Annotated in this window: 51 protein-coding genes and 2 pseudogenes (2 of these 53 cut by a window edge); 23 read left to right on the top strand and 30 right to left on the bottom strand. The window is 72.0% G+C overall.

Annotated elements, in window-relative coordinates; genetic code table 11:
- A protein-coding gene (locus AQJ66_RS11710; protein ID WP_061919912.1) for a DUF3105 domain-containing protein crosses the window boundary here: on the bottom strand, positions 1 to 188 show its 5' portion. The gene continues 490 nt to the left of window position 1, outside the view; 188 of the gene's 678 nt are visible here — the first part of the coding sequence; the start codon lies at positions 186 to 188; its stop codon lies beyond the left edge, outside the window.
- Positions 189 to 351: 163 nt separating this feature from the next.
- On the opposite strand from AQJ66_RS11710, the gene AQJ66_RS11705 reads away from it, so the two are divergent.
- Entirely contained in the window at positions 352 to 789 is a 438-nt protein-coding gene (locus tag AQJ66_RS11705; RefSeq protein WP_061919911.1) for an RrF2 family transcriptional regulator, read from the top strand.
- A gap of 66 nt (positions 790 to 855) precedes the next feature.
- Here AQJ66_RS11705 and AQJ66_RS11700 read toward each other — a convergent pair whose 3' ends face one another.
- Complete coding sequence (locus AQJ66_RS11700; protein WP_061919909.1) at positions 856 to 2,040, bottom strand: globin domain-containing protein; 1,185 nt, start codon at positions 2,038 to 2,040, stop codon at positions 856 to 858.
- Between the two features lie 314 nt (positions 2,041 to 2,354).
- Here AQJ66_RS11700 and glnA (AQJ66_RS11695) point away from each other — a divergent pair, with 314 nt between their 5' ends.
- Positions 2,355 to 3,716, top strand: a complete 1,362-nt coding sequence (glnA, locus tag AQJ66_RS11695) for a type I glutamate--ammonia ligase (RefSeq protein WP_061919907.1) — start codon at positions 2,355 to 2,357, stop codon at positions 3,714 to 3,716.
- 55 nt (positions 3,717 to 3,771) lie between these two features.
- Here the strand turns inward: glnA (AQJ66_RS11695) and AQJ66_RS11690 are convergent, their stop codons facing one another.
- Entirely contained in the window at positions 3,772 to 4,479 is a 708-nt protein-coding gene (locus AQJ66_RS11690; RefSeq protein ID WP_061919905.1) for a DUF2637 domain-containing protein, read from the bottom strand.
- Positions 4,480 to 4,495: 16 nt separating this feature from the next.
- Positions 4,496 to 4,684 carry a hypothetical protein gene (locus AQJ66_RS11685; protein WP_061919903.1) on the bottom strand — a complete coding sequence of 63 codons (189 nt, stop codon included), beginning with the start codon at positions 4,682 to 4,684 and terminating at the stop codon, positions 4,496 to 4,498.
- 250 nt (positions 4,685 to 4,934) lie between these two features.
- Between AQJ66_RS11685 and AQJ66_RS11680 the strand changes: the two genes are divergently transcribed.
- Positions 4,935 to 5,828: a DUF72 domain-containing protein gene (locus tag AQJ66_RS11680; RefSeq protein WP_061919902.1), complete on the top strand. Its 894-nt coding sequence runs from the start codon at positions 4,935 to 4,937 to the stop codon at positions 5,826 to 5,828.
- Positions 5,829 to 6,687: 859 nt separating this feature from the next.
- Complete coding sequence (locus tag AQJ66_RS11675) at positions 6,688 to 9,705, top strand: bifunctional [glutamine synthetase] adenylyltransferase/[glutamine synthetase]-adenylyl-L-tyrosine phosphorylase (RefSeq protein WP_061919901.1); 3,018 nt, start codon at positions 6,688 to 6,690, stop codon at positions 9,703 to 9,705.
- Here AQJ66_RS11675 and AQJ66_RS11670 read toward each other — a convergent pair.
- The gene (locus AQJ66_RS11670; protein WP_061919900.1) at positions 9,687 to 10,541 is read right to left on the bottom strand and encodes a phosphatase PAP2 family protein; all 855 of its coding nucleotides are present in this window, start codon (positions 10,539 to 10,541) and stop codon (positions 9,687 to 9,689) included. The two genes, AQJ66_RS11675 and AQJ66_RS11670, sit on opposite strands and share 19 nt — an antisense overlap.
- Before the next feature lie 92 nt (positions 10,542 to 10,633).
- Positions 10,634 to 11,662, bottom strand: a complete 1,029-nt coding sequence (locus AQJ66_RS11665) for a LacI family DNA-binding transcriptional regulator (protein ID WP_061919899.1) — start codon at positions 11,660 to 11,662, stop codon at positions 10,634 to 10,636.
- Positions 11,663 to 12,106: 444 nt separating this feature from the next.
- Between AQJ66_RS11665 and AQJ66_RS11660 the strand changes: the two genes are divergently transcribed.
- From AQJ66_RS11660 to AQJ66_RS11630, 7 genes are all read left to right on the top strand, one after another.
- Positions 12,107 to 13,378, top strand: coding sequence for an extracellular solute-binding protein (locus tag AQJ66_RS11660; protein ID WP_061919898.1), 1,272 nt, complete (start codon positions 12,107 to 12,109; stop codon positions 13,376 to 13,378).
- 104 nt (positions 13,379 to 13,482) lie between these two features.
- Positions 13,483 to 14,487: a carbohydrate ABC transporter permease gene (locus AQJ66_RS11655; RefSeq protein ID WP_061919897.1), complete on the top strand. Its 1,005-nt coding sequence runs from the start codon at positions 13,483 to 13,485 to the stop codon at positions 14,485 to 14,487.
- A gap of 14 nt (positions 14,488 to 14,501) precedes the next feature.
- A complete protein-coding gene (locus AQJ66_RS11650; protein WP_061919896.1) occupies positions 14,502 to 15,413 on the top strand; it encodes a sugar ABC transporter permease in 912 nt (303 codons plus the stop codon).
- Between the two features lie 168 nt (positions 15,414 to 15,581).
- A complete protein-coding gene (locus AQJ66_RS11645) occupies positions 15,582 to 17,318 on the top strand; it encodes a glycoside hydrolase family 13 protein (RefSeq protein ID WP_061919895.1) in 1,737 nt (578 codons plus the stop codon).
- A gap of 166 nt (positions 17,319 to 17,484) precedes the next feature.
- The gene (locus AQJ66_RS11640; RefSeq protein WP_208611347.1) at positions 17,485 to 18,861 is read left to right on the top strand and encodes an alpha-amylase; all 1,377 of its coding nucleotides are present in this window, start codon (positions 17,485 to 17,487) and stop codon (positions 18,859 to 18,861) included.
- A gap of 174 nt (positions 18,862 to 19,035) precedes the next feature.
- The gene (gene pulA / locus AQJ66_RS11635) at positions 19,036 to 24,435 is read left to right on the top strand and encodes a pullulanase-type alpha-1,6-glucosidase (RefSeq protein ID WP_061919894.1); all 5,400 of its coding nucleotides are present in this window, start codon (positions 19,036 to 19,038) and stop codon (positions 24,433 to 24,435) included.
- A 124-nt stretch (positions 24,436 to 24,559) separates the two neighbouring features.
- The gene (locus AQJ66_RS11630; protein ID WP_061919893.1) at positions 24,560 to 24,922 is read left to right on the top strand and encodes a 5-carboxymethyl-2-hydroxymuconate Delta-isomerase; all 363 of its coding nucleotides are present in this window, start codon (positions 24,560 to 24,562) and stop codon (positions 24,920 to 24,922) included.
- Between the two features lie 36 nt (positions 24,923 to 24,958).
- On the opposite strand, the gene AQJ66_RS11625 is transcribed toward AQJ66_RS11630, so the two are convergent.
- A complete protein-coding gene (locus AQJ66_RS11625; RefSeq protein WP_061919892.1) occupies positions 24,959 to 25,402 on the bottom strand; it encodes an ATP-binding protein in 444 nt (147 codons plus the stop codon).
- A 240-nt stretch (positions 25,403 to 25,642) separates the two neighbouring features.
- Between AQJ66_RS11625 and AQJ66_RS11620 the strand changes: the two genes are divergently transcribed.
- Genes AQJ66_RS11620 through AQJ66_RS11610 form a run of 3 tightly spaced genes read left to right on the top strand, consistent with a single transcriptional unit; the run spans position 25,643 to position 27,648 of the window.
- A complete protein-coding gene (locus AQJ66_RS11620) occupies positions 25,643 to 26,515 on the top strand; it encodes a helix-turn-helix domain-containing protein (protein WP_061919891.1) in 873 nt (290 codons plus the stop codon).
- Entirely contained in the window at positions 26,512 to 26,763 is a 252-nt protein-coding gene (locus AQJ66_RS11615; RefSeq protein ID WP_061919890.1) for a DUF397 domain-containing protein, read from the top strand. Before AQJ66_RS11620 ends, AQJ66_RS11615 begins: the two co-directional genes overlap by 4 nt.
- A gap of 57 nt (positions 26,764 to 26,820) precedes the next feature.
- Positions 26,821 to 27,648, top strand: a complete 828-nt coding sequence (locus AQJ66_RS11610; protein ID WP_061919889.1) for an SAM-dependent methyltransferase — start codon at positions 26,821 to 26,823, stop codon at positions 27,646 to 27,648.
- Between the two features lie 21 nt (positions 27,649 to 27,669).
- On the opposite strand, the gene AQJ66_RS11605 is transcribed toward AQJ66_RS11610, so the two are convergent.
- The 3 genes from AQJ66_RS11605 to AQJ66_RS11595 all read right to left on the bottom strand — a co-directional run bounded on the left by AQJ66_RS11605 (position 27,670) and on the right by AQJ66_RS11595 (position 30,933).
- The gene (locus tag AQJ66_RS11605; RefSeq protein ID WP_107118914.1) at positions 27,670 to 28,359 is read right to left on the bottom strand and encodes a TetR/AcrR family transcriptional regulator; all 690 of its coding nucleotides are present in this window, start codon (positions 28,357 to 28,359) and stop codon (positions 27,670 to 27,672) included.
- Positions 28,360 to 28,416: 57 nt separating this feature from the next.
- Positions 28,417 to 30,348 (bottom strand): hypothetical protein, encoded by a 1,932-nt coding sequence (locus AQJ66_RS11600; protein WP_061919887.1) that lies wholly within the window; start codon positions 30,346 to 30,348, stop codon positions 28,417 to 28,419.
- A gap of 84 nt (positions 30,349 to 30,432) precedes the next feature.
- Positions 30,433 to 30,933, bottom strand: a complete 501-nt coding sequence (locus AQJ66_RS11595) for a tetratricopeptide repeat protein (protein WP_244162800.1) — start codon at positions 30,931 to 30,933, stop codon at positions 30,433 to 30,435.
- Positions 30,934 to 31,071: 138 nt separating this feature from the next.
- Between AQJ66_RS11595 and AQJ66_RS11590 the strand changes: the two genes are divergently transcribed.
- Positions 31,072 to 31,467 carry a hypothetical protein gene (locus AQJ66_RS11590; RefSeq protein WP_208611346.1) on the top strand — a complete coding sequence of 132 codons (396 nt, stop codon included), beginning with the start codon at positions 31,072 to 31,074 and terminating at the stop codon, positions 31,465 to 31,467.
- Between the two features lie 71 nt (positions 31,468 to 31,538).
- Here the strand turns inward: AQJ66_RS11590 and AQJ66_RS11585 are convergent, their stop codons facing one another.
- The 6 genes from AQJ66_RS11585 to AQJ66_RS11560 all read right to left on the bottom strand — a co-directional run bounded on the left by AQJ66_RS11585 (position 31,539) and on the right by AQJ66_RS11560 (position 38,025).
- Positions 31,539 to 33,083, bottom strand: coding sequence for a DUF1996 domain-containing protein (locus tag AQJ66_RS11585; RefSeq protein WP_061919885.1), 1,545 nt, complete (start codon positions 33,081 to 33,083; stop codon positions 31,539 to 31,541).
- A 173-nt stretch (positions 33,084 to 33,256) separates the two neighbouring features.
- Positions 33,257 to 33,910, bottom strand: a complete 654-nt coding sequence (locus AQJ66_RS11580) for a LuxR C-terminal-related transcriptional regulator (protein ID WP_061919884.1) — start codon at positions 33,908 to 33,910, stop codon at positions 33,257 to 33,259.
- A complete protein-coding gene (locus AQJ66_RS11575) occupies positions 33,895 to 35,169 on the bottom strand; it encodes a sensor histidine kinase (protein ID WP_061919883.1) in 1,275 nt (424 codons plus the stop codon). The genes AQJ66_RS11580 and AQJ66_RS11575 overlap by 16 nt, the downstream gene beginning before the upstream one ends.
- 52 nt (positions 35,170 to 35,221) lie before the next feature.
- Positions 35,222 to 36,253, bottom strand: coding sequence for an NAD-dependent epimerase/dehydratase family protein (locus AQJ66_RS11570; protein WP_208611345.1), 1,032 nt, complete (start codon positions 36,251 to 36,253; stop codon positions 35,222 to 35,224).
- Positions 36,254 to 36,324: 71 nt separating this feature from the next.
- Entirely contained in the window at positions 36,325 to 37,356 is a 1,032-nt protein-coding gene (gene glnII / locus AQJ66_RS11565) for a glutamine synthetase (protein ID WP_061919881.1), read from the bottom strand.
- Between the two features lie 207 nt (positions 37,357 to 37,563).
- On the bottom strand, positions 37,564 to 38,025 hold the full coding sequence (locus AQJ66_RS11560; protein ID WP_061919880.1) for a MarR family transcriptional regulator: 462 nt from the start codon (positions 38,023 to 38,025) through the stop codon (positions 37,564 to 37,566).
- A gap of 71 nt (positions 38,026 to 38,096) precedes the next feature.
- On the opposite strand from AQJ66_RS11560, the pseudogene AQJ66_RS11555 reads away from it, so the two are divergent.
- Positions 38,097 to 38,995, top strand: a pseudogene (locus tag AQJ66_RS11555) (alpha/beta fold hydrolase).
- A gap of 12 nt (positions 38,996 to 39,007) precedes the next feature.
- On the opposite strand, the gene AQJ66_RS11550 reads toward AQJ66_RS11555, so the two are convergent.
- Together AQJ66_RS11550 and AQJ66_RS11545 are read right to left on the bottom strand one after the other, a co-directional pair.
- Entirely contained in the window at positions 39,008 to 39,718 is a 711-nt protein-coding gene (locus AQJ66_RS11550; protein ID WP_061919879.1) for an RlpA-like double-psi beta-barrel domain-containing protein, read from the bottom strand.
- Between the two features lie 118 nt (positions 39,719 to 39,836).
- Positions 39,837 to 40,205 carry an ArsC/Spx/MgsR family protein gene (locus AQJ66_RS11545; RefSeq protein WP_061919878.1) on the bottom strand — a complete coding sequence of 123 codons (369 nt, stop codon included), beginning with the start codon at positions 40,203 to 40,205 and terminating at the stop codon, positions 39,837 to 39,839.
- Positions 40,206 to 40,426: 221 nt separating this feature from the next.
- Here AQJ66_RS11545 and AQJ66_RS11540 point away from each other — a divergent pair, with 221 nt between their 5' ends.
- Positions 40,427 to 40,741, top strand: coding sequence for a hypothetical protein (locus AQJ66_RS11540; protein WP_061920204.1), 315 nt, complete (start codon positions 40,427 to 40,429; stop codon positions 40,739 to 40,741).
- Positions 40,742 to 40,781: 40 nt separating this feature from the next.
- Here the strand turns inward: AQJ66_RS11540 and AQJ66_RS11535 are convergent.
- Positions 40,782 to 41,003 (bottom strand): annotated as a pseudogene (locus tag AQJ66_RS11535) (DNA glycosylase AlkZ-like family protein); the annotation flags it as partial.
- Between the two features lie 172 nt (positions 41,004 to 41,175).
- Here AQJ66_RS11535 and AQJ66_RS11530 point away from each other — a divergent pair.
- A complete protein-coding gene (locus AQJ66_RS11530; RefSeq protein WP_061919876.1) occupies positions 41,176 to 41,451 on the top strand; it encodes a hypothetical protein in 276 nt (91 codons plus the stop codon).
- A 16-nt stretch (positions 41,452 to 41,467) separates the two neighbouring features.
- Here the strand turns inward: AQJ66_RS11530 and pspAB are convergent, their stop codons facing one another.
- From pspAB to AQJ66_RS11515, 3 genes are all read right to left on the bottom strand, one after another.
- Positions 41,468 to 42,052 (bottom strand): PspA-associated protein PspAB, encoded by a 585-nt coding sequence (pspAB, locus tag AQJ66_RS11525; RefSeq protein WP_061919875.1) that lies wholly within the window; start codon positions 42,050 to 42,052, stop codon positions 41,468 to 41,470.
- Positions 42,053 to 42,054: 2 nt separating this feature from the next.
- Entirely contained in the window at positions 42,055 to 42,972 is a 918-nt protein-coding gene (gene htpX, locus AQJ66_RS11520; protein WP_061919874.1) for a zinc metalloprotease HtpX, read from the bottom strand.
- A 120-nt stretch (positions 42,973 to 43,092) separates the two neighbouring features.
- Positions 43,093 to 43,350 carry an SCO2583/SCO2584 N-terminal domain-containing protein gene (locus tag AQJ66_RS11515; protein ID WP_061919873.1) on the bottom strand — a complete coding sequence of 86 codons (258 nt, stop codon included), beginning with the start codon at positions 43,348 to 43,350 and terminating at the stop codon, positions 43,093 to 43,095.
- A gap of 278 nt (positions 43,351 to 43,628) precedes the next feature.
- Here AQJ66_RS11515 and AQJ66_RS11510 point away from each other — a divergent pair, with 278 nt between their 5' ends.
- A complete protein-coding gene (locus AQJ66_RS11510) occupies positions 43,629 to 43,862 on the top strand; it encodes a hypothetical protein (protein ID WP_061919872.1) in 234 nt (77 codons plus the stop codon).
- Positions 43,863 to 43,943: 81 nt separating this feature from the next.
- Here AQJ66_RS11510 and glnA (AQJ66_RS11505) read toward each other — a convergent pair whose 3' ends face one another.
- Entirely contained in the window at positions 43,944 to 45,353 is a 1,410-nt protein-coding gene (gene glnA, locus AQJ66_RS11505; protein ID WP_061919871.1) for a type I glutamate--ammonia ligase, read from the bottom strand.
- 208 nt (positions 45,354 to 45,561) lie between these two features.
- Here glnA (AQJ66_RS11505) and AQJ66_RS11500 point away from each other — a divergent pair, with 208 nt between their 5' ends.
- The gene (locus AQJ66_RS11500; RefSeq protein WP_061919870.1) at positions 45,562 to 46,029 is read left to right on the top strand and encodes an RDD family protein; all 468 of its coding nucleotides are present in this window, start codon (positions 45,562 to 45,564) and stop codon (positions 46,027 to 46,029) included.
- Between the two features lie 80 nt (positions 46,030 to 46,109).
- On the opposite strand, the gene AQJ66_RS11495 is transcribed toward AQJ66_RS11500, so the two are convergent.
- From AQJ66_RS11495 to lipB, 4 genes are all read right to left on the bottom strand, one after another.
- Positions 46,110 to 46,808, bottom strand: a complete 699-nt coding sequence (locus AQJ66_RS11495; protein ID WP_061919869.1) for a DUF4191 domain-containing protein — start codon at positions 46,806 to 46,808, stop codon at positions 46,110 to 46,112.
- Positions 46,809 to 46,873: 65 nt separating this feature from the next.
- Positions 46,874 to 47,071, bottom strand: coding sequence for an SCO2195 family GlnR-regulated protein (locus AQJ66_RS11490; RefSeq protein ID WP_061919868.1), 198 nt, complete (start codon positions 47,069 to 47,071; stop codon positions 46,874 to 46,876).
- A 214-nt stretch (positions 47,072 to 47,285) separates the two neighbouring features.
- Positions 47,286 to 48,251, bottom strand: a complete 966-nt coding sequence (lipA, locus tag AQJ66_RS11485; RefSeq protein WP_061919867.1) for a lipoyl synthase — start codon at positions 48,249 to 48,251, stop codon at positions 47,286 to 47,288.
- A gap of 119 nt (positions 48,252 to 48,370) precedes the next feature.
- Positions 48,371 to 49,168 (bottom strand): lipoyl(octanoyl) transferase LipB, encoded by a 798-nt coding sequence (gene lipB, locus AQJ66_RS11480; RefSeq protein WP_061919866.1) that lies wholly within the window; start codon positions 49,166 to 49,168, stop codon positions 48,371 to 48,373.
- A gap of 240 nt (positions 49,169 to 49,408) precedes the next feature.
- Between lipB and AQJ66_RS11475 the strand changes: the two genes are divergently transcribed.
- On the top strand, positions 49,409 to 50,878 hold the full coding sequence (locus AQJ66_RS11475; protein ID WP_061919865.1) for an NsdA family TPR-like regulatory protein: 1,470 nt from the start codon (positions 49,409 to 49,411) through the stop codon (positions 50,876 to 50,878).
- Positions 50,879 to 50,930: 52 nt separating this feature from the next.
- Here the strand turns inward: AQJ66_RS11475 and AQJ66_RS11470 are convergent, their stop codons facing one another.
- Together AQJ66_RS11470 and AQJ66_RS11465 are read right to left on the bottom strand one after the other, a co-directional pair.
- Positions 50,931 to 52,295: an NAD(P)/FAD-dependent oxidoreductase gene (locus AQJ66_RS11470; protein WP_061919864.1), complete on the bottom strand. Its 1,365-nt coding sequence runs from the start codon at positions 52,293 to 52,295 to the stop codon at positions 50,931 to 50,933.
- 430 nt (positions 52,296 to 52,725) lie between these two features.
- Positions 52,726 to 53,622, bottom strand: coding sequence for a TIGR01777 family oxidoreductase (locus tag AQJ66_RS11465; RefSeq protein ID WP_061919863.1), 897 nt, complete (start codon positions 53,620 to 53,622; stop codon positions 52,726 to 52,728).
- Positions 53,623 to 53,749: 127 nt separating this feature from the next.
- Between AQJ66_RS11465 and AQJ66_RS11460 the strand changes: the two genes are divergently transcribed.
- Entirely contained in the window at positions 53,750 to 54,238 is a 489-nt protein-coding gene (locus AQJ66_RS11460) for a GNAT family N-acetyltransferase (protein WP_061920202.1), read from the top strand.
- Positions 54,239 to 54,268: 30 nt separating this feature from the next.
- Here the strand turns inward: AQJ66_RS11460 and AQJ66_RS11455 are convergent, their stop codons facing one another.
- Positions 54,269 to 55,462, bottom strand: a complete 1,194-nt coding sequence (locus AQJ66_RS11455) for a MarP family serine protease (RefSeq protein WP_061919862.1) — start codon at positions 55,460 to 55,462, stop codon at positions 54,269 to 54,271.
- Positions 55,463 to 55,663: 201 nt separating this feature from the next.
- Between AQJ66_RS11455 and AQJ66_RS11450 the strand changes: the two genes are divergently transcribed.
- On the top strand, positions 55,664 to 55,703 hold the beginning of the coding sequence (locus AQJ66_RS11450) for a peptidoglycan recognition protein family protein (protein WP_079060181.1). Its footprint extends 776 nt past the window's final position; only the first 40 of its 816 coding nucleotides appear in the window; the start codon lies at positions 55,664 to 55,666; its stop codon lies beyond the right edge, outside the window.

The raw sequence follows: 55,703 nt of genomic DNA, 5'->3' as shown, positions 1-55,703 counted from the left end.
GCCGAGTCCTTCGAGTCCGACTGCTTGTTCACGAGCACCACGCCGCCGACGACCAGACCGGCGACGACCACCACGCTCGCGGCGATGACGAGCACCCGGTTGCGGCGCTCGCGTGCACGGTCGGCGCGCCGCATCTCCTCTATGCGCGCCTTGCGCGCCGCGTTGCTGCTCTTGTTGGCGGAGCCCATGAGGTGAGTCCTTCTGGGGAAAGGGGCGGAAGCGGGAAGGGTGGGGCTCGCCGATCGTAGTGGGAAAGCCCCCCGCTTCCGTAGGGAGGGCCGGCGAGGCACGGCTCACCTCGGGCGGCGCAGATAAGTTGAATCCCGCATGCATATTACCTACGCTCGCGGTATGCGGCTCCTGCGCTCCACCGACCTGGCCCTGCGCGTCCTCATGCGGCTCGCCGTGGCGGACGGTCCCACGCCCACGACCCGCCAGGTCGCCGAGGACATGGACGTGCCCTACACGCACGCCGCGAAGGTCGTCGCCGAACTCCAGCACCTCGGCCTGCTCGACGCCCGGCGCGGCCGGGGCGGCGGCCTGAGCCTCACCGAGCGGGGCCGTACGGCGTCCGTGGGAGCGGTCGTGCGCACCTTCGAGGGCGACGGCGACGTGGTGGACTGCGAGGGCCCCACCCCCTGCCCCCTCGCCGCCGGCTGCCGCCTGCGCGGCGCCCTGCGCCGGGCCCAGGAGGCGTTCTACGCGGCACTGGACCCGGTCACCGTCCAGGACATCGTGACGGACCCGACGGGACCGCTGCTGCTGGGCATCTCCACGGGACCGCGCTGACACACGCCGGTGTCCGGTTCGGCTCCCGGGGAGCCGAACCGGACACCGGCGGGTTTCCCGTCCCGCTCAGCCCTGGGCCAGCCACAGGTCCGGCCCGAACACCTCGTAGTGGATGTCGGCCGGGGCGACGCCCTTCTCGATCAGCTGGGTGCGCACCGCCCGCATGAAGGGCAGCGGGCCGCACAGGTACGCGCGCGTGCCCGCCGGGACCTCGAGGTGGCCGAGGTCGACCAGGCCGGTGCGGGTGCCGGGCTCGGCGTCGCGCTCGTAGAAGAAGTGGACGGAGGCGTCGGCGAGCTTGGCGGCGTAGGCCTCGTGGTCGTTGCGCAGGGCGTGGTCGGCGGGGGAGCGGTCGCCGTGGACGACGGTGACCGGCGCGTCGTGGCCCTCGGCCGCGAGGGCGGCGAGCATCGCGACCATCGGGGTCACGCCGATGCCCGCGGAGGCCAGCAGCAGGGGGCGGCCGGCGACGTCGCCGAGCACCAGGTCGCCGTACGGCTCGGAGAGGTCCAGGACGTCGCCCACCCGCACGCGCGCGTGGAGGTGGCTCGAGACCTCGCCGTCGGGGGCGTCGTCGCCGCTCACGCGCTTGACGCTGAACTGGCGGACGTCCTCGCCCGGGGCGCCGGAGAGGCTGTACTGGCGTATCTGCCGGGCGCCGTCGGGCAGCTCGACCTGGACGGAGACGTACTGGCCGGCCCGGAATTCGCGGACCGGGCCGCCGTCGGCCGGGCGCAGCCGGAACGTGACGACGTCGGCCGTCTCCTCGACGCGCCCCACGACCTCCCAGGGGCGGCGGGCGGTCGTGCCGCTCTCCTCGTACAGCCGCTTCTCGATGGCGATGAGCGCGTTCGCCATCAGCCAGTAGACCTCGGTCCAGGCGGCGGCGACCTCGGGGGTGACGGCGTCGCCGAGGATCTCGGCGATGGCGGCGAACAGGTGCTCGTGCACGACCGGGTAGTGCTCGGGCGCGACGCCCAGGGAGGCGTGCTTGTGGGCGATCCGGCCCAGCATGGCGTCCGGCCGGCTGTCGGGGTGCTCCAGCAGGTGCGTGGCGAAGGCGGCGATGGAGCCGGCGAGGGCCTGCTTCTGGACGCCCGAGGCCTGGTTGCCGCGGTTGAAGAGGTCCCGCAGCAGGTCGGGGTGGGCGGCGAAGAGCCGGGCGTAGAAACGCTCGGTGATCTCGCCGATGGCCGCACCGACGGCGGGAAGGGTGGCGCGGACGGTGGCAGCGGACTGCTCGGACAGCATCAGGACTCCTCGAACGGGTCGATCGCTCAGCTGATCGAAACCGTAGGGAAACTTGCATCTGAGATGCAAATTAAACGGGCGTGTCCTCGCTCACTCCGGACGGGAACCGGCCATTACGGATACCGGTCCGAGCAGGCAAGATGAGTACAGCAGTGAGTACACCTGCGGTACGCGAGGCGTTCAGGCCCAGGACGCCCGGGCGATCAAGGTCCGCAACGCGCACGAAATGGTGTTGTGGTGGGATGCTCAGGTGCCCGACTGCCTCCCGTCACCCCGGGCAGGCGGCCTGACCAGCAAGGATGGGGAATCGGAAGATGGACAAGCAGCAGGAGTTCGTGCTCCGCACGTTGGAGGAGCGGGACATCCGGTTCGTACGCCTGTGGTTCACGGACGTGCTGGGCTTCCTGAAGTCCGTCGCCGTGGCCCCCGCCGAGCTGGAGCAGGCCTTCGACGAGGGCATCGGCTTCGACGGCTCCGCCATCGAGGGCTTCGCCCGCGTCTACGAGTCCGACATGATCGCCAAGCCGGACCCCTCCACCTTCCAGATCCTGCCCTGGCGCGCCGAGGCCCCCGGCACCGCCCGCATGTTCTGCGACATCCTCATGCCCGACGGCTCCCCGTCCTTCGCCGACCCGCGCTACGTCCTCAAGCGCGCCCTCGCCCGCACCTCCGACCTGGGCTTCACCTTCTACACCCACCCGGAGATCGAGTTCTTCCTGCTGAAGGACCGGCCGCTGGACGGCTCCCGCCCCACCCCCGCCGACAACTCGGGCTACTTCGACCACACCCCGCAGAACATCGGCATGGACTTCCGCCGCCAGGCCATCACCATGCTGGAGTCGATGGGCATCTCGGTGGAGTTCTCCCACCACGAGGGCGCCCCCGGCCAGCAGGAGATCGACCTGCGCTACGCCGACGCGCTCTCCACGGCCGACAACATCATGACGTTCCGCCTGGTCATGAAGCAGGTCGCGCTGGAGCAGGGCGTCCAGGCCACCTTCATGCCCAAGCCGTTCTCCGAGCACCCCGGCAGCGGCATGCACACGCACCTCTCCCTCTTCGAGGGCGACCGCAACGCGTTCTACGAGTCCGGCGCCGAGTACCAGCTCTCCAAGGTCGGCCGCTCCTTCATCGCGGGCCTGCTGAAGCACGCGGCGGAGATCTCGGCCGTGACCAACCAGTGGGTCAACTCCTACAAGCGCATCTGGGGCGGCTCCGAGCGCACCGCCGGCGCCGGCGGCGAGGCCCCCTCGTACATCTGCTGGGGCCACAACAACCGCAGCGCCCTGGTCCGCGTCCCCATGTACAAGCCCGGCAAGACGGGCTCGGCCCGCGTCGAGGTCCGCTCCATCGACTCCGGCGCCAACCCCTACCTCACCTACGCCGTCCTCCTGGCCGCCGGCCTCAAGGGCATCGAGGAGGGCTACGAGCTCCCGCCCGGCGCCGAGGACGACGTCTGGGCCCTCTCCAACGCCGAGCGCCGCGCCATGGGCATCGAGCCCCTCCCGCAGAACCTCGGCGAGGCCCTGACCCTCATGGAGAGCAGCGACCTGGTCGCCGAGACCCTCGGCGAGCACGTCTTCGACTTCTTCCTGCGCAACAAGAAGAGCGAGTGGGAGGAGTACCGCTCCGAGGTGACGGCGTTCGAGCTGCGGAAGAACCTGCCGGTGCTGTGACCGGCGAGAAGACGTGGGGCCCCGCGGTCGCCGACCGCGGGGCCCCACGCCCGTCTCACCTGGTCCGGGGGGCCGCGGGGCGCTGCCGGTGGCGGGAGATGCGCCGGCGCGGGGGCCGGGTGAGGGTGATCTGCCGGACCAGCTGCTGGAAGCACGTCAGCGCCGCGAGCGCCGGCAGGGCGGCCGCGGCGATCCCCGTGAAGGTCCGTTCGGCCTGCGCCACGCACAGGGTCATCGACAGCGTCGAGAACAGCAGAACCACGCACCAGGAGTGCAGGGCCCGCCGCCGGTGCAGGGACGTCCGCAGGATGGACAGCGAGGCCACCATCCAGGGGCCGTAGACCAGCAGCGGCCACCAGTGCGCGGCACCGCCCTCCGTACCGGCCCCGATGTGCTGCAAAGGCGCGTAGGCGATCATGCCGCCGAAGACGCTCACCATCGCCACGATCACCGCGGCGAACGCGGCGATCAGGAAACTGACCGTCTGCAGCCAGCTGAAGCGGAGTCTGCGCACCCGCACCTTGCGGTGTCCCACCGAGGGGCGGCGCCGGATCGGCGGCAGCTCACTGGTGATCTTCGCCAGGTTGTCCATCGGGTCGTCGCCGAACTCGGCGTGCGGTGCCGGCTCGGCACGGGGCGGCGGCACCACGGCCGCCTGCTGCGCCGTCGCCGCGTCCTGCAGGAGGCTGGTGAGTTCCTCGACCGGATCCCAGCCCTCCTCCACCGGAACGGCCGAGTAGAGATCCGCGTATTCGTTGTTCACGAAGGATTCGCCCCCGTCACGTGGCCGGGTGCCGGTTGTTCCACCGCCGTCCGAGTTCCTCCTGGGTCGCGTTCAGGACCGTCAGGAACTCGCTCAGCAGCGCCCCGGTGGCCCGCGGTTCGACCCACGCCTGATCACCGTGCAGGGTGTCGTCGGCGCCCGCCGCCGAGTGGGCGGTGGCCGGCGTGCAGGTGTACCGCCCCACCAGCTGGGAACCAGCCGGGGGCAGAGCCTCCGCCGCCCATCCGGGACGGCGTGAGTCGAGAAGCCTTGCTTTCGTCATAATCCGCTAACGCCCACCCCCTCGCCCGGATGCGTGGCATTCGAGTGAGTTAATTCTAGGGAAATCAACAGCGGGATCATTTTTTCATGGGAGTCGGCCGCACTCTCTCAACGGCTTGTCTTTTAAATGGACTTGAGGCAATGCCGTACGGCACTCGGGGTACCCGCCGACCATGGCGGAGATCATGGTGGGCACCTGCGGCTGGACCGACCGGGCACTGCTGGCGAGCGGCTGGTACCCACCCGGCCACCGCGACACCGAGGGCCGCCTGCGGTACTACGCCGAGCGCTTCTCCCTGGTCGAGGTCGACTCCCCGTACTACGCCCTGCCCGGCCCCGGCACGACCCGCCGGTGGGCGGAGCGCACGCCCGACGGATTCCGCTTCGACGTCAAGGCGTTCTCCCTCCTGACGGGCCACCCCACCCGCCCGTCCGCCCTCCCGGCCGATTTGCGGGGCCGCCCCCGCGACGCGGGCCTGCTGAACGAGGTGTGGACCCGCTACGCCGAGGCCCTCGCCCCCCTCCGCGACGCCGGCCGCCTCGGCACCCTCCTCTTCCAGTACCCGCCCACCCTGACCCCGGGCCCGGAGGCGGAAGCCTTCCTGCGCGCCGGCCGCGAACGCGCCCGCGACTGGCCCTTCGCCGTCGAGTTCCGCCACCCCGCCTGGTGGAGCCCGGCCCAGGCCCCCTCGACGGCCGCCCTGCTGACCGACCTCGACGCCACCGCCGTAGCCGTCGACACGGCCCAGAACCTGCCCACCTCCGTCCCGCCCGCCGCCCCCGTCACCACGCCCCGCCTCTCGGTCGTCCGCTTCCACGGCCGCAGCCCGCACTGGGGCACGGGCACCAAGGAGGACCGCTTCCGCCACACCTACACCGCTGCGGAACTCACCGAGTGGCTGCCCCGCATCCGCGCACTGGCGTCCCGCACCGACGAACTCCACCTCCTCTTCAACAACTGCTGCGCGGACGCCGCGGCGCGGGCGGCCGACCTGCTGCGCTCCTTCCTCACCCCGATCCCGCACCAGCCCGGCACCCCGATCACCACGGACCACCCGTCCGGCTGAAGCCCCGGACACCGCGTCCCCGGGCAGCCGCGTACGGCGGGAAGGGGACGTGTCGGGTGGTGTCCGCCCGCAGCGGCCGGCGCAAGGCACCGCCCACTCCTCACCCGACGGCCCGCCGGACCGAGGACGGACACCACCTGGCGCGGCCCCGACCCCCCGAGCACGGCAGGCGCGCCGTCAGCCCCCACAGGGCGGCACATGCGCCGCAGGCATACAGGAACGCACCCGCAGGAAGCAGCGCACAGCCGACGCACCCGCAGGAGGCGGCGCACCGCAACGCAGCCGATGCGCCCGCAGGAGGCAGCGCACCGGCACGGGAACGCAGCCGATGCACCCGCAGGAGGCGGCGCACCGCAACGCAGCCGACGTACCCGCAGACAGCAGCGCACCGGCACCGGAACCCAGCTGATGCGCCCGCAGGAGGCGGCGCACCGGCACGGGAACGCAGCCGATGCACCCGCAGGAGGCGGCGCACCGGCACGGGAACGCAGCCGATGCACCCGCAGGAGGCGGCGCACCGGCACGGGAACGCAGCCGATGCACCCGCAGGAGGCAGCGCACCGGCACCGGACCCCAGCCGACGCACCCGCAGGCAGCAGCGCACCGGCACCAGAACGCAGCCGACGCACCCGCAGGCAGCAGCGCCGCGCCCCCCGCCGCAGGCACCAGGTGGCTGGTGGTGCTCGGTGGGGTGGTGGGTTCCGGTGGCGGTGCCCACGGCGGGGGTGGCGCGGCGGGTGTGTGCGGTGCGTCTCGGTGACGGCGCGTCGCCCGGTGCGGGCACACCCGCACCCCGCCCAAGCGCCGCAGGCAATAGGCTCTGGCCAGGAGAACCCCCCGTTCCGGAAGGAGCCCGCGGATGACGCCGGGGCGCAGAAGCAGCACCTTCACCCGACTCCTGCGGCACGGCTTCACCGACCCCTCCGCCGCCGAGCGCCTGCTGGACAGTGCCGAGCTGGCGCCGGTCCGCGACGACCCCGTGCTGCTGGAGGCCCTCGGCGCCACCGCCGACCCCGACCTCGCCCTGCACGGCCTGGTCCGGCTGCTGGAGGCTCAGCACGGCCCCACGGCCCACCGCGAGCTGCTCGACACCCTGATAGCGGCCAAGCCGCTGCGCGACCGGCTCCTCGGGGTCCTCGGCGCCTCCGCCGCCCTCGCCGACCACCTGGCCCGCCACCCCAGCGACTGGCAGGCCCTGGTCACCTACGAGCCCCGGGACCTCCACCGCGGCGTGGCGGAGTTCGAACGCGGTCTGGCCGAGGCCACCGACCCGGTCTCCCTGCGCGTCGCCTACCGCCGCTGCCTGCTGTCCATCGCCGCCCGCGACGTGTGCGGCACCATCGACGTCGCCGACACCGCCGCCGAACTCGCCGACCTGGCCACCGCCACCCTCCGCGCCGCCCTGGCCCTGGCCTCGGAGGCCGCCCCGCAGGACGCGGCCGCCTGCCGCCTCGCGGTGATCGCGATGGGCAAGTGCGGCGGCCGCGAGCTGAACTACGTCTCCGACGTCGACGTCATCTTCGTGGCCGAGGCGGCGGCCGAGGGCACGGACGAGTCCAAGGCGCTCGCGGCAGCGACCCGGCTCGCCTCCCACCTCATGCGGATCTGCTCCGAGACGACCGTCGAGGGCTCCATCTGGCCCGTCGACGCCAACCTCCGCCCGGAGGGCCGCAACGGCCCCCTCGTCCGCACCCTCAGCAGCCACCTCGCCTACTACCAGCGCTGGGCGAAGACCTGGGAGTTCCAGGCGCTGCTCAAGGCCCGCCCGGTGGCCGGCGACGCCACCCTCGGCCAGGCCTACATCGACGCGCTCGACCCCCTGGTGTGGCAGGCCGCCGAGCGCGAGAACTTCGTGCCAGACGTGCAGAAGATGCGCCGCCGCGTCGTGGAGAACATCCCCGCCGCCGAGATCGAGCGCGAGCTGAAGCTGGGCCCCGGCGGGCTGCGCGACGTCGAGTTCGCCGTCCAGCTGCTGCAGCTGGTGCACGGCCGCACCGACGCCTCCCTGCGCAGCGGCACCACCCTGCACGCCCTCCAGGCGCTCGCCGCCGGCGGCTACGTGGGCCGCGAGGACGCCGCCCGCCTCGACGAGGCGTACCGCTTCCTGCGCTCGATGGAGCACCGCATCCAGCTCTGCCGGCTGCGCCGCACCCACCTCGTCCCGGAGGCCGAGGCCGACCAGCGGCGCCTGGGCCGCTCCCTCGGCCTGCGCGCCGATCCGGCCGCCGAGCTGATCCGCGAGTGGAAGCGGCACACCGGCGTCGTACGGCGGCTGCACGAGAAGCTCTTCTACCGCCCGCTGCTCGACGCCGTCGCGCAGCTCGCCCCGGGAGAGGCCCGGCTCAGCCCGGAGGCGGCCCGCGAACGCCTCGTCGCCCTCGGCTACGCCGACCCCGCCGCGGCCCTGCGCCACCTGGAGGCCCTGGCCTCCGGCGTGACCCGCAAGGCGGCCATCCAGCGCACCCTGCTGCCGGTCCTGCTGGGCTGGTTCGCCGACTCCGCCGACCCCGACGCCGGGCTGCTCAACTTCCGCAAGGTCTCCGACGCCCTCGGCAAGACCCCCTGGTACCTCAGGCTGCTCAGGGACGAGGGCGCCGCCGCCGAGAACCTGGCCCGGGTGCTGTCGGCGGGCCGCCTCGCCCCCGACCTGCTCATGCGCGCCCCCGAGGCGGTGGCCCTGCTCGGCCAGGGCGACGGCACCGGACCGGGCGGCGGCGGCCTGGAGCCGCGCGACCGCGGGCAGCTGGAGCAGGAGATCATGGCCGCCGTGGGCCGCGCCGAGAACGCCGCGCAGGGCGTCACCGCCGCCCGCGGCGTCCGCCGCCGCGAACTGTTCCGGACGGCCGCCGCGGACATCGTCGGCTCCTACGGCACCGAGACCAGCCCGGCGGAGGCCGATCAGGGCGCCCTGGTCGACCGCGTCGGCGCCGCCGTGTCCGACCTGACGGCGGCGACCCTCGCGGGCACCCTGCGGGCCGTCGTCCGGGACGGCTGGGGTGACACCCTGCCGACCCGGTTCGCGATCATAGGGATGGGCCGCTTCGGCGGCCACGAACTGGGCTACGGCTCCGACGCCGACGTCCTGTTCGTCCACGAGCCGCAGGACGGCGTGGACGAGCAGGAGGCCGCCGCTGCGGCGAATAAGGTCGTCGCCGAGATGCGCCGCCTGCTGCAGCTGCCCAGCGCCGACCCGCCGCTGCTGATCGACGCCGACCTGCGGCCCGAGGGCAAGTCGGGGCCGCTGGTGCGCACCCTTAAGTCGTACGAGGCCTACTACCGCCGCTGGTCCCTGGTGTGGGAGTCCCAGGCGCTGCTGCGAGCCGAGCCGGTGGCCGGGGACGCGGAGCTGGCCCGCCGCTTCACCGAGCTGGCCGACCCGCTGCGCTACCCGCGCGGCGGCCTCGGCGACGACGCCGTCCGCGAGATCCGCCGACTGAAGGCCCGCATGGAGTCGGAGCGGCTGCCGCGCGGCGCCGACCCCAAGCTGCACACCAAGCTGGGCCCCGGCGGCCTGTCCGACGTGGAGTGGACCGTCCAGCTGATCCAGCTGCGCCACGGCCACCGTGTACCGGGCCTGCGCACCACCCGCACCCGTGAGGCGCTGGCCGCCGCCCGCGAGGCCGGGCTGCTGTCCGAGGAGGACACGGCCGTCCTGGACGAGGCCTGGGTGCTGGCCACCCGGGTGCGCAACGCGGTCATGCTGGTGCGCGGCCGGGCCGGCGACACCTTCCCGACCGAGCCGCGCGAGCTGGCCGCCGTCGGCCGCTACCTGGGCTACGGCGCCGGGCACGCGGGGGACATGCTGGACGCCTACCGCCGGACGGCCCGCAGGGCGCGCACGGTCGTGGAGGAGCTGTTCTACGCCGACGGGGCCTGAGCCGGCTCCGGGGCCGGGGCGGGCACCCGCCTCGGCAGCGCGTACGGCAGGCTGCCGTACCAGAGCCGGGCCAGCGTGAGGCCGAAGGCCAGGCACAGGACCCCGCCCACCGCGTCCAGCCAGAAGTGGTTGGCCGTCGCGACGATCACCAGGAGGGTCACCGCCGGGTAGAGCAGGCCCAGCACCCGCACCCACGGCAGGGAGGCCAGCGCGAAGAGGGTCAGACCGCACCACAGCGACCAGCCGATGTGCATCGACGGCATCGCCGCGTACTGGTTCGACATGTGCTTCAGGTCGCCGGAGGCCATCGAGCCCCACGTGTGGTGGCGCATCACCGTGTCCACGAAGCCCCCGCCGCTCATCAGCCGGGGCGGGGCGAGCGGGAACAGGTAGTAACCGGCGAGGGCCACGCCGGTCGTCGCGAACAGCGCCAGCCGGGTCGCCGCGTACCGCCCGGGATGCCACCGGTAGAGCCACACCAGCACCCCGACGGTGATCACGAAATGCAGCGTGGCGTAGTAGTAGTTCATACCGATGATCAGCCATGTCACGGAGTTCGCGGCGTGGTTGACGGCCTGCTCGGCGGCGATGCCGAGACGGTGCTCCAGGCGCCAGACCCCGTCGGCGTTGCTCAGCGCCTGCACCCGCTGCTCCGGGACCGCGTTGCGGATCGCGGAGTACGTCCAGTAACTCACCGCGATCAGCAGGATCTCGAACCACAGCCGGGGCCGCCGCGGACGGCGCACCCCGCGCGCCTGTCCGTGCCCGCCCGTGACGGCCCGCGGAACGGCCGGCTGCTCGCGACCTTCCGGTTCTGTCACGGTCGAGTCACTCATAGGCACAGAGTCTGCCAGACACGGCTGTCTCCGACAGATCATCCCAAGCCCGGGCACAGCCCGCATGTTCTACGCCATGTGAGGGATTCCGGTCACTTGCGGTCGCCCGGGGCCGAATCGGTCGAACCGCGCACCACCAGCTCCGGCATGAAGACGAACTCGCTGTGCGGCGCGGGGGTACCGCCGATCTCCTCCAGCAGCGTGCGCACCGCCGCCTGCCCCATCGCTGGCACCGGCTTGCGGACCGTGGTCAGCGGCGGGTCGGTGAACGCGATCAGCGGGGAGTCGTCGAAGCCCACCACCGACACGTCCCGGGGCACCTCCAGGCCGAGCTGGCGGGCCGCCCGTATCGCGCCCAGCGCCATCATGTCGCTCGCGCAGACCACCGCCGTGCACTTCCGCCCGATCAGCGCCGTAGCGGCCGCCTGGCCGCCCTCCAGCGTGTACAGCGAGTGCTGGACGAGGTCGGTCTCGATCGTCTCGGCGGACAGGCCCAGCTGCTCCTGCATCGCCCGCACGAAGCCCTCGATCTTGCGCTGCACCGGCACGAACCGCTTCGGCCCGAGCGCGAGCCCGATCCGGGTGTGGCCGAGCGAGGCCAGGTGCGTCACCGCCAGCGTCATCGCGGCGCGGTCGTCGGGGGAGATGAACGGCGCCTCCACCTTCGGCGAGAAGCCGTCGACCAGCACGAACGGCACGCCCTGCGCCCGCAGCCGCTCGTAGCGCTGCATGTCGGCCGTGGTGTCCGCGTGCAGCCCGGAGACGTAGATGATCCCCGCCACCCCGCGGTCCACGAGCATCTCGGTCAGCTCGTCCTCCGTCGACCCGCCCGGGGTCTGGGTGGCGAGGATCGGGGTGTACCCCTGCCGGGTCAGCGCCTGGCCGATGACCTGCGCCAGCGCCGGGAATATCGGGTTCTCCAGCTCCGGCGTGATCAGCCCCACGAGGCCCTCGCTGCGCTGCCTGAGCCGCACCGGACGCTCGTAGCCGAGCACGTCCAGCGCGGCCAGCACGGACTGGCGGGTGGTGGCGGCTACGCCCGGCTTCCCGTTGAGGACGCGGCTGACGGTCGCTTCGCTCACCCCCGCCTGCGCAGCGATGTCCGCAAGCCGTGTGGTCACGCCACCGGACTGTACCGGGCGCGCTGAGCGTTGCACACCGACGGGACGCCGTGCGCGGGCGGCGGTACGGCCCGTGGATTGCTGCGTCATCGCGCTCCTCGTCCTTAGCGGTCCCTCGTGGGGTCCTGTTGAGCCGGGTCCGGCCCGCAACCGGATGATCCCGGCGCTGGAAACCCATGGCAAGAGCTTTCAGAGTCTTGCACAAGTGTCCGTCAACCCGCCCACCACCGGTAGTCCCGGGTTGCGACAGGGTCTACCGCAGGTCACGGCCCGGTAACCTCCGTGTTCTCTTGCACTTTTTTTCTGCAAGGTCTTTCGCGGCGCTTACATCGCTGTTACGTTCCTGGTCGCCCGGCCGCCGCAACGGCGCAGTCGGCAAGACAGTGGGGACGGCGGACGGGACCGCTCCCCGCATCACCCGGGCTCAACCCTCAAGGAGAACTCATGCGGCGTGGCATAGCGGCCTCCGCGCTGGTGGCGTCCTTCGCCCTGGCGGCGACGGCGTGCGGCGGGAGCGACAGCGGCAGCAAGTCGGACGGCCCGGTCACCATCACGTGGTGGGACACCTCCAACGCCACCAACGAGGCCCCGACGTACAAGGCCCTGGTCCAGCAGTTCGAGGCCGCCAACAAGAACATCAAGGTCAAGTACGTCGACGTCCCCTTCGACCAGGCGCAGAACAAGTTCGACACCGCCGCCAGCTCCAAGGGCGCCCCGGACATCCTGCGCTCCGAGGTCGGCTGGACCCCGGCCTTCGCCAAGAAGAGCTACTTCCTGCCGCTGGACGGCACCGAGGCCCTGGCCGACCAGGCCAGCTTCCAGCCGAACCTGATCAAGCAGGCCCAGTACGAGGGCAAGACCTACGGCGTCCCGCTGGTCACCGACACCCTCGCCCTGGTCTACAACAAGGCGCTGTTCAAGAAGGCCGGCATCGCCGACGCGCCCAAGACCTGGGACGAGCTGAAGTCGGACGCCGCCAAGATCAAGGCCAAGACGGGCGTCGACGGCTACTGGGGCTCCACCCAGGCCTACTACGCGCAGAGCTTCCTCTACGGCGAGGGCACCGACACCGTCGACGCCGCCGCGAAGAAGATCACCGTGAACTCGGCCCCCGCCAAGAAGGCCTACGGCACCTGGCTGAGCCTGTTCTCCGGCAAGGGCCTGCACAAGGCGGACACCACCGCCGACGCCTACGCCCACATCCAGGACGCGTTCGTCAACGGCAAGGTCGCCGCGATCGTCCAGGGCCCCTGGGAGATCACGAACTTCTACAAGGGCAGCGCCTTCAAGGACAAGGCCAACCTCGGCATCGCCACCGTCCCGGCCGGCTCCGCAGGCAAGGCGGGCGCCCCGACCGGCGGCCACAACCTCTCGGTCTACGCCGGCTCCGACAAGGCCCACCAGGCCGCGGCGCTGAAGTTCGTGAAGTTCATGACCTCGGCGAAGTCCCAGGAGACCATCGCCCTGAAGAACTCCACCCTGCCCACCCGCGGCGACGCCTACACCGCCCAGGTCAAGGCCGACCCCGGCATCGCCGGCTACCAGGGCGTCCTCTCCGCCGCCCAGCCCCGCCCGGCCCTGCCCGAGTACAGCTCCCTGTGGGGTCCGCTGGACACCGAGCTGCCCAAGATCGCCGGCGGCAAGGAGTCGCTGGACGCGGGCCTGAGCAACGCTGAGCTCGCCATCGCCAAGCTGGTTCCCGGCTTCAGCAAGTGAGCCCGGGTGGCCGTCGGATCCTGCCTCGAGGGGGGAAGGATCCGGCGGCCACCGGCCTGTCCCTTCCCGAGCCCGCTCTCTGAATCATTCGAAGGTGTCGAACCATGACAGTCGCCATCGACCGCGCGACCGGCAAGCGCCGCGGTGACCGCGCGCCTCGGCCCGGGCTGGGGCAGCGCCTGAAGAACGGCTACCAGAAGTACTGGTACGCCTACGCGATGATCGCGCCCGTGGCCCTGGTGCTCGGCGTGCTGATCTTCTACCCGCTGGTGTACGGCTTCTACCTGACGCTCACCGACGCCAACAGCCTCAACACCGCGCGCAACATCGGCGTCAACCACATCGACGCCACCTACAAGTTCATCGGCCTGGGCAACTACAAGGACGTCCTGTTCGGCCCGCTGTCGTACGACCGCTTCTGGTCGCACCTCATCTGGACGATCGTCTGGACGGCGCTGTGCGTCGCCCTGCACTACAGCATCGGCCTCGGCCTCGCGCTGCTGCTCAACGGCAAGTTCCGCGGCCGCACCCTCTACCGCCTCATCCTGGTGCTGCCCTGGGCCGTGCCCACCTTCGTCACCGTCTTCGGCTGGCGGTTCATGCTCGCCGACGGCGGCATCATCAACGCCGGCCTGCACGCCCTGCACCTGCCCCAGCCGCAGTGGCTCGAGGACACCTTCTGGCAGCGCTTCGCCGCGATCATGGTCAACACCTGGTGCGGTGTGCCGTTCATGATGCTCTCGCTGCTCGGCGGCCTGCAGTCCATCGACGGCTCCCTGTACGAGGCGGCCGAGATGGACGGGGCGACCCCCTGGCAGCGGTTCCGCTACGTCACCCTGCCGGGCCTGAGGTCCGTCAGCTCCACCGTGGTCCTGCTCGGCATCATCTGGACCTTCAACCAGTTCGCCATCATCTTCCTGCTGTTCGGCAACACCGCCCCGGACGCCCAGATCCTCGTGACCTGGGCCTACTACCTGGGCTTCGGACAGCAGCCGCGTGACTTCGCCCAGTCGGCCACCTACGGCATCCTGCTGCTGGCCATCCTGATCGTCTTCACCTCCGTCTACCGCCGCTGGCTCAACCGCAACGAGCCGCAGCTCGCGATCTGAGGCAGGAGCCCGAAATGAGCACGACCACCGTCCCGACCCCCGCCACCGCGACCGGGCAGCCCGCCGTCGACGCCCCGCGCCGCGGGGTCCGCCGGCGCGGCGAGCGCGGCCCCCTGGCCACCGCCCTCTCGCACGGCGCGCTGATCATCGCGAGCCTGATCGCCTTCTTCCCGGTCGCCTGGCTGCTGTTCCTGTCCCTCGGCCCGGACAAGGACGACTACCTGCACCCCAGCCACATCTGGCACACGATGACGCTGGCCAACTACTCGTTCGTCCTGCAGCACACCAGCTTCTTCAGCTGGATGAAGAGCACCCTCATCGTCGTCGCGGGCACCACGGTCATCGGTGTGCTGATCGCCGCCACCACCGGCTACGCGGTTTCCCGCATGCGCTTCCCCGGCTACAAGAAGTTCATGTGGCTGCTGCTGCTCACGCAGATGTTCCCGATCGCCGTCCTCATCGTGCCGATGTACCAGATCATGTCGGACCTGGGCCTCATCGACACCTACCTCGGCCTGATCCTGATCAACAGCACCACGATCGTGCCCTACTGCGCGTGGCTGCTGAAGGGCTACTTCGACACCATCCCGTTCGAGATCGACGAGGCCGGCCGCGTCGACGGGCTGACCCCCTTCGGGACCTTCGTGCGGCTGATCCTGCCGCTGGCCAAGCCCGGACTCGCGGTGGCCGCGTTCTACGCGTTCCTCACGGCCTTCGGCGAGGTCGCCTTCGCCTCGACGTTCATGCTGAGCGACGACAAGTACACCTTCGCCGTCGGCCTGCAGACCTTCGTCAGCGAACACGACGCCCAGCGCAACCTGATGGCGGCCGCCGCGGTGCTCATCGCGATACCCGTCTCGGTCTTCTTCTACCTCGTGCAGAAGAACCTCGTCACCGGTCTCACCTCCGGCGGCACCAAGGGCTGACCGGCCCGAGCACCCTTCAGGGGAAACAGCTCCCGCGCGCCTGACCGCGCGGGTAGGCGGCCGCGGTGCCCATCCGACCCCGCTGTCACCGCGGCCGCCTCGCATCCCGGCCCGCACCGCCGCCTTCCCCACGCCCTGACCCGAACCCCGTCACGTATCAAGGACGCCATGAGCCAGCAGCACCCTGCAGCCCCGGCCGACCACACCACCGTCGCCACCGTCGCCGCCCGCCGCGACTGGTGGCGGGACGCGGTCATCTACCAGGTCTACCCGCGCAGCTTCGCCGACAGCAACGGCGACGGCATGGGCGACCTGGAGGGCGTACGCTCCCGCCTCCCGTACCTGCGCGACCTCGGTGTGGACGCCGTGTGGCTCAGCCCCTTCTACGCATCCCCGCAGGCCGACGCCGGCTACGACGTCGCCGACTACCGCGCGGTCGACCCGATGTTCGGCAACCTGCTGGACGCCGACGCGCTGATCCGCGACGCCCACGGGCTGGGCCTGAGGATCATCGTCGACCTCGTGCCCAACCACTCCTCCGACCAGCACGAGTGGTTCAAGCGCGCGCTCGCCGAGGGACCCGGCTCCCCGCTGCGCGACCGCTACCACTTCCGCCCCGGCAAGGGGAAGAACGGCGAACTGCCGCCCAACGACTGGGAGTCCATCTTCGGCGGCCCGGCCTGGACCCGGGTCACGGAGCCGGACGGCACGCCCGGCGAGTGGTACCTGCACCTCTTCGCCCCCGAGCAGCCCGACTTCAACTGGGAGCACCCGGCCGTCGGCGACGAGTTCCGCTCGATCCTGCGCTTCTGGCTGGACATGGGCGTCGACGGCTTCCGCATCGACGTCGCCCACGGTCTGGTGAAGGCCGCCGGCCTGCCCGACCTCGGTGCCCACGACCAGCTCAAGCTGCTGGGCAACGATGTCATGCCGTTCTTCGACCAGGACGGTGTACACGCCATCTACCGTCAGTGGCGCACGATCCTCGACGAGTACGCCAGAGAAGAGGGGCCCGAAGGGCCTTCCGCAGAAGGGCGGTGGCGGGAGACGGGTGGGCGGATCTTCGTCGCCGAGGCGTGGACCCCGACCGTCGAGCGCACCGCGAACTACGTCCGCCCGGACGAGCTGCACCAGGCGTTCAACTTCCAGTACCTGGGCACGGCGTGGGACGCGGACGAGCTGCGCACGGTCATCGACCGCACGCTGGAGGCGATGCGCCCGGTCGGCGCCCCCGCCACCTGGGTGCTGTCGAACCACGACGTCACCCGGCACGCCACCCGCTTCGCCAACCCGCCCGGCCTCGGCACCCAGATCCGCACGGCCGGCGACCGCGAGCTGGGGCTGCGCCGGGCCCGGGCGGCCACCCTGCTCATGCTGGCGCTGCCCGGCTCGGCGTACATCTACCAGGGCGAGGAACTGGGTCTGCCGGACGTGGTCGACCTGCCCGACGAGGTGCGCCAGGACCCGGCGTACTTCCGGGGCGCCGGCCAGGACGGCTTCCGCGACGGCTGCCGGGTGCCCATCCCGTGGACCCGCGGCGGTTCGTCGTACGGCTTCGGCGGCGGCGGCAGCTGGCTTCCGCAGCCGGCGAGCTGGGGCGAGCTGAGCGTGGAGGCGCAGACCGGCGTGCCCGGCTCGACCCTGGAGCTGTACCGGTCCGCGCTCGCCGTCCGCCGCTCCCGGCCCGACCTCGGCGCCGGCGACGCGGTGGAGTGGCTGCGGGCGCCCGAGGGCGTGCTGGCCTTCCGGCGCGGGGAGTTCACCTGCGTCGCCAACACCACGGGCGAGTCGGTGACGGTCCCGGCGTACGGGCGCGTCCTGCTGACGAGCGGTGAGGTGACCGAGGCGGACGACGAGGTCAAGGTGCCGGCCGACACCACGGTGTGGTGGGTGGTCGCGGAGTGACCGCGCACTGACCGCCCGCGGGAAATTTCCCGCATCAACTTCCCACGCGCCCGCTGCCTTTCCGGCAGCGGGCGCTTACCATCTCCGTTACCGCAAGTTTGCTGAAACCTTGCAGCAAGCGTCCTCAGCGGCCTGTATCGGCCTTCAAAGACGAAGGAACCCCCACATGGCACGCAGATCCCTCTCGCTGGCGGTCGCCCTCACGGCCGCCTCTCTGATTGGCATGAGCACGACTACCGCCGAGGCCTCCCCGCCCGGCGGCAAGGACGTCACCGCCGTCCTGTTCGAGTGGAACTACGCCTCGGTGGCCCGCGAGTGCACCACCACCCTCGGCCCCGCCGGCTACGGCTACGTCCAGGTCTCCCCGCCCGCCGAGCACATACAGGGCTCGCAGTGGTGGACGTCGTACCAGCCTGTCAGCTACAAGATCGCCGGTCGCCTCGGTGACCGCACCGCCTTCAAGAACATGATCGGCACCTGCCACGCGGCCGGTGTGAAGGTCGTGACCGACACGGTCGTCAACCACATGTCGGCGGGCAGCGGCACCGGCACCGGCGGCTCGTCGTACACGAAGTACGACTACCCGGGCCTGTACTCGGCCCCCGACTTCGACGACTGCACCTCCCAGGTCAGCAACTACCAGGACCGCTGGAACGTCCAGCACTGCGAACTCGTCGGCCTGGCCGACCTGGACACGGGGGAGGAGTACGTCCGCAAGACGATCGCGGGCTACATGAACGACCTGCTCTCCCTGGGCGTCGACGGCTTCCGCATCGACGCGGCCAAGCACATCCCGGCCGCCGACCTGGCGAACATCAAGAGCCGCCTGACCAACCCGAACGCCTACTGGAAGCAGGAGGTCATCTACGGCGCGGGCGAGGCCGTCCAGCCCTCCGAGTACACCGGCAACGGGGACGTCCAGGAGTTCCGCTACGCCTACGACCTCAAGCGGGTCTTCACCAGCGAGAAGCTGGCGTACCTGAACAACTTCGGCGAGGGCTGGGGCTACCTGAGCAGCTCGGTGGCCGGCGTCTTCGTGGACAACCACGACACCGAGCGCAACGGCAGCACCCTCAACTACAAGAGCGGCGCCGACTACACGCTGGCCAACGTCTTCATGCTCGCCTGGCCGTACGGCGCCCCGGACGTCAACTCCGGCTACGAGTGGTCGGACGCGGACGCCGGCCCGCCCAACGGGGGCCAGGTCAAAGCCTGCTGGCAGGACGGCTGGAAGTGCCAGCACGCCTGGCCCGAGATCAAGTCCATGGTGGCCTTCCGCAACGCGACCCGCGGCCAGTCGGTCACCAACTGGTGGGACGACGGCAACAACGCCATCGGCTTCGGCCGGGGCACCAAGGGCTACGTGGCGATCAACCACGAGAGCGGCGGCCTGACCCGGACGTACCAGACCTCGCTGCCCGCCGGCACCTACTGCAACGTGCAGAACAACACGCCGGTGACGGTCAACTCCAGCGGGCAGTTCACCGCCACCCTGGGTTCGAACACGGCTCTGGCGATCTACGCCGGCAAGTCGAGCTGCTGAGCCTCCGGACGAACCGCCCGTCGGGTACGGGCGGTTCGTCCCGGATCTCCAGGTCACGTTTGCGCTGAAAATACTTGCTACGAGTTTCAAAACTCTTGCTGTAAACGTTTCGGCAGCGATACGGTCGCGCGGGGTCGGACCCAAGAGAGCCGCAATCGCTAGGAGTTCCCGCCTGTGATACCGAGATGGCCGGCGCCCCCGACGCGCCGTCACCCCCGTCTGAAAAGGGCTGCGGCCGTCACCGCCGCCGCCCTCGCGGCCGCACTCGTGCAGCCCCTCGCGGCCCACGCCGCCACCCCGCCCGCGCCCCCCTCCGACGCCGTGCTCGCCGCCCAGCCCGCCCGGCACGACGACACGCGCGAGCAGTTCTACTTCGTCATGCCGGACCGTTTCGCCAACGGGGACAAGGCCAACGACAAGGGGGGACTCACCGGCTCTCGCCTCAGCACCGGCTACGACCCCACCGACAAGGGCTTCTACCAGGGCGGCGACCTCAAGGGCCTGACCAAGCGCCTGGACTACATCAAGAAGCTCGGCACCACCTCCATCTGGATGGCGCCGATCTTCAAGAACCGGCCCGTGCAGGGCACCGGCGCCAACGCCTCTGCCGGCTACCACGGGTACTGGATCACCGACTTCACGCAGGTCGACCCGCACTTCGGCACCAACAAGGACCTCAAGACCCTCATCTCCCAGGCGCACGCCAAGGGCATGAAGGTCTTCTTCGACGTCATCACCAACCACACCGCCGACGTCGTCGACTACCAGGAGAAGTCCTACGGCTACCTCTCCAAGGGCGCCTTCCCCTACCTGACCAAGGACGGGCGGCCCTTCGACGACGCCGACTACGCGGACGGCGGCAGGACGTTCCCGTCCGTGGACGCGGGCTCCTTCCCCTACACCCCGAAGGTCACGAGCGACAGCAAGGTTCCGGCCTGGCTCAACGACCCGACGATGTACCACAACCGGGGCGACTCGACCTACGCCGGCGAGTCCACCACCTACGGCGACTTCTCCGGGCTCGACGACCTGTGGACCGAACGGCCCGAGGTCGTGCACGGCATGGAGAAGATCTACGAGCGGTGGGTGAAGGACTTCGCGATCGACGGGTTCCGCATCGACACCGTCAAACACGTCGACCTGCCGTTCTGGACCCAGTGGGCGACCGCGCTCGACAACTACGCGGCGGCGCACGGCCGCAAGCACTTCTTCATGTTCGGCGAGGTCTACTCCGCCGACACCTCCATCACGTCCCCGTACGTGACCCAGGGCCGGCTCGACGCCACCCTCGACTTCCCCTTCCAGGACGCGGCCCGCGCCTACGCCTCCCAGGGCGGCAGCGCCCAGCGGCTGGCGGGCGTCTTCGGTGACGACTACAAGTACACGACGGACAAGGCCAACGCGTACGAGCAGGTCACCTTCCTCGGCAACCACGACATGGGCCGCATCGGGTACTTCCTGAAGCAGGACAACCCGAAGGCGACGGACGCCGAGATCCTGAAGAAGGACGAGCTCGCCAATAAGCTGATGTTCCTCAGCCGCGGCAACCCGGTCGTCTACTACGGCGACGAGCAGGGCTTCACCGGCTCCGGCGGCGACAAGGACGCCCGCCAGACCATGTTCGCCTCGAAGGTCGCCGACTACCTCGACGACGACGAGATCGGCACCGACCGCACCCACGCCGGCGACTCCTACGACACGAGCGCACCGCTCTACCGGGAGATCGCCGCTCTCTCCAAGCTGCGCAAGGCCAACCCGGCCCTGACCGACGGCGTCCAGACCGAGCGCTACGCGGCCGACGGCGCGGGCGTCTACGCCTTCACCCGGACGGACGCGAAGTCCGGCCAGGAGTACGTCGTCGCCCTCAACAACGCGGACGAGGCGAAGACGGCGACCTTCGCGACCGGCTCGGCCGGCATGGCGTACCACGGCATCTACGGCGCCAAGGACAGCCTCACCAGCGACAGCGACCGCAAGCTCACCGTCACCGTCCCGGCCGGCACCGCCGTCGTCTACCAGGCCGCCGGCACCCTCGACCGGCCCGCCACGAAGCCGTCCCTCACCCTGAAGGCCCCGGACACCGGCGCCACCGGCACCGTCGAGGTCACCGCCGGCGTCGACGGCGGACAGCTCAACCGTGTCGTCTTCGCCGCCCAGGTGGGCAACGGCAAGTGGAAGACGCTCGGCACCGCCGACCACGCCCCCTACAAGGTCACCCAGGCCATCGGCGCGGACGTGCCCGCCGGCACCGCCCTGCGCTACAAGGCGGTCGTCGTGGACTCCGCGGGGCACACCGCGAGCGCCACGGCGAGCAGCACCACCGGCACCCCGCCCGCGCCCGAGGTCCCCAAGGCCTCCTCCCGGGACTACGCGGTCGTCCACTACAAGCGCACCGACGGCGACTACGCCGGCTGGGGCCTGTACGCCTGGGGCGACATCGCCGACGGCGAGGCCACGAACTGGCCCGCCAGCCACCCCTTCACGGGCCGCGACGCCTACGGCGCGTTCGCCTGGGTGAAGCTCAAGCCGGGCGCCTCCAACGTCGGCTTCCTGGTCATCGACAAGGACGGCAACAAGGACGTCTCCGCCGACCGGAGCATCGACGTCACCAAGACGGGCGAGGTCTGGATCGAGCAGGGCAAGGCCGACGTCGCCACCGAGAGGCCCGCCTACCCGGCCCAGGACAAGACCAAGGCGGTCATCCACTACCACCGCGCCGACGGCGACTACGACGGCTGGGGCCTGCACGTCTGGACGGGCGCCGCGAACCCCACCGACTGGTCGAATCCGCTGAAGCCGGTGAAGACTGACGCCTATGGCGCTGTCTACGAGGTGCCGCTCTCCGAGGGTGCCACCAGCCTCAGCTACATCATCCACAAGGGCGACGAGAAGGACCTCGCCACCGACCAGTCCCTGGACCTCAAGAGCAACGGCTACGAGGTGTGGCTGTTGAACGGCCAGGAGAAGTACCTCCTGCCGCAGCCGGCGGGCAGCGCGGCCGCGCTCGACCTGACCACCTCCAAGGCGGTCTGGATCGACCGGGACACCGTCGCCTGGAACGGCGCCGAGGGCGCCGCCTCCACCCAGCTGCTGTACTCCCGCGACGGCTCGATCGCCGTCAAGGACGGGACGCTGACCAGCGACGACGAGCGCTGGCTTCGGCTGACGAAGACCACCCTCACCGACGCCCAGAAGGCGAAGTTCCCGTACCTGAAGGACTACACCGCCTGGTCCGTCGACCCCCGTGACCGCGACCGGGTGCGCGAGGCGCTCGGCGGTCAGATCGTGGCCTCGCAGCGGGCCGCCAACGGGGCCGTGCTGGCCGCGACCGGGGTGCAGATCGCCGGTGTGCTGGACGACCTGTACGCCGGCGCCGCCAAGGCCGCCCTCGGCCCGGTCTTCCACCACGGCAGGCCGACCCTGTCGGTGTGGGCGCCCACGGCGCAGTCCGTCCACCTCGACCTCGACGGACACCGGGTGAAGATGCACCGGAACGCCGCCACCGGCGTCTGGTCCGTCACCGGTCCCGCGTCCTGGAAGGGCAAGCCCTACCGGTACGTCGTGAAGGTGTGGGCGCCCAGCGTCCGCGAGCTGGTCACCAACGAGGTCACCGACCCGTACTCGGTCGCGCTCACCGCGAACTCCGAGCGCAGCCTCGTCGTCGACCTGAACGACCGGTCCCTCGCGCCGCACGGCTGGTCGGCGCTGCACAAGCCCAAGGCGGTGCCGCTGAAGGACGCGCAGATCCAGGAACTGCACATCCGGGACTTCTCGGTGGCCGACAAGACCGTCCCGGCGAAGGACCAGGGCACCTACCTGGCCTTCACCGACGCCAGGAGCGCCGGCACGAAGCACCTGCGCGCGCTGGCCAGGGCCGGCACGTCGTACGTGCACCTGCTGCCGGCCTTCGACATCGCCACCATCCCCGAGAAGAAGGCCGACCAGGCCACCCCGGACTGCGACCTGGCCTCCTACCCGGCCGACTCCGACAAGCAGCAGGAGTGCGTGGCGAAGACCGCCGCCAAGGACGCCTACAACTGGGGCTACGACCCGTACCACTACACGGTCCCCGAGGGCTCCTACGCCACCGACCCGGACGGCACGGCCCGCACGGTCCAGTTCCGCAAGATGGTCCAGTCGCTCAACCAGGACGGGCTCCGGGTCGTCATGGACGTCGTCTACAACCACACGGCGGCCAGCGGCCAGGCGAAGACCAGCGTGCTGGACAAGATCGTGCCCGGCTACTACCAGCGGCTCCTCGCCGACGGCTCGGTGGCCAACAGCACCTGCTGCGCCAACACCGCGCCGGAGAACGCGATGATGGGCAAGCTGGTCGTGGACTCCATCGTCACCTGGGCCAAGGAGTACAAGGTCGACGGCTTCCGCTTCGACCTCATGGGCCACCACCCGAAGGCCAACATCCTGGCGGTCAGGAAGGCCCTCGACGCGCTGACCCTCGCCAAGGACGGCGTCGACGGCAAGAAGATCATCCTGTACGGCGAGGGCTGGAACTTCGGGGAGGTCGCCAACGACGCCCGGTTCGTGCAGGCCACGCAGGCCAACATGGCCGGCACCGGCATCGCCACCTTCTCCGACCGCGCCCGTGACGCCGTGCGCGGCGGCAGCCCCTTCGACTCCGACCCCGGCGTCCAGGGCTTCGCGTCCGGCCTGTACACCGACCCGAACACGTCCACCGCGAACGGCACACAGGCCGAGCAGAAGGCCCGGCTGCTGCACTACCAGGACCTGATCAAGGTGGGGCTGACCGGCAACCTCGCCAAGTACCGCTTCACGGACACCGACGGCAAGGAGGTCACCGGAGCCGAGATCGACTACAACGGCGCACCCGCCGGCTACGCGGCCGCGCCCGGCGACGCCCTCGCCTACGTCGACGCGCACGACAACGAGTCGCTGTTCGACGCGCTGACGTACAAGCTGCCGAAGGGCACCCCGGCCGCCGACCGGGCCCGGATGCAGGTGCTGGCGATGGCCACGGCCGCCCTCTCGCAGGGGCCGTCCCTGTCCCAGGCGGGCACCGACCTGCTGCGCTCGAAGTCGCTGGACCGCAACTCCTTCGACAGCGGCGACTGGTTCAACGCCATCCACTGGAACTGCGCCGACGGCAACGGCTTCGGGCGCGGGCTGCCCATGGCCGCCGACAACCAGTCCAAGTGGGACTACGCCCGGCCGCTGCTGACCGGCGTCAAGGTGGGCTGCCCGCAGATCACCGGCGCCTCCGCCGCCTACCGGGACCTGCTGCGCATCCGTACGACGGAGAAGGCGTTCTCGCTCGGCACGGCCTCGCAGGTGCAGGACCGGCTCTCCTTCCCGCTCTCCGGCAAGGACGAGACGCCCGGTGTGATCACCATGCGGCTCGGCGACCTGGTCGTGGTGTTCAACGCGACGCCCGAGAAGCAGGAGCAGCGGATCGCCGCCCTCGCCGGGCAGCACTACCGGCTGCACCCGCTGCAGGCGAAGGGCGCGGACCCCGTCGTGAGGTCCGCGGCGTTCACCTCGGAGTCGGGCACGTTCGCCGTCCCGGCCCGTACCGTGGCGGTCTTCGCCCGGCGGTGACGCACGGGTACCGGTGAGGTGGGGCGGATCCCGTTCGGGGGTCCGCCCCACCTCCGTGTCGGGGCACCCCCGGGACCGGCCGGACTAGGGTGACATCGTTGCCCTGGAACAGGAGTGTGCTCCCATGCCACAGATCACCGTCGACTACTCCGACGTGGCGGCCCCGGCCTTCGACCGCGCCGGTTTCGCCCACGCCCTGCACACCGCGGTCGTCGAGATCGCCGCCGCCAAGCCCGAGGCGTGCAAGACGCAGTTCCGGCCCAGCGCGCTCACGGCGTTCGGCTACGAGGACCCCGAGGACCGGCACCACGCCATCGTCCACGTCACGATCGGCCTGCTCGCGGGCCGCAGCGAGGAGACCAGGGCGCGGCTGGCCGAGGCCGTCCTCGAACTGCTGCGTGAGCACGTGGGGAACGGCGGTTTCGTCCTGCACGCCTCCGCCGAGGTCCGCGACCTCGAGGCCTCGTACCGCAAGTTCGAGCGCTAGGCTCGCCGCCCGGCTGTCCGCTCCCGGCCGCGCCCGTCAGCCGGTCGCCAGGTCCGCCCAGACCGCGTTGCCCCCGGTGAGCGCCGAACGGGCGACTCCCCAGCTGTCCGCGATCTCCCGGACGAGCAGCAGTCCGCGGCCGCCCTCGTCGTCGGGACCCGGTGCGCGGCGGGGCAGGCGGCGGCCCGAGTCGTCCCGGTCGTGCACCTCCAGGCGCAGACGGTCGTCCGGCAGCAGGCCGATGCCGCACAGGATGCGCAGGCTGACGGTGTGCAGCACGGCGTTGGTGGCCAGCTCGGACACCAGGAGCACGGCGTTCGCGCAGGCGTCGTCGGACACCCGCCAGGAGGTGAGCCGTGCGCCGACGAAACGCCGCGCCGCTCTGACACTCGTGCGGTGACCCGGCAGCTCGAGCCAGTGCGCGCGGTCCGGGTCCGCTCCGCCCAGGGGCCGGAGCGGGGAAGTCGTGTGGGGGGACACGGCGGTCGCCTTCCATGGGGGGCACGGGAGCGGCACGTTCGTCAACACGGGCCTGTGGTAAGGCTGTTGATGAACGGGCCCCGCGTGACGGAGGCATCGTCACACACATCACTATGCTCGCGGTCCGGTTCACGCTGCAACCGCCTCCCTGATAATTTCAGGACGACGCCTTCCGGGTCGGTGACGCCCAAGTCGCCCTATGCTCGGTCCTGGTGACGGACTCTCAGGAGGCAGGGCAGCATGAACGAGGCACGTGCGGGCGCCGGCGGCAGCGCACCCACCGTTCTCCGCATGATCCTCGGCCGACGGCTGCAGGAGATGCGCCACGACGCGGGCGTCTCCCTGGACGACGCGGCCAGGGCCCTGCGCGTGAAGCCCCTGACCATCCGCCGGCTGGAGAAGGCCGAGGTCGGCCTGAAGATCCTCTACGTCGAGAAGCTGCTGCAGACCTACGGCGCCGGCCAGCAGGAGATCGACGAGTTCATCGCTCTCGCCGAACGGGCCAACGAACCGGGCTGGTGGCACCCGTACCGCGACGTGGTGCCCTCCTGGTTCACGGCCTACGTGAGCCTGGAGACCGGTGCGAAGGTCCTGCGCACCTACGAGCCGCACTACGTCACGGGGCTGCTGCAGACGCCCGCCTACGCCCGGGCGACCCTGAGCGGCGGCTTCCCGAACGACAGCGCCGCAGACCTCGAGCGGCGCGTCGACCTCCGGCTGCGCCGCCAGGGCCTGCTGGAGAAGCCCGACGCCCCCACCCTCTGGGTGGTGATGGAGGAGGCCGTGCTGCACCGGGTCGTGGGCGGCCCGGAGGTGATGCGGGAGCAGATCGACCGGCTGCTGGAGGTCTCGGAGCTGGACCACGTCAGCCTCGACATCGTGCCCTTCTCGGCGTCCGCCCACGTCGGGGCGTGCGCCCCCTTCACCTACTTCCGGTTCGAGGCACCGGAGCTGCCCGACATCGTCTACAGCGAGATCCTCTCCGCCGCCGTGTACCTGGACCAGCGCTCCGACGTGGTGGCGCATCTGGAGGCGCACAACCGGCTGTCGCTGATGACCTCGTCCGCCGACAGCAGGGCGCTCTTGAACCGCATGCGCAAGGAGTACTCATGACCATCGCCGAGAGCAGTGTCTACAACGGCATGCCCGCCTCGGACCTGGGAGACCAGGGCTGGGAGTGCCCATGGAGCGGCCCCAACGGGGGCCAGTGCGTGGAGACGAAGCGGCTCGCCGACGGACGCGTGGCCCTGCGGCAGTCGACGGATCCCCACGGTCCCGCCCTGATCTACACGCCGGAGGAGATCACGGCGTTCGTCGCGGGCGTCAAGAGGGGCCTGGCCGACCACCTGACGGCCCGCTGACCCGGACGACCGACGCACACCCCACCCCCACCGCCCACCCCCACCGAAAGGGACAGGATGACCAGCTCGCAGCCCACCCGGGGCATCGACACCAGCAGGCCGCACTCCGCCCGCATGTACGACTACTACCTCGGCGGCAAGGACCACTTCGAGGTCGACAAGCAGGCCGCCGAACGCGTGGCCGAGGTGTACCCCGCCATCTTCGTGTGCGCCCGGGAGAACCGTGCCTTCATGCACCGCGCCACCCGCGTCCTCGCCCGGGAACACGGCATCCGCCAGTGGCTGGACATCGGCACCGGCATCCCCACCGAGCCCAACCTGCACCAGGTGGCCCAGTCCGTGGTCCCGGACGCCCGGGTGGTCTACGCCGACAACGACCCGCTGGTCCTCAAGTACGCCGAGCGCCTGATGCGCAGCACGCGCGAGGGCCGCACGACGTACATCGAGGCGGACGTCAACAACGTCGAGACGCTCGTGAACTCCGCCGAGCTCGCCGAGGTACTGGACCTGAGCCGGCCCGTGGCGCTGTCCCTGAACGCCCTGATGCACTTCGTCACCGACGTCCAGGACCCGTACGGCATCGTCCGTCGCCTGCTCGGCATCCTGCCCTCCGGCAGCGCCCTGGCGCTCAGCCACTGCACGCCCGACTTCGACCCGCCCACCTGGCAGAAGGTCACCGACATCTACACCGCCGCCGGCACCCCGGTGCAGTTCCGCTCCCGTGCGGAGGTGACCCGCTTCTTCGACGGGCTCGATCTCCTCGACCCGGGCGTCACCGTCGGCCACCACTGGCGCCCCGACGCCGCGGAGACCGGTTCGGCCTCCCACGGCACGCCGACGGACGCCGAGGTCAGCCTGTGGACGGGTGTGGGCATCAAGCCGTAGCGGCCCCCGAGCCCTGTCGACCTAGGACGCCAGCGTGATCAGCCGGCTGACCAGCTCGCCGAGGGGGCCGTCGGCCGGCTCCCCCCTGAGCATGCCGCGCAGGATCGTGCCCATCTCCTCGTCGTAGGCCGCGCTGACGGCGGCGAGCGCCGCGAAGTCGTGGACGAGCTGCCGTTCCAGTTCGGCGCGCGGGACGCGGCGGCCGTCCAGCCAGATCAGCGCCGTCGACTCGGTGAGCGAGATCCAGCTGCGCACGACCAGTTCCAGCCGCGGCGGTGCCTCGGTGACGCCCAGGTGCGCGAGGATCTGGTCGTACGCGGCCTGCCGTACGGAGTCGATCAGCGCGTTGGTCGCCGAGGAGCCCACGGCGGGTCCGCCGCGCATCAGCGCCGAGAATCCGGGCCCGTGCTCGTCGACGAAGTCGAAGAAGCGGTGCATCACCCGCAGCAGGCGGGCGCCGAGCGGACCCTCGTGCGGCTCGGCGAACCGGCCCGCGAGATCCTCCGCCGCGCGCTTCAACGCGGCCTCGTACAGGCTGTGTTTGCCGGGGAAGTAGTGATAGACCAGCGGCCGCGAGATACCCGCCGCCGTCGCTATCTCGTCGATGGAGACGTCGTCGGGCGACCGCCGGCTGAACAGGTCGAGGGCGACACCGATCAGCTGCTGCCGCCGCTCCTCGACGCCCATCCTGCGGCGCAACCCGGTACTCATGCGAACACCTTACCGATCGGATCCGGCCGTCGGGGTGTGCGCGGCGAGCATCCGCGCTCAGTGCAGCCCGCTGATCGTCCGCCCGTCCGCCAACGTCCCCTTCAGCGTGGCCTGTACGCCCTGTCGGGTCTTCACCGCCAGCAGCGGGCCCCGGCCCGCCGCGGTCACGCCGCCGCTCGCGCGGACCGTCGCGGTGTCCGGGCCGGCCGCGGCCAGCAGATACCAGGTGCCCGTTCCGGACTTCCACAGCACGCCCGCCAGCACGTGCGGATCGCGCGGGCCGCAGGCCCTGGCGTCCGTGCCCTTGGCGACCACCGCGCCGACCTGCCCGCCGGGGGTGCGGAACTGGGCGAGCGCGGCCGTGCCGTCACCGCGCCAGGTCTCCGCCCTGGTGCACACCCACTGGCCGGATCCGCCCCCTTCGGGAAGCTGCTGCTGGGCGAAGCCCCAGGCGTTGACGCTGCGCACGCCCGCGGAGCGCTCCATGGCCAGCGAGCAGGCGAACGGCGCCCAGGCCTGCAGCCCCGCGGCACCGGACGCCTCGCCGGTGGCGCCCGGCCGCCCCGCGGTCAGATGGGCCGGGACCAGTTCCCCGAGGTCGGTGGCCAGCCGGGTGCCGGTGCCGTCGGTCAGCTGGAGCACGTTCCACGAGGTGCAGCTGCCGGTCTGCAGGGCGGGGCTGGCCAGCGGGGTGGTGACCCCGTCGGCGAGGGTGAGGGGGGTCGCCGCAGCGCCCGGCTTCATCAGGTCCCGCTCGGCGGCCTTCCGCACCCAGGGGGCGGTCAGGTAGCGGACGTTGCCGTCGGCGCGGCCGAGCACCAGGGCGCCCGCCTCGGCCCCGGTCGCGCCGTCGACGCGGGCGAAGTCGAGGGCGGCCCCGGAGGTGCCGGCTTCGGGTTCGGCGTAGCGGACGACACGCAGGCCGTCGTAGAGGACCACCACGCGCGCCCCGTCCACGCGGCCCGCGTACAGCAGTTGCGGCGGGCCGGCCGGGCCGCCGGTCCGGGTGCCGGGGGTCGCCGAGACCCGGACCGTCTCCCCGGGGCGGGCCCAGACGGCGAGGGCGCGGCGCAGCAGGGCCGTGTCGCGGGTCAGCGGGCCGCGGGCCGGCCAGACGGAGAAGTCGCTGCGGGCGGCGGACTCCCATGCGGTGGGGGTGACGCGGATCAGCTGGGCCGGGTCGAGGGCGGCCTCGGCGGCCGGGTTCAGCGCGTACACGGGCGCGGCGGCGCCGTCGGGGCCCCAGCCGCCGCCCGGCAGGGCCACCAGCGCCCCGCACAGGGCGAGCGCGGCCGCCGCGGCGAGCGCGGCCTTGGTGTGCTGGCGGCGCCGCACCAGGTCGGTGGGCCGGGCCTGCAGCGAGCACGGGTCGAACTCGGGAGAGGAGAGCAGCGCGTCCCGCGCGGGCACCGCGTTGGCCTCCGTCAGCGCGGTCTCGGGGTGCTCGACCCCGGCGGACCGCAGGATCCGGTGCACCTCGGGGTCGGGCAGCTTCTCCAGGCCGCGCAGCACGTACGCGGCCCGGGCCGGTCCGGACAGGGTGGACAGCCGCTGGTCCAGGGCGAGTTCGTCGGCGCCACCGGAGCGCGGGAAGAGCCGCAGCCCCCACACCTGGGGGAGCAGCGGCGGCAGCTGGGCGAGCCGGGGCAGGACCCGGCGGGGGCGGGCCGCCTCCAGTGCCGTCCTGAGGACGCGCAGGCGCACGAACGCGTACCCCGGGTCGGCGTCCCGGCCCGAGGCCTGGGCCGGGATCGCGGACGGGGCCGGGACCGGGGACGGCCGGGTGCGGCCGCGGGGCAGCGCGCGCTGCGCGAGGGCGTGTGCCGTCAGCACCCGGCGGCTGCGGCCGAGGCCCGGCGGCAGGACCAGATAGGCCAGCCGGACCAGCCGGGGGTAGTGCTCGACGAGCGCGGCCTCGGCCTGTTCGAGGCCGACGCCCGGGCCGGCGGAGGCGGGTGCGTGGCGCGGGGCTACATCCTGTGACTGCACGTCCGGGAGAACGAGCGAGCCCTTGATTTGTCACCGCCAAGCGGGTGACCGGTCCGGCCCGTCCCGCCGGCCCGGGCGGCCTGCTCAGCCTGCCGGCTCGACCAGGGCGCGGGCGTAACGGGCCATCGAGCGCTGGTAGCGCGGCAGGTGCGGGGCCAGGGCGCCGAGCACCAGGGACAGCCCCTCGCGGTCACGGCCCAGGCTGGACAGGCACAGGGCGAGACAGGCCCGCACCGCGTCGTCCAACTCGTCCGAGGGACCGTCGAGTTCGGGCGTGAGCAGCTCGACGCCCTCCTCGGCCTGCCCGACGTTGCGGAGCGAACTCGCGAGCTGGATCCGCGCGCGGCGTCCCTTGTAGCCGTGCAGCCCGCGCGCCAGCGCCTCCCGGTACAGCGGCACCGCCCGGTCCGAGTGCCCGGTGGAGTCCCAGGCACAGGCCTGCTCGAACGGGCCCAGCGGGCTGTCTTCGGGCAGCTCGGCCACGAGCGCGTCGATCACGGCGCGGAACTCGGCCGCGCGCTCCTCCGGGTAGTCGTCGAAGGCGGCCCAGGCGGCGGCCACGCGGTCTTCCCACTCTCGGTTCACCGGGTCACCCTCGCACAGACGTGCCCACCGGTGCAGCGCATTTGAGCGCACCGCGCCCGGCAGCCGTATCCGAAGGACGGGGACCCGGGCGCCGGGGCCCCGTGCGGCATGCTTGGCCCACCAGGACCGGAGGAACAGATGAGGTTGACAAGGCTGCTGCTCGGCGGCGTGGCCGTCCTCGCGCTCGCGGGCTGCGGCTCCGGCGGCACGGAGACCAAGGCGGTACCGCCCACCGCCACCGGCAGCCTGGAGAGCCTGGCCGCCGAGGTGAAGTGCAAGCCGGACATCCAGACCGACGCCGACGAACTGCGCCAGGCCCTGTGCCGGAACACCCACGGCAGGTTCGTCCTCGCCACCTTCGCCACCGACCGCGGCCTGCGGGAGTGGATCAACGACGCGAAGGACTACGGCGGTTACTACCTCGTCGGCCGCAAGTGGGTCGCCGTCGGCGACAACGGGACGGTCACCGCGCTGCGCACCACGCTCGGCGGCGACGTGGAGATCGGGGCCGACCACCACGCGCACGGCGGCTGACAGCGCGCGGCGCACACACGGAAGCGGGCGGTGGGGACTCCCACCGCCCGCTTCCGTGTGCCGGACGTCCGTCAGGCGCAGTTGCGACCGCTGTTGACGCAGTTCGCGATCTTGTTCGCCAGACCACCGGTGGTGACGCTGATGAAGTCGTCGTGGTCGGTGGCCGCCTTGTGCAGCTGCTCCGGGAAGCCGTCCACGGCGTAGGCGTTCTTCACCTGGCCGTTCTGGATGGTCGGCGGGTTGATGTTGTACACCAGCCGCATCGTCAGCTGCGGGATCGCCTGGAAGCCGTTCGGGCAGACCCCGCTCGCCGGGTCGGCGAAGGCCACGTGGGTGCGGTGGTTGGCGCTGTCCACGTTCTTGCCGTCCCAGCAGCTCTGGAAGGCGAACGTGCGCACCACCTTGCTGCCCTGCGGGCAGATCGGGTACTGCTGGGTCAGCTGCACCCTGTTCTCGAAGCCGGTGCAGCTCCAGTGCGCGTTGGCGTTCGCCAGACCGTTGGTGGTGGTCTTGGCGTCACCGGTGATGATGCGCAGGAACTGCGGCATCGCGACGACCTTGCTCGCCGGGCTGCCGACGTACTTGATCTGCGCCTGGACGGGCGTCAGGATCTTGCCGACGTTGCCCTCCTTGCCGCCGCCGTCCTTGTTCTGGTCGAAGTCCTGTGAGCCGTCCTGGAGGCGGACGACCGGCCAGTAGTACGCCGACAGGTCATTGCGGTTCTGGCAGCTGGTGCCGCCCTGCAGGAACGTCTGGTTGCTGGAGAAGGCGTTGACCTTCTGGTTGCCGACGTAGTCGTGCAGGTGGTGCGCGCCGTTGGCCACGCCGGGCGCCACGATCACGTTGTCCGTGTTGTGGTTCTTGTTCGCGTTCACACCGCAGCGCGTGGTGAACGAGCCCGTCGAGGCGTTGCCGGTCTTGTTCGGCTTGGCCTGCACGTTCGGTGCGACCTTCGTGATGTCCACGAAGTCGGCCGCGACCGGGCCGTTGCCGGCCTGCCCTCCGATGTTCTGCCCCGCGTTGCCCTGCTGCTGGCCGCCGTTCTGCTGCTGGCCGCCGTTGTTCTGCTGCTGACCGCCCTGCTGCTGGCCGCCGTTCTGCTGCTGACCACCGCCGTTCCCCCCCGCGGTGGTCTGGCCGGCGGTCTGCGTCGTACAGGCGGCGAGCTGCGCCAGCGCGTTGTCGAACGATCCGCCCACCCGCTGGATGTCGATGCGGATGCGGTCGATCGTGGCGGCCCGCTTCTCCTTGAGAGGGCCGACGATCGCGTTCTGGACGAAGTTCGGGTCACCCGTCTGCGCCTGCCGGGTGGAGGCGAGCCGGGCGTAGGCCTCGGTGATCTGCTTGTCGAGGTTCGCCAGCTCGGTCGCCACGCCCTGACGGGCCGCGTTCGGCACGTTCGTCAGCTTCTGCTGGACATCGGGGCAGGAGATGGTCGCGACCTGGGCCGTGGCGGCCTTGGTCTGGTTGCCTCCCCACGACTGGTTGTTCGACTCGTGCGCCGAAGCGTAGAAGTTCGCCCAGATCAGCCCGCCCCCACCGAGCGCTAGGGCCGCCGATGCGGCTATGGCCTTGGTGGCCAGCGGCGTACGGCGTTTTCGTGTGTTGCGTCCCATGGAACTCCTCTGACTTCCTTGCGGGGCAGCATCGAGGCGCCCGACAGGAGTGAAGCGGCGTCCTTCCATACGGACGCCGCCCCAGAGGTGTTCAGCCGTCACACGAATTCATCGGCGAAAAGCTCTCGGCCGGAACGCCAAACACCGTGTGACCAGCGGAAGTTGGCCAAACCTCAACGATCGCGGTCCAGGTAGGCCAGCACCGCCAGGACGCGGCGATTGTCGTCGTCCGACACCTCCAGCCCCAGTTTGGTGAAGATGTTGGAGGTGTGTTTGGTGATGGCCCGTTCCGTCACCACCAGCTGCGCGGCGATCGCCGCGTTCGACCGGCCCTGCGCCATCAGCTCCAGCACCTCCCGCTCCCGCGGGGTGAGGCGGGCCAGCGGCCGGTCGGCGGCCGCCCGCCGCGCCAGCAGCTGCTGGATCACCTGCGGGTCCATCGCCGTACCGCCCGCGGCGACCCGCCGTACCGCGTCCACGAACTGGTCCGCGTCGAACACCCGGTCCTTGAGCAGGTAGCCCACCCCGCCGTTGCCGTCGGCCAGCAGCTCGCGCGCGTACAGCTGCTCCACGTGCTGGGAGAGCACCAGCACCGGCAGCCCCGGCCGCTCCCGCCGTGCCCGCAGCGCGCACTGCAGGCCCTCGTCGGTGTGCGTGGGCGGCAGCCGCACGTCGACGACGGCCACGTCCGGCTCCGCCTCCGCCAGCGCGCGGTCCAGTTCGGGGCCCGACTCGACGGCCGCCGCGATCTCGAAGCCGTACGCCTCCAGCAGCCGCACCAGCCCGTCGCGCAGCAGGAAGAGGTCTTCGGCTAGGACAACGCGCACGGGATCTCCATGGTGACCAGGGTGGGGCCGCCCGCGGGGCTGCTGACGGCCAGGACGCCGTCGAATGTACCCAGTCGCCGCTCGACCCCGGCCAGCCCCGAGCCCGCGCCGATCGCCGCGCCGCCCCTGCCGTTGTCGGTGACCGTGACGCGCAGCATGCCGTCGGTGTGGTGCAGGTCCACCCACACCCTGTCGGCGCCCGAGTGCTTGACGGCGTTGGTCAGCACCTCGCTGACCGCGAAGTAGGCCGCCGACTCCACGGGCGCGTCCGGCCGCCCGGGCAGTTCCACGCTCACCTCGGCGGCCAGCGGCAGCCTGAGCGCCAGCGCCCGTACCGCGTCGCCGAGTCCGCGCTCGGCCAGCACCGGCGGATGGATGCCCCGCACCAGGTCGCGCAGTTCCTCCAGCGCCTCGGTGGAGCTCCGGCGCGCCTGGGCCAGCAGCTTCCTGGCCTGCTGCGGGTCCTTGTCGAGCAGCATCTCGACGGTGCCGAGGTCCATGCCCATCGCGACCAGCCGGGCCTGCGCCCCGTCGTGCAGGTCGCGTTCGATGCGGCGCAGTTCGGCGGCCGAGGTGTCCACCGCGTCCCGCCGCGTCTCGGTCAGCACCCGCACGCGCTCGGTGAGTTCGCCGTGCGGGGTGTCCAGGACGGCCCGGGCGAGCCGGAAGTGCGCGCCGAGCAGGCGCGGGGTGTAGCGCCAGGCGACGGCGAGGAGCACGGCGCCGAGCGCGGCCGCGCCGAAGGCGGTCGCCTGCCCGGTGACCGGGACGAAGGCGTACCAGTAGGTGCCGCCGTCCGGCACGTACGACCGCCACAGCCCGGCCGGCAGCAGCAGCCCCTCCACCGGGTACAGCAGCGCCACGGCCGGCAGCAGCGCGGTGAGGAAGCCCGCCGTGATGTCCACCGGCAGCCAGCCCACGTCCCGCCAGGTCTGCCGGTCGCGCAGCATCCCGAAGGTGCGCGACCACGGATTGGCGTCCGCCGGGAGCGGCCGGTAGGCCGTGCGGATCCGTATCCCGCACCACTCGTCCGCGAGCCTGCGCCGGGTGTCCGCCAGGGCCCGCACGCCGGTCAGCACCCACGGGGTGGTGACGAGCCCGATCCCGAGCGGGACGAACGCGAGGGACAGCAGCGTCAGCACGAGGAACGCCACGCCGAACGGCAGCACCGCCACGGACAGCACCAGCCCCCGCACGCCGGCGAGGACCACCTCTCGTGCGTGCTCGCGGACGCCCCCGTGCCTGAAGTCAGTGTTCATGGCGTCAGTCTGGCCGAGGGCCGGGCGGCGGTCACGGGCCCGAACCCCCCGGTCAGGGGGTGGTGCCAGGTACACCTCCGGCCGCGCGCAGCACCTTCGCCTCGATCTCCGGGGCCAGCCCGAGGGCCGGCCGGTCGGGCCGCCGCGGTGCCGTGCCGCCGATCTCCGTCAGCCACCGCCAGGTGTCGGCGACGGTCTCGCCCACCGGGCGGCACGCGAGGCCGGTGGCCAGGGCTTTGGAGACGTCGCCGCAGTGCCCGGCGGTGTGCAGTTCGCTGTCCGGCGGCGTCCACACCGGCAGCTGGGTCCACGGCGCGACGCCGGCGTCCAGGATCACCTGCGGATCGGTCCAGCACAGCTCCGCGTCCGCTCCGGTCACCCGGACGCAGGCCTCCAGCAGTTCGCCCATGGTGGTGTGGCCGGGCGGGCTCACCAGGTCGTACGGCCCGCTCAGCCCCTGTTCCACGGCGCCGAGGAGCCATGCGGCGAGGTCGCGCGCGTCGACGTACTGCAGCGGCAGGCCGGGCGGCCCCGGCGCCAGGACCCGGCCGCCGCGGGCGACGCGGGCGAGCCACCAGGGGAGCCGGCCGACGTTCTCGTGCGGGCCGAGGATCAGCCCGGCCCGGACCAGCAGCGAGCCGTCCGTGCCGAACGCGTCGAGGGCGGCCAGTTCGCCGCCGCGCTTGTCCCGTTCGTAGTCGGTCGGCCCGGCGTCGGCGGCGGCGCCCTCGACCAGCGGCCCGTCCTCGGCGGGCCCGCCCAGGGAGGGCCACGGCCAGACGTACACCGACCGGCTGGAGACGTACGCGTACCGCCCGGCGCGGTCCCGCAGCAGCCGGGCCGCCGCCAGGACCGCGCGCGGCTCGGCCGACCAGGTGTCGACCACCGCGTCCCACTCGCCGCCGTCGCGGGCGAGGGCGGCGAGGCCGTCCGGGGCGGTGCGGTCGCCGTGCAGCACCCGCGCCCCCTCGGCAGCCCGGTGCCGTCCCCGGTGGAGGACGGTCACCTCCCAGCCGCGCTCCAGCGCGGCCTCCACGACGGCCCGTCCGACGAACTCCGTACCACCCAGCACCAGAAGTCTCATGCGGGGAGCGTGCCCGGACCGGGCGGCGGGAGGGAAGGGCTGTCTGCCGAGGGCAGACAGCCCGGGGCGGATCAGACCTGGCCGGCCTTCTCCAGGGCGGTGCAGCAGGTGTCCACCAGCAGGCGGGTCACCACGTACGGGTCGACGTTGGCGTTCGGACGCCGGTCCTCGATGTAGCCCTTGCCGTCCTTCTCGACCTGCCACGGGATGCGCACCGAGGCACCGCGGTCGGAGACGCCGTAGGAGTACCGGTCCCACGGGGCGGTCTCGTGCAGGCCGGTCAGGCGCTCGTCGATGCCGGCGCCGTAGTTCTTGACGTGGTCGAGCGGCTTGGAGCCCTCGCCGAGCGACTCGCACGCGGTGATGATCGCGTCGTAGCCCTCGCGCATCGCCTTGGTGGAGAAGTTGGTGTGCGCGCCCGCGCCGTTCCAGTCGCCCTTGACCGGCTTGGGGTCCAGGGTCGCGGAGACGCCGAAGTCCTCGGCGGTGCGGTACAGCAGCCAGCGGGCCACCCACAGCTGGTCGGAGACCTCCAGCGGGGCCAGCGGACCGACCTGGAACTCCCACTGGCCGGGCATGACCTCGGCGTTGATGCCGGAGATGCCGAGGCCGGCCTTCAGGCAGTTCTCCAGGTGGGCCTCGACGATCTCGCGGCCGAAGATCTCGTCGGCGCCGACACCGCAGTAGTAGCCGCCCTGCGGCGCCGGGAATCCGCCCTCGGGGAAGCCGAGCGGGCGGGAGCCGTCGAAGAACGTGTACTCCTGCTCGATGCCGAAGATCGGCTCCTGTGCGGCGAACGTCCCGGCGACCTCGGCCAGCGCGGCCCGCGTGTTGGACGGGTGCGGGGTCATGTCGGTGTCGAGGACCTCGCACAGCACGAGCACGTCGTCGCCGCCGCGGATCGGGTCCGGGCAGGTGAAGACCGGCTTGAGCACGCAGTCCGAGGAGTGCCCCTCGGCCTGGTTGGTGGAGGATCCGTCAAAGCCCCAGACCGGCAGCGCGTCGAGACCGGCGGGGGAACCCGTGATGATCTTCGTCTTGGAACGCAGCTTGGCCGTCGGCGTGGTGCCGTCGATCCAGATGTACTCAGCCTTGAAGGTCACGGGGCCACATCCTTCGGGGTGGGTCGGGCGCACTCGGTGCGGGTGCCGCGGCGCTACGGCACCGGGGCGCCGCGTCCAGTCGATCTGGCGCGCAGCCTGTCAACAGGCGGTTTCCCGGCCGTTGCCCGGGTGTGAACCCCGTGTTACCCGGCGGTCCTGTGCGGCGACTCACAGGGTGAGGAAGGGGGCGTGCGGTGTACGGCCCGCTCACGCGGTCCCGGTGGCCGCCTCCCGCACGCCCTCCAGGAAGCCCCGGATCGCGGCCGTCTCCCGCTCGTCGTACCCGCGCAGCAGCTCCACCGACCGCTCGATCAGCGGCCCGAAGAAGGCCCGGCCCAACTCGACCGCGCGCTCCTCCACCTCGATCACCACCCGGCGCCGGTCCCGCTCCCCGCGCACCCGCCGTACGTGCCCCGCCCGCTCCAGCCGGTCCACCAGCGCCGTCGTCCCCGCCGAGTTCAGCCCCAGCAGGGCGCCGAGCCGGCCGGCGGTCGTCTCCTCGCCCGCGCGCCGGGCGTCCATGAGCGCGATCAGCGCGCGCACGTCGGTCGGGTGCATGCCGTTGCGCTGCGCGAACCGGGCGCTGTGCAGGCCGAGTTCCACGGTGACGGCGCGCAGCAGATGGACGGTCTCCAGCCCCGGCGGCTCGGGCGGGGAAGGGGTCGGCATACGGAACCTCCCGGGGCTATCGTCTTGCTCGTCGAGTATCTTGCTCAGCGAGATGATAGGGGGTGTTTCGCATGCCGAGAGCGGGCGGGTACGACGCCGACGCCTTCCGGGTTGCGTACGACAGGGTGCTGGCGAAATGGCCCGCGGACCACGAGGCGCTCACGGTCGCCACGCCCTTCGGCGCGACCCGCGTCAACGCCTGCGGCCCGCGCGACGCACCGCCGCTGCTCCTGCTGCCGGGCGGGGGCGGAGCGACCTCCGTGTCCTGGTACGCCCAGGCGGCCGACCTCGCCCGCGTCCGCCGGGTGTACGCCGCCGACCTGCCCGGCGCCCCCGGCCTCGGCGCCCCGGCCGCCGACCGTCACCCCCGCACGGTCGCCGACCTGGCCGCCTGGCTGGACGGGCTGCTCGACGGTCTCGGCGCCCCCTCGGCCGACCTCGGCGGGCACTCCTACGGCGCCTGGATCGCGCTGCACTACGCGCTGCGGGCGCCCACCCGGGTACGCCGCCTGTGCCTCCTGGACCCGACCCAGTGCTTCGCCGGGTACAAGGCGGCGTACCTGCTGAGCGCCCTGCCGATGCTGCTGCGGCCCACACCCCGCCGGGTCCGCGCCTTCCTGCGGTGGGAGACCGGGATGGGGCCCCTCCCGCTGGAGCGAAGCCGCGAGCGGGGGAAACCCTCGACCCGGACTGGCTGCGCCTGCAGGAGGCCGCCGCCGGCTTCCCCGCCGCCAGGCCGGTGACCGGACCCCGCCCGGCGCCGGAGGCGCTGCGCGGCCTGGCGGCACCGGTCCTGCTGCTCGTGGCCGCGAACAGCAGGACCCATGACCCGGGCGAGGTCCTGGCGGCGGCCGGCCGGGTGCTGCCGCGTGGGGAGAGCGAGGTCCTGCCGGACGTCTCGCATCACGCGCTGCCGCACGCCGCCCCCGCCGGGCTCGGCCGCCGCCTCACCGGTTTCCTGACCGGCTGAACCGGCCGGTTCTCACCCCACCTTCTCGATCCGGGCGTGGCGGATGAGGAACTTGCCCGGTTCGCGGACCTGTTCGAAGGCCGCGTTGTTCAGCAGCACGCAACTGCCGGACACGGAGGTGACCTTCACCGTCGTGGACTTGTTGTTGTCCAGGTTGGTGACCTTCAGGGTCGTCCCCGCCGGGAACTGGTTGCTGGACGCGGCCGGGGCGCCGGCCTCGCCGGAGAGCGTGACGGTGGAGCCGTTGCAGACCTGCTGGCCGGAGGCCGCCCCGGTGCCCGCGCCGTTGCCGCCGGGGGCGGCGGTCTGCGCAGGCTGCGCGGACTGCGCCGGTTGCCCGGCCTGCTGACCGCCGTTGCCCTGCTGACCACCCTGCGCCGCCTGGGAGCCCTGAGCCGACTCCCCAACCGTGCAGCCGGCCGCCTTCTGCTGGACCTCGATCTGCTTGAGCACCGCCTCGCGGTTGGCGATCCGGGCCGCCGACTGCGCGTCCGGATGCGCCTTCTGGTCCGCGATGAACCGGTCGTTGTTGCCGTGGGCCGTGGCCAGCCCCTGGCAGACGGTCGAGTTCCCGGCGGACCCGGCGGAGAGGGTCCGGGCGTTCGCCGGCTGGGCGGCGTTCGAGGTCGACGCCAGGGCGAAGGCCCCGCCGCCCGCCACCGCCGCGGCACTGACGAGCAGCGCGACCTTCTTCTTGGCACTGAGTTTTCTCCTGCGCGACATGCGCGCCTCCTGAAGAGGTAGGGGAGCGTACGCCGCTATGTACGAGATACCGAACGAGGCTACTCAGCGGTTGACAGGAGTCAGTGAAGTTACCTGCGTCACAGGCCTGTTGGGGCCGTCAGCCCTTGCTCCGGGAGAGCGCCTCCTGCACGGCGTCCTCGGTGCGCGCCACCAGGGCCGTGCCGTCGTCGGCGGTGATGATCGGCCGCTGGATCAGCTTGGGGTGCTCGGCGAGCGCGGTGATCCACCGGTCCCGCGTGGACGCGTCCCGCGCCCACTCCTTCAGGCCCAGTTCCCGGGCGGCCTCCTCCTGGGTGCGCGTGATGTCCCACGGCTCGAGCCCGAGCCGCTCCAGTACGGCCCTGATCTCCTCCTCGCCGGGTACGTCCTCCAGGTAACGGCGGACGGTGTACTCGGCACCCTCGGCATCGAGGACGCTGATCGCGCTGCGGCACTTGGAGCAGGCCGGGTTGATCCAGATTTCCATGGGGCACACGCTACTCGGCACCGACTCTGTTCGAATTACTGCCGTCCCCTGGATCGCTCTGTGCTCAGGGGTGACATGACGGCAAAACAGCTGCTCCATCAGGGAATTGGCCTGCCTGTGCGCTCCGCTGAATGTCAGTGCCGGGCGGTAGAATTGACACAGTGTTCGAGGGAAGCCGCCGGAGTCCCGGAGGCCGCCCTGACCGCGACAGGAGGATGCCCGTGCCCGCTGCCGCCCTGACGGCCAAGCCGTTGCCCACCCAGTCCACCGCCCAGCGATCCGTCCTGCTCGACTCGCCCTACACCCCCGCGGTGAAGCGTCCGCTGCCGGCCGGGCGGCCGCGCGAGTGGTACGTCACCCACAACCGCCGTCTGAAGGCCATGCGCCTCGCCATCGCCCTGCTGGACTCGGGCGTCTACCTGCCGAACCAGGCCCACAACGAGGCGATCCGCAGCACGGCGGAGCGGATCGGCGTGCACCCGCCGTCGGACACGACGTGCCACATGGTCCGGGCGTTGATGCGCTACAGCCGCTGAGCACGGTGCCGGGTCGCCCCGCGGCGCCCGGCACCCGCCCTTACGCGGACAGGTCCCGCCCCAGCGGCGTCCGGAAGCGGGGGGTCACCCGGGTCGCCCCCAGCCACCCCCGCAACCGCGCCGCCTCGGCCGCCACCGCCGCCCCGGCCTCACGCCGTACGCCCCCGTCGGGTGTCCGCCGCACGATCTCCCCGTCCGCGCGCTGCGCCCAGCCGCCCACCACCCGGCCGTTCCACCGCACCGCCGGGCCCACGTTCCCGCTGCTGCCAGGCCGCGAAGGGCCCTCGCCCGGCGGTGAGGGCCCTTCGCCGTGTCCGGCGGCCCCGCGCACGCGGAAAACGGGGTGCACCCGCAGTGACCGCATCCCTACGCTGGATGCACGGCGCGTAGCCGAACCGTCCACTCCCGCCCCCCTCACCCCACGGAGGTCCGTCATGCGTGGCATCGTCGTCGCCGGGACCGTCGTCCTGGTGATCCTCGGCATCGGAAACCACACCTGGTGGCTCGCCGCCGGTGCGCTGTTGTACCTGTACCTGACCTACGGCCGGGGCTCGCCCGGCACACCGCCGCCCCCGGCCGGTGGCGGGGCACCGCCCGAGACCTACCGGGCGTACCGCGAGCGCCGGGACCGCCAGGCCAGGTGGGAGCGCCGGTACCGCCGGGAGCACCCCTTCGAGGCCCGGCGGCAGGAGCGCGAGAAGAGCAGGTGAGCGAAGGCGTCCCCGGTCACAGGCCGGGGGCGCCCCACACCGGGAACCAGCGGCCCAGGTCCTGCTCGATCCTGAGGTCGCTGCCGAGGACCGACTTCACCTGCAGCTCCAGTGCGCTGTCCCGGCGCTCACCGGCGCCGGGCAGCGGGGCGAAGGGATAGAACGAACCGCGCTTGTACAGGTACACGAGGGCCAGGCGCCGGTCCCGGTCGTCGGTGAACGCCGCCAGCGAGCACAGCAGCTGGGGGCCGAAGCCGTTGGCCTCCAGGGAGCTGTTGACCGCGTGCAGGTCGTTGACCAGCTCGGGCAACTGGCCGGGGGTGCGCCGGGAGACCAGCCACGAGTAGCCGTAGTCGTCCTGGCGGAGCTCCACCGGCGGGCCGGTGCGGTCGGCGTCCGCGTCGAGCAGCGCCTGGACCTCCCGGTGGGTCTGCTCGAACGCCGCGCCCTCGACCGTCGCGAAGCACACCTCCCCCACCCCGCTCGGCCGGAACCCGGCCGCCACCTCCAGGGTCAGGGCCGCCGAGGGCAGCGCGAACAGCTGGTCGAGATCGGGCGCGACGGGCTTCGTACGGCCGAGCAGGATGTCCAGCAGCCCCATGCTCAGCCCGCCTTCCCGGGCGTCGCCGCCTCGCCCAGCTCCGCCGAGATCCGGCCGAGCTGCGTGAGCCGCTGCTCCAGGGACGGGTGGGTGGAGAAGAACCGCTCGATACCCGGCTCCTTGCCGGTCGCCGGGGTGAAGTAGAAGGCGTTGAAGGCCTGGGCCGTGCGCAGGTCCTTGGTCGGGATCCGGGCGATGTCCCCGGAGACCTTGGTGAGCGCGGAGGCCAACGCCGAGGGCCGGCCGGTGAGGAGCGCGGCCGCCCGGTCGGCCGCCAGCTCCCGGTACCGGGACAGCGCCCGGATCAGCAGGAAGCTGATCGCGTACACGGCCGCGGAGACCCCCATCACGGCGGCGAAGACGGCCGCGGTGTTCTGGTCCCGGCGACCGCCGAAGACCTGGGAGTAGAAGGCGAACCGCACGATCAGGCCCGCGATCACGCCGAGGAACGACGCGATCGTGATCACGGCGACGTCCTTGTGCGCCACGTGCGACAGCTCGTGCGCGAGCACGCCCTCCAGCTCGGCCGGCTCCAGCCGCCGCAGCAGCCCCGTGGTCACGCAGACCACGGCGTGGTCGGCGTTGCGCCCGGTCGCGAACGCGTTCGGCATGTCCATGTTGGACACGGCGACCACCGGCTTGGGCATGTCGGCGAGTCCGCACAGCCGGTCGACCACCGCGTGCAGCTCGGGATACTCCTCGCGCTCCACGACCCGCCCGTGCATGGCGAACATCGCGATCCGGTCGGAGAACCAGAACTGGGCCACGAACATCGCCCCGACCAGCACGACGACCAGCAGCCAGGACTTGAGCAGCACGATCAACGCGGCCACGAAGCCGACGTACAGCAGCCCGAGCAGGAACATCGTGACCGTCATTCGCACGGTCAGCCGCCGGTCGCTCCGGAAGCGGCTCTGCATCTTGCATCACCCCGCAGTCAGGCACTCGTCCCGCTGTCCAGTGTGCACCTGCCGGACCCCATCGTGAGGCCGCCCGTACCCCTAGGAGCAGCAAAGCCTTCCCCCGGATCCGGGCACCGCCTAGTAGGGCGAGCGCATCTGCGCGTACCCGAGCAGGACTATCACCGCGGCCACACAGCCGAGGACCACGGCCGTCGACACCCAGGAGGAGCGGCGGGGCGTCGCCGGGTCGGGGTCGGCACGGAACGGGGCCGGGTCCGGGGGGTTCTCCCGCCAGCGGGCGGCGAGCATCCGGGCCCGCGCGGAGGGCTCCTTGTGCTCGGCCGAGTTCGCCCACCGGTGATCGAACTCGCGCTGCCAGTCGTCCTGTTCAGTCATCCCCGTGCAACCTCTCTCGTGGGGCAGGGCCAGGAGGATGATCCCCCGAGAATAGGAAGCCTGGGAAGCGCGAAAGGTTGCCCCGGATGCCGCCCGGACGGCGGACGGCTAGCATTTGAAGGTGAGAGCCGCACCGAGGGGTGCCCTGAAGTCCGCCCCTGCATCTCATGACTCGTGCGGCACAGCCTACGACCGCGCCTGACTCGTCACTCCGAGTGCCGCGGGCCATCCGTCTCGTGCCAGGGAAAGCCGCACGAGGGTGGAAGGAAGGTGGATCCATGAAAGCACGGAGCGCGAGGCGACTCGCCACTCTGTCCGCCATCGGCGTGCTGATGGCCGGTGGGGCCGCGATCGGTACCGCGGGTACCGCGTCGGCAGCGACCCCGACCCAGCTCTCCACCCACGGCGGGTGCTACTACAACGACTGGTGGGGCAACTGCTTCGACCGAGGCGACTTCTTCCACCGCAACTACTTCAACAACACCCCCGTCGTCGTGGTCGTCGTCCCCTGACGACGGCCGGCGACGGAACACGGCCGAGGGCCGCCCCGCGGAGCGATCCGGGGGGCGGCCCTCAGCGTGGTGCGGGTCCGATCACACGTCGAAGTAGAGCTCGAACTCGTGCGGGTGCGGACGCAGCTGCAGCGGCGCGATCTCGTTCGTGCGCTTGTAGTCGATCCACGTCTCGATCAGGTCCGGCGTGAAGACGTCGCCCTGGAGGAGGAACTCGTGGTCGGCCTCGAGGCGGTCGAGGACGGCGCCGAGGGAGGTCGGGACCTGGGCCACGTTCGCGTGCTCCTCGGGAGCCAGCTCGTAGAGGTCCTTGTCGATCGGCTCGGCCGGCTCGATCTTGTTCTTGATGCCGTCCAGGCCCGCCAGCAGCAGGGCCGAGAAGGCCAGGTACGGGTTGCCGGAGGAGTCGGGCGCGCGGAACTCGACGCGCTTGGCCTTCGGGTTGGAGCCGGTGATCGGGATGCGCATGGCCGCCGAGCGGTTGCGCTGCGAGTACACCAGGTTGATCGGCGCCTCGAAGCCCGGGACCAGGCGGTGGTACGAGTTCACCGTCGGGTTGGTGAAGGCCAGCAGCGACGGGGCGTGCTTGAGGATGCCGCCGATGTAGTAGCGGGCGGTGTCCGACAGGCCCGCGTAACCGGCCTCGTCGTAGAACAGCGGGTCGCCGTTGCTCCACAGCGACTGGTGCACGTGCATGCCCGAGCCGTTGTCGCCGAAGATCGGCTTCGGCATGAAGGTCGCCGTCTTGCCGTTCTTCCAGGCCACGTTCTTCACGATGTACTTGAAGAGCTGGAGGTCGTCCGCGGCGGCGAGCAGCGTGTTGAACTTGTAGTTGATCTCGGCCTGGCCGGCGGTGCCCACCTCGTGGTGCTGGCGCTCGACCTTCAGGCCGGACCGCTCCAGCTCCAGGGAGATCTCGGCGCGCAGGTCGGCGAAGTGGTCGACCGGCGGGACCGGGAAGTAGCCGCCCTTGTAGCGGACCTTGTAACCGCGGTTGTCCTCCAGCGCACCGGTGTTCCAGGCGCCGGCCTCGGAGTCGATGTGGTAGAAGGACTCGTTCGCGCTGGTGGCGAAGCGCACGGAGTCGAAGACGTAGAACTCCGCCTCCGGGCCGAAGTACGCCGTGTCGGCGATGCCCGTGGAGGCGAGGTAGGCCTCGGCCTTCTTCGCCACGTTCCGCGGGTCACGGGAGTACTGCTCGCCCGTGATCGGGTCGTGGATGAAGAAGTTGATGTTGAGCGTCTTGTCCCGGCGGAACGGGTCGATGCGCGCGGTGGACAGGTCGGGACGCAGGGCCATGTCCGACTCGTGGATGGCCTGGAAACCGCGGATCGACGACCCGTCGAAGGCCTGCTCGTCGTCGGGGTCGAACGCCTCGGCGGGCAACGTGAAGTGCTGCATGACGCCCGGCAGGTCGCAGAACCGGACGTCGACGAACTTGACGTCCTCGTCCGCGATGAACTTCTTGGCCTCGTCGGCGTTCTGGAACATCCAGCTCCTCCTACTCCCGACCGTGCCGCCGGGGTGGTAGATCGTTCGTGCGGCCAGTGCGGTGGCACACGCTGCCCTCGACCCTAGGGACGGGTGATTTCTCGGGCGTGACCCGATTGTTTCGCAGGTGTTAACCAGCCACGGTTCCACGGTAGCCCCGCGCACCCCTGGGCGCCCCGCCCGAATCCGGGCGCAGTACCGTGGACGCGTGGACAACAGGCAAGCAATGGGATCGTGGCTGTCCGGGCCGCGCGCGGCCATGGAGGAATCCGGTGCCGACTTCGGATACCGGGGCGAGCAGCTCGGTCTGCCCGAGGACGGGCCGAACTCGATCGCCCGGCCCGGCAGGCGGCTCGGGGCACTGGCCGTGGACTGGGGACTGTGCGTGCTGATCGCATACGGCCTGATCACCGACGGCTACAGCCCCGCCACCAGCAACTGGGCCCTGCTCGTCTTCTTCGTGATGAGCGCCCTGACGGTCGGCACGGTCGGCTTCACCCCGGGCAAGCGCCTGTTCGGCCTGCGGGTCGTGGCGCTGGAGACCGGCACCGTCAGCCCGCTGCGCTCCCTGCTGCGCACGCTGCTGCTGTGCCTGGCGATCCCCGCGCTGATCTGGGACCGGGACGGCCGCGGGCTGCACGACCGCTTCGCCCGGACCGTGGAAGTGCGCATCTAGTACGCGACGAGAGGGGGCGCCCGGAATGATCCGGGCGCCCCCTCTCGATGTGCGCGGGAGGTGCGCGACGCGCGGCGGGGTCAGCGGCCCCGGCCACCCTTCGGCAGCTTCATGCCCTTCGGCATGGGCCCCTTGGGCAGCGGCATGTTGGTCATCAGGTCGCCCAGGGCGCGCAGCCGGTCGTTGGTCGCGGTGACCTGCGGGCCGGTCAGCACCCGCGGGAACTTCAGCAGGGTCGTGCGCAGCTTCTTCAGCTCGACCTGGCCCTCGCCGTTGCCGACGATCACGTCGTGCACCGGCACGTCCGCCACGATGCGGTTCATCTTCTTCTTCTCGGCGGCCAGCAGGCTCTTCACCCGGTTCGGGTTGCCCTCGGCGACCAGCACGATGCCGGCCTTGCCGACCGCCCGGTGCACCACGTCCTGGCTGCGGTTCATCGCCACCGCCGGCGTCGTCGTCCAGCCCCGGCCGATGTTGTCCAGCACGGCCGCTGCGGCTCCCGGCTGGCCCTCCATCTGGCCGAAGGCGGCCCGCTCGGCCCGGCGGCCGAACACGATCGCCGTCGCGAGGAGGCCCAGGAACAGGCCCAGGATGCCCAGATAGACCGGGTGGCCGATCGCAAAGCCGATCGCGAGGAAGACAACGAGGATGCCGATGCCGACGGCCGCGAGTACAAGACCGATCTTCGTGTCGGCCTTGCGGGTCATCTTGTACGTGAGGGCGATCTGTTTCAGTCGCCCTGCGTTCGCGGCGTCCGCCGCGGTTTCCTTCCTCGCCATGCCACGAAGTCTACGTGGCCCCGGGAGCGGCGACGACGGCAGTGCCCGGCGGGAGGGTCCGGGGCTCAGGGGCGGGTGGCGGCCTGCTCGAGGACGCGCAGCGCCTCGACGCGGTCCTTGGCGCGGCGGCGGTCCTCCAGGACGGAGTTCCAGGCGTTGCGGCGGGCGGTGCGCTGGCCGCCGCTCATCAGCACGGACTCGACGGCGCGGAGCGCGTCGGCGAAGGACGGGATGGCGGTGGCGCGCACGGGTGCGGCTTGCATGATCGAGGTCCCCCCTCGGATCGGTTGCACGGGGTGTGATACCAGAGTCACTGTTCGGTGTTACCAGGGCGTGACCGACCGGTCAAACGCCCATGAAGCCTTGATGTGGCGTCCGGACACGCCGACGCGGCCCCGGCTCACGTCCTCATCAGCGAGGACGGGCGGGACCGCGTCGACTCGGCCATTACCGGCCGGTAAGTGCTTGTGCGTGAATTCACACGGCCTGGGCGGCCACGTAGGAGCCGCGCTTCTCCACGGCCATCTGGTAGAGGCGCCCGGCCCGGTACGAGGAGCGCACCAGCGGGCCCGACATCACACCGGAGAAGCCGATCTGCTCGGCCTCCTCCTTCAGCTCCACGAACTCCTGCGGCTTCACCCAGCGCTCCACGGGGTGGTGGCGCACCGAGGGGCGCAGGTACTGGGTGATGGTGACCAGCTCGCAGCCCGCGTCGTGCAGCTGCCTCAGCGCCTCGCTCACCTCGTCGCGGGTCTCGCCCATGCCGAGGATCAGGTTCGACTTGGTGACCAGGCCGAAGTCGCGGGCCTCGGTGATGACCTTCAGGGAGCGCTCGTAGCGGAAGCCGGGGCGGATCCGCTTGAAGATCCGGGGGACCGTCTCGACGTTGTGCGCGAAGACCTCGGGGCGGGCGGAGAAGACCTCGGCGAGCTGCTCGGGCACCGCGTTGAAGTCGGGGGCCAGCAGCTCCACCTTCGTCCGGCCGCCCTCGCGGCCGGCCGTCTGGGCGTGGATCTGGCGCACGGTCTCGGCGTACAGCCAGGCGCCGCCGTCCTCGAGGTCGTCGCGGGCGACACCGGTGATGGTGGCGTAGTTGAGGTCCATGGTGACCACGGACTCGCCGACGCGGCGGGGCTCGTCGCGGTCGAGCGCCTCGGGCTTGCCGGTGTCGATCTGGCAGAAGTCGCAGCGCCGGGTGCACTGGTCGCCGCCGATGAGGAAGGTCGCCTCGCGGTCCTCCCAGCACTCGTAGATGTTCGGGCAGCCGGCTTCCTGGCAGACCGTGTGCAGGCCCTCGCTCTTCACGAGGCTCTGCATCTTCGTGTACTCGGGGCCCATTTTCGCCCGGGTCTTGATCCACTCGGGCTTGCGCTCGATGGGGGTCTGGCTGTTGCGGACCTCCAGGCGCAGCATCTTGCGTCCGTCGGGTGAGACTGCGGACACGACCGGCTCCCTGTGACTTCGATTCTTCGGCGTACACCAGGGTACGCCCGTGCTGACTGCGCCCTGCCGGGGAGATCAACCTCGTGGTCACAGGGCACATTCCCCGAGGGGCGGGCGGGTCAGGCGCTCGCCCGCTCGATCACCCGCGGCTTCAGGTCCGCGTTCGCCAGGACGTCCTTCAGGTGCCTCTCGGCGACCGGCAGGACCTCCTCGATGGTGACGTCCCGGCCCAGTTCGGCCGCGAGGGAGGCGACCCCCGCGTCCCGGATCCCGCACGGGATGATCCGGTCGAACCACTTGTTGTCCGGGTTCACGTTGAGCGCGAAGCCGTGCATGGTGACGCCCTTGGCGACGCGGATGCCGATCGCGGCGATCTTGCGGTCCTCGCGGCGCTGGCCGGCGTTGGAGGGGGCGTACTCGGGGCCGTTGAGGCGGGGGTCGAACTCCTCGTCGTGCAGCCGCGGGTCGAAGTCCAGGGAGAGCCCGCCGAGCGACGGTCGCTGCTCGACCGGGTCGCCGAGCACCCACACGCCGCTGCGGCCCTCGACCCGGGTCGTCTCCAGGCCGAACTCCGCGCAGGTGCGGATCAGGGCCTCCTCCAGGCGCCGTACGTGCGCGACCACGTCCACCGGGCGCGGGAGCTTCTGGATCGGGTAGCCCACCAGCTGGCCGGGGCCGTGCCAGGTGATCTTCCCGCCGCGGTCGACGTCGATGACCGGGGTGCCGTCCAGCGGGCGCTCGCTGTCCTCGGTGCGCCGGCCCGCCGTGTACACCGGCGGGTGCTCCAGGAGCAGCACGGTGTCGGGGATCTCGTCGGCGAACCGGGCCGCGTGCACGCGGCGCTGCTCGTCCCACGCCTCCTGGTAGTCGACGGCATCCGCGCCGAATCCCATGCGGACGAACCGCAACTCACTCACGGCAAGCGCCTCCCTCAGCGAACCGGTGTGTCAGGCCTGAAACGCGCCCACGCCACTGTACGTCCGACCGGACCACGTCAGCCCTGCGGGCAATCCTCACACGATCGGATGAATGTACGGGGATAGGAGCGACCAGCTGCTCACTCTCCGCTACATTCGCGCCGTTCGTGAGGCCAAAAGGGCAGCTCACAGGCAGTACCGGCACTTCGCAAGCCCGTAAGGCAGGAGAACGTACCGCAGATGACGGACCGACCCGCGCAGCGCACCCCCAACCGCCAACTCGCCGCGCTCATCGCAGAAGCGGGGTTCTCCAACGCGGGTCTGGCCCGTCGCGTCGACCAGCTCGGCCTGGAACACGGGCTGGACCTCAGATACGACAAGACGTCGGTCACCCGCTGGCTGCGCGGGCAGCAGCCCCGGGGCACCACGCCCGCCCTGATCGCCGAGGTGTTCACGCGCCGGCTCGGGCGCCGGCTGACCGCGCAGGACCTCGGCCTGGAGGCCTGTGCGCCGGTGTACGCCGGACTGGAGTTCGCCGCCACCCCCGAGGAGGCCGTCGACATCGTCAGCGGGCTGTGGCGCAAGGACTCCGGCAGCCACGCCGAGCTGCGCAAGATCGCCTTCACCCCGGCGGGGCTCGTCGTGCCCAGCCGGGACTGGCTGATCGGCAAGGCCGACGACCGGGTGGCCCGCGAGCGCCCGCCGAGGGTGCCCGCGCAGGCCCGGGCCGCCGCCCCGAGGGAGCGGCTGGAGGCCGTCCCCGCGCCGCCGTCACGCCCCCGCGGGCCCGCCGACCGCGCCCCCGGGCACCGGGTCACCGGCGGCGACATCGCCGCCCTGCGCTCGGTCGGCGAGCTGTTCCGCACCCTGGACGACCAGTACGGCGGCGGCCACGCGCGCCAGGCCCTGGTGCGCTACCTGGAGCACGAGTGCGAGCCGCTGCTGCGCGGCACCTACGACGAGCAGACCGGCCGCCGCCTGTTCGCCGCGGCGGCCGACCTCACCCGGCTCGCGGGCTGGACGTCGTACGACATCGCCGCGCACGGGCTCGCCCAGCGCTACTTCGTGCAGGCGCTGCGCCTGGCCCAGGCGGCCGCGGACCGGGCCTACGGCTCGTTCGTGCTGGTCACCATGAGCCGCCAGGCCGTCTACCTCGGGCACGGCCGGGAGGCGGTGCAGCTGGCCCGCGTCGCCCAGCAGGGGGTGGGCAGCGGGGCACCGCCGGTGGTGCAGGCGCTGCTGCACGCCGCCGAGGCCCGCGCGCACGGGGTGCTCGGCGAGGTGCGGGCGTGCACGGGCGCGCTGGTGCGGGCCGAGCGCGCCCTGGAGGCGGCCCGGCCCGGCGACGAGGTGCCGCACTGGGCGCGGTTCTTCGACGAGGCCCAGCTCGCCGACGAGTTCGGGCACTGCCACCGCGACCTCCAGCAGTTCCGCGCGGCCGCGCAGCACGCCGAGCGCTCCCTGCAGCTGCGCGCCCCCGCCCACGCCCGCAGCCGCCTCTTCTGCCGGGTCGTCCTCGCCACCGCCCGGCTCGGCCTCGGCGAACTCGACCAGGCCTGCCTGCTGGCCGCGGAGGCCGCCGGCCAGGCCGCCGAGATGCGGTCCGTCCGCGCGGTCGAGTACGTCAGGGACTTCGAGCGGCGCCTGGAGCCGTACAAGGACGCGGCACCGGTGCGGGGCTACCGCGAGAAGGTCGCCGCGCTGAGCTGAGGGAGGGGCCGGGGCCGGGGCCGGGCGGTCCGACCGCGACCGCCCGGCCCCGTCACGCGGCCTTCGGCAGGTTCGGCGCCGGATCGGCCCGGTGCAGGGAACCGGCCGCGCCCAGGTCGGTCAGGATGGCCGACGCGGCCCGGTGGGCCGAGTGCAGGGCGCCCTGGACGGTACTGGTGTCGCGGTGGTCGCCGCAGACGTACAGACCGGCCAGGATGCGCACCGGGCGGCGCAGGTCGTGCGGGGCGCGCATGACCGGGACGGCCTCGGGCGTGTGGTGCACCGCGAGGGTCTCCCAGCGGCGCGTCGAGGTCCCGTAGAGCCGGGCGAGATGGATCCGTACGGCGGTGTCGACGCCGTCGGGCGGGGTGCCCAGCACCGTCGAGGAGATCAGCAGCCGCCCGGCCGGCGCCCGGCTCGGATCGACGTTGCTGACCACCGCGGTGTGCGCGACCGGGCCCCCGCGGTCCGCGTCCAGCAGCAGCGACGTGCCCGTCGCGAAGGCCGCCGCCGGCTCGTCCGTCGTGTGGTGGACGACGGTCACCGGATGGAAGTCCGGCACCCTGAGCCCCGGCAGCAGCTCGGCCGCCGCCCGCGCGTCGGTCGCCACCAGCACCGCACGGCAGCGGATCACCCCGTGCTCCGCCGTGGTCACCGAGGTCGTGGACACGGAGGTGGCCCGCACCCCGGTGCGCACGGTGCCGGCCGGCAGCGCGCCGGCCAGCAGCTCCGGCAGCACCTCCGCGCCCCCCTCCGGCACGCACAGCCGCCCGCTCGCGAAGGAGTGCAGCGCCAGGTCGGCGCACCGGCTGGACGTGGACAGCTCCGGGTCGCACAGCAACGCGGCCAGCAGCGGGCGCAGGAAGCCGTCGATCGTCCGGGCCGGCACCCCGCGGGCCGCGAGGGCCCGGGCGGCGGGCAGCTCGGGCCTGGACAGCAGGCGCTCGACCGGCGTGGCGGCGATCCGGCCCAGCGCGGTGCCGAGCCGGGCCTGGTCGACCGCGCCGCCCACCGGCGCACCGGCCCGGCCGGGCGACGACGCCGGGCTCCTGGGAGCGCTCGCGAGGGCGCGCACCACATGCAGTGCGCCCCTTGCGCTCCCTCCGGCCGCCGGCGCGCCGGCCCGGTGCATACGGCCGTCGCGGTGCAGCAGCACGCCCGGCGCGAACCGGCGCAGGGTGAGTGAGCCGAGCCCCGGGGCGAGCCGGAGTTCGGGATACGACGTGGACAGCAGCTGTCCGATGCGGTCGAGCCGGAAGCCGTCGACCTTCTCGGTCGACATGCGGCCGCCCGGGTACGGGGCGGCCTCCAGGACTGCGGTGGTCATTCCTGCGCTGGTGAGCCGATGAGCCGCCGAGAGTCCGGCGATCCCGGCTCCCACGATGACGACGTCCACCTGGTACGCGGGCTCAAGCACGAGGGCCCTCCTGTGGTTGCGCGGCCGGTGGAGACGTCATGCCCCCAACAGGCTCCGGGGATACCCGAGTTCGGCTCGAGGTTAGGGCCGTGATCGGTCAGGAACAGTCGCGCATCGACAGAGCACGGTCGCATAGAGGTCGCATTCGGTCACAGGCGTTCTCCGGTCCCCCAGGCGCGCCACACCGGCACGGCGGCGGTACGGCGGACCGGGTACCACCCGATCCGCCGGACTCACCGATCCGCCGGACCCGTCGAACCCGCCGGACCCGTCGAACCCGGCGGACCCGTCGAACCCGGCGGACTCTTCGGACCCGGCGGACTCTTCGGACCCACTCGGTGCAGCGGACCCACTGGGCTCACTGAACCCACTCGGCTCGCCGGACCCGCCCGGCTCGCCGGACCCGCCCGACTCGCCGGGCCGGCCCCGCTCAGACCGCGGCGCGGATCGCGTCCTCGATGCCCGGGAACGCGAACGTGAAGCCGGACTCCAGCAGCCGCCTCGGTACCACCCGCTGGCTGCCCAGCACGTCCCCGGACAGCTCGCCGAGCGCCGCCCGCAGCACCGGCGCCGGCACGGGGAGCAGCGCCGGCCGGTGCAGCACCCGCCCCATCGCCTCCGTGACCTCGCGGTTCGTCACCGGGTGCGGCGCGGTCAGGTTGAACGGCCCGGACAGGGTGTCGTCGTCGATCAGGTGCCGGATCGCGGCGACCTCGTCGTGCAGCGCGATGTACGACCAGTACTGCCGCCCGTCGCCCAGGCGTCCCCCGAGCCCCGCCTTGAAGAGCGGGAACAGCCGTCCCCACGCGCCGCCGCCCTGGGCGACGACCAGCCCCGTGCGCAGGAACACCGTCCGCACGCCCGCCTCCTCGACGGGGGCCGCGGACTCCTCCCACTCCACGCACAGCCCGGGCAGGAAGCCGTCCCCGGGCGGGGCGTCCTCGTCCACGGCCCGGTCGCCGGTGTCGCCGTAGATGCCGATCGCGCTGCCGTTCAGGAACACCCGCGGCGGCGTGTCCAGGGCGGCCACCGCCTCCGCCAGCGCCGAGGTGCCCAGCACCCGGCTGTCCCGCAGCAGCCGCTTGTACTCCGGCGTCCAGCGCCGGTCCCCGATGCCCGCGCCCGCGAGGTTCACCACCGCGTCGCAGCCGGCCAGCCCGGCCGCGTCCACCTGCTGCCGCTCCGGGTCCCAGCGGACCTCCGTGGCGTCCCGGGGCGCACGGCGGACCAGGCGCACCACCTCGTGCCCGTCGGCGGTCAGGGACCGCACCAGGGCGCTGCCGATGAGACCGGACGCACCGGTCACCGCGATTCGCGATCGTTCCATGCGCTTCATCCTTCCCCGAGAAGGCCCGAGCCTGCCCGGCACATCCCGCCGTCCGCGCGAAGGGGGCCGGGCGCGGGGGAGGGGAGGGGGCGCGGGACCGGCCGGGCCGGCCTCTAGGGTGGCCGTCATGCCGGAACCGCACATACGCACGGCCGTACCCGCCGACGAGGAGGAGCTGGCCCTCCTGGACCGGTCCGCCTGGTCCGTCCTGCACTCGGTCCAGCCCGCACCGCGGCCGCCGTACCCGCCCTTCTTCGACGAGCGCCACCAGCCGGGGGACTACCTCGTCGCCGAACTCGACGGGCGCCTGGCCGGCTACCTCCGCCTGGTCCTGCCGACAACGCTGGCCTGCAACGCCCACGTCCGGCAGATCCAGGGCCTGGTCGTCTCCGACGCCGCCCGCGGCCGGGGCCTGGGCCGCCTGCTCGTCCGGGCCGCCGTGGAGCACGCCCGCCGGAGCGGGGCGCGCCGCATCACCCTGCGCGTGCTCGGGCACAACGCCCCCGCCCGCGCCCTCTACGCGTCCGAGGGGTTCGAGGTCGAGGGCGTGCTCCCGGAGGAGTTCCTGCTCGACGGCAGGTACGTCGACGACGTGCTCATGGGGCGCTCCCTCTGAGCGTCCGGGCCCGTCCGGGGCCCGGACGGGCTACGAGGTCACCAGCCGCCCCGTGTCCACCGGCACCGTGGCCGTCGCCGCGCGCCCGGCGTCGCCCGTGACCTCCTGCGCCGTCAGCACGTACCCCGTCTCCGCGTCGGAGGTGGAGCGGGCGAAGACCACGCCGAACACGCGGCCGTCGGTGGTCAGCAGCGGGCCGCCGGAGTTGCCGGGGCGGACCGTCGAGCGGATCGAGTAGATGTCCCGGGTGACCGTGCGGTTGCCGTAGATGTTCTGGCCCCTCGCCTGCACCCGGTTCGCCACCGTCGCCGCCTGCAGGTCCAGGCCGCCGTCCTGCGGGTAGCCCGCGACCACCGCCGCGTCCCCGCGCGCCGCGCCCGTGTCGAACCGCAGCACGGGCGCGCGCAGCCCCGGCACGTACAGCACCGCCACGTCCCGGTCGGGGTCGAAGAGCACCACCCGGGCCGCGTACGACTGCCCGACGCCGCCCACCTGCACGCTCGGGTGGGCGATGCCGGCCACCACGTGCGCGTTCGTCATCACGTGGTGGGCCGAGAACACGAAGCCGCTGCCCTCGCGGCCCTCGGTGCCGGCGGCGCCCTCGATCTTCACCGTGCTGAGCTTGGCCGCGCTCGTCGCCGCCTGCGTCACGCTGTCGCCGGAGGGCCTGGCCACCCGGGCGGTCGACTCGTTCTCGAACGGGTTGAAGACCTGCGGGAAGCCCGCCTCGGTCAGCGCCGACGTGGCCCGGGAGAACCACACGGGCGTGGTGTCCGGCATCGTCTCCTGCACCGCGCCCAGCAGCGCCGAGTTCCGGATCGCCGTCGTCAGGGTCTGCGACGAGGACGCGCCCAGCACGCTCGCCGCGACCCACGCCACGATCAGCACGGCGACGGAGTTGGCTGCCGCACCCCCTATCCCGTCCGCCACCCGCAGCGGGCCCCGGCCCTCCCGGTCCAGCTGCCGGCGCAGCCGCAGCGCCAGCCGGCCCGCCAGCTCGTGCCCCAGCATGCCCGGCACCAGCACCGTCAGCACCGCCAGGACGGTCGCCTGCGCCGATCCGCGGGCCACCAGACCGGTGACCCACGGCAGCGCCCACACGCCGACGACCGCGCCGCCCACGAATCCCGCCAGAGACACGCATCCGGCGACCAGCCCACGCCGGTATCCGGACGCCGCGTAGGCGACCACCACCAGCACAAGCACCAGGTCGAGCAGGTCCACGGAGCCGCCTTTCTCTAGGACCCCCTTATACGGGCACAGCGGGCCCGGTGATCAGTACCGCACGCGCACGGCCGGCCAACCGGACGGCGAACCGGCCACGAGTGCGTATACCCCCGGAAACGTCCCGGACCTGGACGATGGTTCCACCGGGTGGCACAGCACACGTCGCGCGTCCGGCGGGGCGGCCCGACAGTGGGAACCATGCGTGTCTTCCGAAGAGCGCGGGGGGCACGGAAACGGC

The organism is Streptomyces bungoensis (assembly GCF_001514215.1).
In the GTDB taxonomy this organism is placed as follows: domain Bacteria; phylum Actinomycetota; class Actinomycetes; order Streptomycetales; family Streptomycetaceae; genus Streptomyces; species Streptomyces bungoensis.
This window is presented reverse-complemented; position numbering and strand designations above follow the sequence as displayed.

What these genes read in the sequence shown, in the direction of transcription:
- AQJ66_RS11705 (WP_061919911.1), top strand. Translation starts at nt 352, where the DNA reads ATGCGGCTCCTGCGCTCCACCGACCTGGCCCTGCGCGTCCTCATGCGG.
- AQJ66_RS11700 (WP_061919909.1), bottom strand. Translation starts at nt 2,040, where the DNA reads ATGCTGTCCGAGCAGTCCGCTGCCACCGTCCGCGCCACCCTTCCCGCC.
- glnA (WP_061919907.1), top strand. Translation starts at nt 2,355, where the DNA reads ATGGACAAGCAGCAGGAGTTCGTGCTCCGCACGTTGGAGGAGCGGGAC.
- AQJ66_RS11680 (WP_061919902.1), top strand. Translation starts at nt 4,935, where the DNA reads ATGGCGGAGATCATGGTGGGCACCTGCGGCTGGACCGACCGGGCACTG.
- AQJ66_RS11675 (WP_061919901.1), top strand. Translation starts at nt 6,688, where the DNA reads ATGACGCCGGGGCGCAGAAGCAGCACCTTCACCCGACTCCTGCGGCAC.
- AQJ66_RS11670 (WP_061919900.1), bottom strand. Translation starts at nt 10,541, where the DNA reads ATGAGTGACTCGACCGTGACAGAACCGGAAGGTCGCGAGCAGCCGGCC.
- AQJ66_RS11660 (WP_061919898.1), top strand. Translation starts at nt 12,107, where the DNA reads ATGCGGCGTGGCATAGCGGCCTCCGCGCTGGTGGCGTCCTTCGCCCTG.
- AQJ66_RS11655 (WP_061919897.1), top strand. Translation starts at nt 13,483, where the DNA reads ATGACAGTCGCCATCGACCGCGCGACCGGCAAGCGCCGCGGTGACCGC.
- AQJ66_RS11650 (WP_061919896.1), top strand. Translation starts at nt 14,502, where the DNA reads ATGAGCACGACCACCGTCCCGACCCCCGCCACCGCGACCGGGCAGCCC.
- AQJ66_RS11645 (WP_061919895.1), top strand. Translation starts at nt 15,582, where the DNA reads ATGAGCCAGCAGCACCCTGCAGCCCCGGCCGACCACACCACCGTCGCC.
- AQJ66_RS11640 (WP_208611347.1), top strand. Translation starts at nt 17,485, where the DNA reads ATGGCACGCAGATCCCTCTCGCTGGCGGTCGCCCTCACGGCCGCCTCT.
- AQJ66_RS11630 (WP_061919893.1), top strand. Translation starts at nt 24,560, where the DNA reads ATGCCACAGATCACCGTCGACTACTCCGACGTGGCGGCCCCGGCCTTC.
- AQJ66_RS11620 (WP_061919891.1), top strand. Translation starts at nt 25,643, where the DNA reads ATGAACGAGGCACGTGCGGGCGCCGGCGGCAGCGCACCCACCGTTCTC.
- AQJ66_RS11615 (WP_061919890.1), top strand. Translation starts at nt 26,512, where the DNA reads ATGACCATCGCCGAGAGCAGTGTCTACAACGGCATGCCCGCCTCGGAC.
- AQJ66_RS11610 (WP_061919889.1), top strand. Translation starts at nt 26,821, where the DNA reads ATGACCAGCTCGCAGCCCACCCGGGGCATCGACACCAGCAGGCCGCAC.
- AQJ66_RS11605 (WP_107118914.1), bottom strand. Translation starts at nt 28,359, where the DNA reads ATGAGTACCGGGTTGCGCCGCAGGATGGGCGTCGAGGAGCGGCGGCAG.
- AQJ66_RS11590 (WP_208611346.1), top strand. Translation starts at nt 31,072, where the DNA reads ATGAGGTTGACAAGGCTGCTGCTCGGCGGCGTGGCCGTCCTCGCGCTC.
- AQJ66_RS11585 (WP_061919885.1), bottom strand. Translation starts at nt 33,083, where the DNA reads ATGGGACGCAACACACGAAAACGCCGTACGCCGCTGGCCACCAAGGCC.
- AQJ66_RS11575 (WP_061919883.1), bottom strand. Translation starts at nt 35,169, where the DNA reads ATGAACACTGACTTCAGGCACGGGGGCGTCCGCGAGCACGCACGAGAG.
- AQJ66_RS11570 (WP_208611345.1), bottom strand. Translation starts at nt 36,253, where the DNA reads ATGAGACTTCTGGTGCTGGGTGGTACGGAGTTCGTCGGACGGGCCGTC.
- AQJ66_RS11560 (WP_061919880.1), bottom strand. Translation starts at nt 38,025, where the DNA reads ATGCCGACCCCTTCCCCGCCCGAGCCGCCGGGGCTGGAGACCGTCCAT.
- AQJ66_RS11550 (WP_061919879.1), bottom strand. Translation starts at nt 39,718, where the DNA reads ATGTCGCGCAGGAGAAAACTCAGTGCCAAGAAGAAGGTCGCGCTGCTC.
- AQJ66_RS11545 (WP_061919878.1), bottom strand. Translation starts at nt 40,205, where the DNA reads ATGGAAATCTGGATCAACCCGGCCTGCTCCAAGTGCCGCAGCGCGATC.
- AQJ66_RS11530 (WP_061919876.1), top strand. Translation starts at nt 41,176, where the DNA reads ATGCGTGGCATCGTCGTCGCCGGGACCGTCGTCCTGGTGATCCTCGGC.
- pspAB (WP_061919875.1), bottom strand. Translation starts at nt 42,052, where the DNA reads ATGGGGCTGCTGGACATCCTGCTCGGCCGTACGAAGCCCGTCGCGCCC.
- htpX (WP_061919874.1), bottom strand. Translation starts at nt 42,972, where the DNA reads ATGCAGAGCCGCTTCCGGAGCGACCGGCGGCTGACCGTGCGAATGACG.
- AQJ66_RS11515 (WP_061919873.1), bottom strand. Translation starts at nt 43,350, where the DNA reads ATGACTGAACAGGACGACTGGCAGCGCGAGTTCGATCACCGGTGGGCG.
- AQJ66_RS11510 (WP_061919872.1), top strand. Translation starts at nt 43,629, where the DNA reads ATGAAAGCACGGAGCGCGAGGCGACTCGCCACTCTGTCCGCCATCGGC.
- glnA (WP_061919871.1), bottom strand. Translation starts at nt 45,353, where the DNA reads ATGTTCCAGAACGCCGACGAGGCCAAGAAGTTCATCGCGGACGAGGAC.
- AQJ66_RS11495 (WP_061919869.1), bottom strand. Translation starts at nt 46,808, where the DNA reads ATGGCGAGGAAGGAAACCGCGGCGGACGCCGCGAACGCAGGGCGACTG.
- AQJ66_RS11490 (WP_061919868.1), bottom strand. Translation starts at nt 47,071, where the DNA reads ATGCAAGCCGCACCCGTGCGCGCCACCGCCATCCCGTCCTTCGCCGAC.
- AQJ66_RS11475 (WP_061919865.1), top strand. Translation starts at nt 49,409, where the DNA reads ATGACGGACCGACCCGCGCAGCGCACCCCCAACCGCCAACTCGCCGCG.
- AQJ66_RS11465 (WP_061919863.1), bottom strand. Translation starts at nt 53,622, where the DNA reads ATGGAACGATCGCGAATCGCGGTGACCGGTGCGTCCGGTCTCATCGGC.
- AQJ66_RS11460 (WP_061920202.1), top strand. Translation starts at nt 53,750, where the DNA reads ATGCCGGAACCGCACATACGCACGGCCGTACCCGCCGACGAGGAGGAG.